The following is a 56869-nucleotide window of genomic DNA, read 5'->3' as shown; positions in this document are numbered from 1 at the left end:
ACTTTTTAGAGGGTTACGAGTAGTTTATGGAACGGCAAATGAAAATCGCAATCAAAAACAGTAGGGATGTCGTTTTGGCTAAAAGAGATTGATTAAAAAACGAACCCGCCTTGAGTCGAAGCGGGGGAGGAGAATGATCTGGGGATCATTAAAAAACTTATTTATTGTCGTTATTTATATAAACTTTTTATGCTTGAATCTTTGGATTTAAAACTATGCGGCAACAGAAATACGTGCTGCAATAAGTGATAGCTCTTCATTGATAATGCTTTTTGCTTCAGGAGCACAGCGACCACAGCACGTGCCTAAGTCTAATAATTCACGTACTTCACGGTAGCTCTCTGCACCATTTGCCATTGCATCTTTGATATCTTGATCTGTAATACCACGACATAAACAAACGTACATGAAACTCAACCCTAAGGTTAAATGCGATATCTAATATTATTGATAATTGTTATCATTTGTCAATGGAATTAATTTGAAATATCATTAATCTTTATTGGCTTTTTGAATAAAAAAATACTACCTGATCGGTAGTATTTAGTTTTATTTTTTAAATTATTTAAAATCAAATGTTTAATATTTGACTGCTATTATTGAGGAATAATGACAATCCCATCCATTTCAACCAACGCATTTTTAGGTAATGATGCAACACCTAATGCTGCACGAGCAGGATAAGGCTGAGCAAAATATTCGCCCATGATTTGGTTAACCAATTGAAAGTTTGATAAATCAGTCAGAAAAATATTGAGCTTTGCAATATCTGCTAAAGAACCACCTGCGGCTTCACACACTGCTTTTAAATTATCAAAAACACGTCGAATTTGCGCTTCAATGCCTTCAACCAACTCCATGCTATACGGATCTAAGCCAATTTGCCCTGATAGATATAATGTATTGTCTACTAAAATAGCTTGTGAATAAGTACCAATTGCAGCAGGGGCATTTTCAGTATGGATCACTTGGCGGGACATTGATTTCTCCTTGATTTCAAATCATTTCATCATAAAGGATGAATAGCATGCAAAGTGCATCGAAGACTCTCGATAAACATTACAGATCTTAATTTAGCACGCTTTTGCTTTTAGCGCCTCGTTAATTGAAACGGGCATGGACATCCGACTAATTCGAGGAAAACCAAATTGCATACGTAATTCACGAATGATTTGCGCAATTTGTTTACGATTATTGACCACGATATTCACATAAGTTTTATCTTCATGAGAACGGACTGATTCAACCCCAGTTTTTGCTTTACGACATAAGTAAATCAATTCTGAAATTTGTTCATCAGTTAAAACAAGGTCAATACTCAAATAAGCATTGAAGTTAACATCGTCTTCTTCTTCCGACGTCCAGTGCAAAGACATGATGTTTTCTGGGTGTAAATGTTGCTCATGCAATAAATTATGGCAACGTGCACGATGTACAATTAAACCACGACGAGATAAATGTCCTTGAATTGGATCTCCCAATACAGGGTTACAACAGTGTGCATACTTAACATCGACACCATCGGTACCTTGAATCAAGCGCTTAGAAGCGTGTTCCTCAGTGGCTTTGGATTGAGCAAATAAATGATTGGCGACCAGTTGCGGTAGCAGGTCACCGACTGCAATTTGTTCAAATAAGGTGTCTTTATTAGTTACGTGGCGCCACTCTAATAAATCCTTCCAATCAGCTTCAGACAAGTCTTTAGTTGAGCGACTAAATAATTTTAAAGCACGGTTAAGCGCTTGTTGCCCCACTAAACGTTGTTCATCGGGATCTTGGTCACGCAAGATGTTCTGAATCGCACGACGTGCTTTTTGGGTATTAATAAAACTTAACCAGTCTGGATTTGGTGTTGCCAATACATCGGTAATAATTTCAACCACCTGACCACTGACTAAAGGTGTTGAAAGGGGTTTAATTTCACCATTAATTTTAGCACCAACAGCATGGTTACCTAAAAACAGACTTGCTGAATATGCAAAATCAACTGCTGTAGCACCTTGAGGCAATTCATGTAGCTGTCCGTGTGGTGTATAGACCCAGATTTTTTCTTGATGTAGATAATCAAGGAGGTCACTAAATGTAGTCTTTGCACACTCTCCCCCAACAAGAATATCTAAATTCTTCATCGACGCTTGAATCGCTGAACGACATGCCTGTGGAGCGTTTTCACCAAGAACCACCCCAAAGCGCGCTGCTTTGCGCATCAGCTCGGTTTGAATGGTTAAAGACAGTGTTGTGCGCTCACCTTTGAGTTTGATCATCAAAGATTGGTTTCCGCCTGGTAATGGCCGACGGATATGATCTTCATAATCGATGACTTGGAAATTTTCTCGTAAGGCATCAACCAATCGGTCACAATCGGCAATGCTTTGTAAAATAATTTCGAAAGCGTGGCTGTGGGTGAGTTCCTGTAAGTCAATTTCGTTTTTTACAAAGTGGCGTAATAGTTCGATATTGTTATTTTTCTTTTTGATGCGCCCTTGAATATTATAATTATTGAGCAGTTCAGCTAAGTTTTGTTCCCAAACCGATTGATATTTACAGCGCTCTGGTTTGGTTTTGAGTAAATTTTCTTGTACATCATTGTACATATCGAGATCGAGATTTTGATAACACAAATGTTCTAAGTTATCCGCCATCTCATTCATACCGACAAGGCGTGCCATGGGAACAAAAATATCAAAGGTTTCTTGCGCAATTCGTGCTCGTTTATCTGGGCGTAAAGCACCCAGTGTTGTCATATTATGATAACGATCAGCGAGTTTGATAATAATGACACGTGGGTCTTGTAAGGTGGCTTGTAGAATCTTACGAAAAGATGCTGCTTTATTATATTCTTTATCACTGGAATGGCTGAGTTTGGTAACACCATCGACCAATTCGGCCACGGTTTTACCAAATTTTTCAGAGATATCTTCTTTGGTGAAATCAGTATCTTCAATCACATCGTGTAATAGTGCTGCCATGAGTGTTTCAGCATCCATACGCATATGTGCCAAAATACAACTCACCGCAATCGGATGTAAAATATAGGGTTCACCACTTTTACGTGTAATACCATCATGCGCAATATCAGCATAATCACAAGCCACAAGTACTCGCTCGACATCGCTTGGTTTTAAGTAAGCGTCGATAATTACATTCAGCTGTTGCTTGGATTGGCTGACCTGTTGGCCTGGCATAGAACACCTATCTTAAATTACAAATTTGAAATATTTTTCCTAATGCTTTAATGAAAAGCATATTGAGCCGCTTGTCAATTTCTAGACATCAAATATATCTATTTTTTTTAACAAATAATTTGAATTTTGTCGATTGATTGGCAAAACTTTTTGCAAAATAACTGAAATAAAAAAGCCTAGTTGAAAAACTAGGCTTTTTATAAAGGCTTAGCTTATTGGAAAGAAAAACCTTCAAGATTAAGATTGTTTGCTGATAAAGCAAGGTCAAGACTAGACGTTTGGTAATCTTGATCACGTTGCTTCAAGATATCTTTAGTCACATGACCAATCGCAATTTCACGTAATGCAACAACAGTCGGCTTGTCATTGTCCCACTCAACAGTCGGTTCAATGCCTTGACGTGCCAATTGACGCGCGCGTTTGCTTGCCACTAGTACAAGCTCAAAGCGGTTGTCCACATGGTCTAAACAATCTTCAACGGTTACGCGTGCCATAAGAGTTCTCGTTTGAATACAAATTTTTTAAATAGACTGTGCAGTATAAAATGCTTTCACTATAGACTCAAGTTTTAATCGAAGCTTATTTAGAAAGCATTGAAATACGATTAAGACTGGGGTGTAATCAGTTTGGTAATTAAAGCTTGATGACGATTTGCCTGTTGATCTATTTTTAAGCGGTTGGCATTGATCACAGATTCCAAATCATGTAACGCTTTATTGAAATCATCATTGATAATGATGTACTCAAAATTGACATATTGTTGCATGTCTTCCACCGCGCAACTTAAACGATGCTCAATGACTTCAACCGAGTCTGTACCACGATTTGAAAGACGCTGACGTAAATCAAATTGAGTAGGAGGGAGGATGAAAATTTGTTTAGATTCAGGAAAAAGTTTACGAACCTGTTCTGCACCTTGCCAATCGATCTCAAGTAGCACATCATGGCCTTTCGCCAATTGGTCTCTTACCGTTGTTTGCGCAGTACCATAATAATTACCAAAAACTTCTGCATATTCAATAAAACCACCTTGATTCACTTGATCAAGAAAGTTTTCTTTAGAGGTAAAGTGATAATGAACACCGTCGAGTTCGCCAGGTCGCTGACCACGAGTCGTATGTGAAACAGAAACGTGTAAATTGCTCACACGCTCAAGCAGCGCTTTAACGAGAGATGTTTTGCCTGTTCCTGATGCCGCAGAAACGACAAACAATAGACCCGACATGATATTTTTCCTGATATGATAAAATATCTTCTCTATTTTAGAGTAGAGCGAACACAAACAAAACTGTTTTTACACATTGTTTGTGTTTAATCGATAAAATATATCCAACCATTGAAGTGAGCATTGAGGGTTTTATGGAAATTGTATTGGCTAATCCGCGTGGATTTTGTGCAGGTGTAGATCGTGCAATTGCCATCGTCAATCGTGCGCTTGAATGTTTTAATCCACCTATTTATGTACGTCATGAAGTGGTTCATAACAAATTTGTGGTTGACGATCTACGTCAGCGTGGTGCAATTTTTGTGGATGAGTTGGATGAAGTGCCTGACGATAATATTGTTATTTTTAGTGCACATGGCGTATCTAAGGCTGTTCAACAAGAAGCAGAGCGCCGTGGATTAAAAGTCTTTGATGCAACCTGTCCATTGGTCACCAAAGTACATATTGAAGTCACGAAATATGCCCGTGAAGGAACTGAAGCGATTTTAATTGGTCATGAAGGTCACCCTGAGGTTGAAGGTACCATGGGTCAATATGACAAAAAAAATGGTGGTGAAATTTACTTGGTTGAAGATGAAGATGATGTTGCTTCATTAACAGTGCATCATCCTGAAAAAATAGCCTTTGTGACCCAAACAACCTTATCTATAGATGATACGGCCAAAGTGATTGATGCTTTACGCAATAAATTCCCTCAAATTCAAGGGCCTCGTAAAGATGATATTTGCTATGCCACACAAAATCGCCAAGATGCTGTGCGAGATTTAGCCACACAATGTGATGTGGTGTTGGTTGTTGGCTCTCCAAACTCATCAAATTCGAATCGTTTACGTGAGTTGGCTGAACGTATGGGCAAGCATGCTTATCTTATTGATAATGCAGATGAGTTACAGCAAGAATGGTTTAACTCAAATCATAAGGTTGGTGTGACAGCAGGAGCATCTGCACCTGAGATTTTAATTAAGCAAGTAATTCAACGTTTACAGGACTGGGGTGCGACCGCGCCACAAGAATTAAATGGTCGTGAGGAAAACATCACATTTAGTTTGCCAAAAGAGCTACGGATTCATGTAACTCAAGCTTAAATTTAAACTTTATTTTTTAAGCAGATAGCTGAGATTTCAGTTATCTGCTTTTTTATGCCTTTCGTCCAACTTGTATTGGTTTTGTAAGTATTTAAGCTATGATTTTTAATAGGGTAAAGTTTTGTTGCAATGGGGAGTAGCAATGCAAAATAATCGGGGATTCACCTTAATTGAGTTAATGGTGACGATTGCTGTTCTGGCAATTGTTGCATCGATTGCAGCGCCCTCTTTTTCAAAGCTCTTAGCAACCTATCAGGCAAATAAAAGCAATGAAGAGTTAATGAAAGCACTAAAAGAAGCGAAGAGCCGTGCATCATCAATGAAAATGTCTGTGATCGTTTGTCCAAATAAAGATGGCTCAAATCAGGAAATAACAAAGACACTTTGTTTAACCAAAGCAGGTGTTAGTAGCGCCAATGCTTCAAATTTCATTGATGCAAAACGTGTCATTTTAGCCAATATTGATAAGGCTGTTAGTGTTGGTGGTGACTTAAATGTTGTTTTTAGTGCTATTGGGTCATCACTTGATAATGTGCCGAGTACCAACTTAAAGGCAAGGAAAATAACAATATGTGGTAATAAGGAAATTACCGAAATAACAGTATCAGTTATTGGAATTGTATCCTCTGAAAAGAATGGAGCATGCTCATGAAGAATAAGAAGAATCAATTGGGTGTGGGATTGGTTGAAGTTTTAGTTGCTCTGGTTTTACTTGCGATCGGGGTTTTGGGATTTACTGCTTTACAGTTAAGGGCGGTGGACGCGACTGGTGAAGCGCTTACAAGATCTCAAGCAACCCTAATTTTGAGAGGTTTAACAGAAAGTATTCGAGCTAATCCTAATGGTCAATCTAGTTATCCTGCTGCAGTAAAAAACTATATTGGAGTGGGAGAAAAGTCTCCGAAAAAAAAATGTTTTAATGCCACATGTACGCCAGCAGAAATGGCGGATTATGATTCATATTTGGCTGCTGATGCAGCATCAAGAATCGGTATTAGTATTACAATGACGGATTGTCCAGGGGTAGGCAGTACAATTAAAAGGCAATGCTTATTCGCTGCTTGGGATGAAACTGCATCGAAATTAAAAGCAAGTGATTATAGTGCTTGTATGAGTAGCACAGGAACGTATGTGTTTACTGCAAAATGCCTAATGATGGAGGCATATTAAATGAGATTCATGACGAAGCAAGAAATAATGGGACCTCAGAAGGGTTTCACACTAATTGAGTTGATCGTTGCTCTTGCCATTGGTCTTATTATTAGCGCTGCAGCTTTGCAATTATTCACAGGTGGTCTAATTACGGCAAAAATGCAAGAAGCAAGTGCAGAGTTACAAGATAGTGGTGTGTTCGGTGTTGATTATATTGCTAGAGATATTCGTCTAGCGAATTTTGGAAATGTAAATAATCCAGTGTTAGATACAACAACACCCAATGGCGGAATTATTTTTACCAGTGCTGATCCAGCTTTAGGCAAGGCAAATCTCCAGTTAAAAGATGTAAGTGCGGGATTGTTAACAAAATCAGGAGGTTCTACTGGGACGAGTTCGAGTAGTGATCAACTAACAATTATGTTTCAAGCACCCAATAAAATGATGAATTGTGAAGGTAGAGAAGTACAGGCTAGTGAGTATGTTATTCAACGTTATTTTTTAAGGACAGATAATGGTAACTTGGCATTGGCTTGTGATGCAAACACTCCAGGAAGTAGTGTCCCTTCTATTGCTGGATTAAATGATTCAAACAATGGTGAAGTGATTATGCCGAGAGTGGATCTTGTTAGATTTTACATCGGAGCAAAAGCTGGAAACAATTTTAGCTATTACACAATTGAGCAATTTAAGACTGCAGTAAAAGGGGCGTCCTCTCCCAATATACCTAGAGTTGTCTCGATTAGAATGATGGTTTTGGTTCGCTCTAAAGATCCAATAACAAATAAAAATATAGACCCCTCTAAAGAAAGCTTTAATTTCCCTGATGGTGAAGTGACTTTAACGGATAAAAGCACCAAATATTTACGACGTTTATATACAACAAATATTGCTTTAAGAAATGGCTTAGGAGAGAAGATTTATGAAACATCGAACTAACCTAAGCAAGCAGAAAGGGTCAACGATTATCGTTGTTATGATGATGTTGTTATTTTTAACAATAGTTGGAGTAATGGCGATTCGGACCTCTATGACGACATTGAATATTGCGACAAATGCGCAAATTAGTCAGCTTTCAAGTCAAACGGCTGATACACCAATTAACCAAGTTTTTTTAGAGGATTTAAATAAGCAAGTGAATCTTTCAAGTGTTATAGGTAAGGCTTTGAAAGATGCAGATACAGAACCTGGTAAAGAATATGTATTTTGCTATAAACCTAGAGTGAGTACTCGTTTTGGTTCAGTTACATCTATGGCTGTACTTAGAAATGTGAGTTCTGATGTGGAGTTGGTTGAGGGAAGTACAGATAATTTTTGTAATTTAACCACTGACTTTGGTAGTGCAAGACGAGGTGTAGTGACTCAGGTTTCTATTAAAATTCCAACAGATACATCCGATTTGCCGCCTTTGGCATTACTTGCAAGAAATATTAATGTAAGTGGTGGACAAACAATTCCACAAGGGGTAACTGAGCAAAAACGTATTCGGATGACGACAGTAGCAGTAATGCCCATTTATGCTAAAAACTTGTCCGCTGCTCAAGCATGTTTAAAAGAAAATGTGAATGATAATTCAGATGCGGAAACTAGTGCTCTGCAAACAACAGCACAATGTCTCGTAAATCTTGGTATTCCAGTTAACAGTCAAGTCCAAGAGTTTAATTTACAAACATTTATAAAAATGGTTAAGGCGCCAGTATAAATTTAGGGGAATGTAAAATGATATCTAAAAAGCTTACGGCCTCATTGAATTATGTAGCCAAGCAAAAAAAATTAAATTTAGGCATGGTTGGATTTACAACATTTGTCGGTACATTTCTGATTGTATCTTCTGTCACTCAAGCAAATGATTTACAGATTTATGCTGCACCTACAGCAGGGAAAAAGACGCTGGTGATGATGTTGGATACATCGGGTAGTATGGGACCTGCGAATGGCAGTGGATTCAGTTATAGAGATGATTATGGTTTAAACTGTGGAATAAGTTATACACAAACGGCTTTAGCAACCTTAACCACAAGTTTATCGAATCTTACTAATAATAAAGCATATCGAATTAATTCAGGAACCACTCCTAGTTATGAGCGTAACTTTTGTTATGTCTCTCCTTCTGCTGCAACAGCCGCCGTTAAAAATGAAGTCACTGGGTGTGAGCAAATTAAAAACTCAAGTGGAACAATAACTGGGTATCAATGCTTAGACCGTTTGACTCGTTTAAAAGATGGAATGTTTACTTTCTTAAATAGTGAAGATGCTTCATTAAGACAAGTTCGTGTTGGTTTAGGGAATTATTCTACGAATGGGGATGGTCGTAGTGGTCAAATCTTAGTTCCAGCAAAAGAGCTAGGAGCGGTGAGTTCTACGCAAAGAATAGCATTAAAAAATGCACTTAAAGATTTAACAGCTTACAATGGTACACCTACAGCACATGGATATGCAGAAGCAGCAGCATATTTAATGGGTACTAAAACATTACAATCAGTAACTTTAAATAATGCCCCGATGTTTTTTTCATATTCAACTGGCGGTTGGTGGCCAACAACTTATAATTATCAGTGTAATCAGTGGAATGCTTCAGGAACAAATTGCACCTCTTGGAGTACAGTGAATTCTATCAATACAAGTGGTTTAACAGCTCAATCATGTACTATAAACGGTAATAGTGGTACATGCTATAATAAAACAGGAACTGTTTTATTCTCCAATAGCGATAGTGGATTTACAAAATCTGCTGATGATACAAAAGTCGCTGATAATACAACCTATGACTCTCCACTTCCTGCTGTTGCTGATCGCCAAAGCTGTGATGGGCAAGGGGTGTATATTCTTTCCGATGGCGCTGCTAATACAACAGATGACACTAGATCAAGTAACTTAATGTCTTCTGCCCTAGATACATTAGGTAGTGATTTTAGTTGTGCTGGGGGGCTTTCAGATAACTCTGATGGTGGTTGGCGTTGTATGGGAGAATTTGCCAAAAAACTATTTGATAAAACCAAAAATCCAACAGGTGTCTCTATCCAAACTGCATTTGTGGGGTTTGGTAGCACTATGGATAACTTAAACAATCAATATGTAGAAAATGCTTGCAGACTCAGTTCCCGAACACAGGATGATCGTACTTCAGATGACCAGTGTTCTCCTACAGCACCAAGTTATAAAACAAATAAACCAGGGTATGGTAACGGTGGATTTTTTATTGCAAAAGAATCTGATGAAATTACCAATAGCGTTATTCAATTTATTGATAATTTAGGAAAAAATCCAATAAGCCCATTATCAACCGGGGCGATTTCTGTTCCTGTAGATGCTTTAAGTCCACAATCCTTCCAACCTTATGGATATTTGAGAGCCTTGGAGCCAAAACCAGGGACTCAGAATATCACTTGGACGGGGAACTTGAAAAAATACAGTATTCAAGGTGGCGCTTTAAAATCAGGAAGCAACTTTGTTTTCCAAACCAATGGATTACTCAATCCAAGTTCTCAAGATATTTGGAACAGTAGCTCTTTAACTGATGGTGATGGTGTTACTGCGGGTGGCGTCTATTCAAAAATTAAATTACCGACAGTAGTAAGTCCTAATGGCTATAGACCACTTTTTTCAGATATTAAAAGTGTTGCATCAGGGGGAGTAATTACTTCCACAGATAAAAATTCAGATTTATTTTTAGTCACTCAATCCGCCACCACTGCAACAAATTTACTGGACAAGTTTAAGACAGACAGCAGGTTAAAAAATTTAGCATTAGATATTCAATTAAAGTTATTAAATTACTTAGGTTATAACTTAAGTCTAAGCTCTACGCAGCTTCCAAATAGCCTAGATACACCTAAAGATGCTTTCACATCTATGGGGGCAAGTATTCATTCTTTTCCAGTACAAATGACTTATAAGGGAACATTAGATGCAGATGGCAATTTAAAGTCTACCCGTGATCAGTCAGTGCTTTATGGCAGTATGGAAGGTGCTTTGCGTATCGTCAATTCATTGACTGGTGAAGAGCAGATGGTATTTGTTCCTACTGAAATTTTGCAGGACAGTACTTTATCAAAAGCGCTAAGGAAAGGTGAGTCAGATGTTAATGGAGTTACACAAGGGATCAATGGCGCTTGGGTTGCAGATTCAGATTATAAGGTGACTGGCGGAAATGATACAGAAACCTCAGTCGTTGCAAATAAAATGAATGTATATGGTGGTATGCGTATGGGGGGGAAAAGCTATTATGGCTTAGATGTCCTTAATCCAAGCGCACCTAAATTACTTTTCCGTATTCTTGGTGGGACAGGCGACTACACTCGTATGGGGCAAACTTGGTCTAAACCTGTACTAGCCAATATTCGATATAACAACCAAATTACTCGAGTGATGATTGTGGGTGGTGGCTATGATATGTGCTATGAGAATCCAAGATTTAAACTGAATTCATCAAATTCCAATACAGATTATCCATCTACCTCATGCAACAATAAAGCACAGGCAGATGGTAATGCTGTTTATATCATCAATGCTAAAACGGGTGAGAGAATTTGGTGGGCGAGTAATACTAATGCGAATATCAACAATGCAAATATGACCCATAGTGTGGTGAGTAGAATCAGTACTCTGGATCGTGATGGAGATGGCTTAGTTGATAACCTCTATTTCGGTGATTTAGGCGGGCAAGTATTTCGTGTTGATTTAAATAATGCCAAAAATACTCCAGTAGCATCCTTTGGGAAAAGAGTTGTTCGTTTAGGAAATCTTGCAACAAAAGCGGATGGAACAAGTATTACAAATGGAGATCAACCTCGTTTCTATCAACCACCAACGTTAACTGTACATGATGAAGCGGCCTCAACTTTTGTTATGGTTGGTATTGCATCTGGTGATCGTAGTACCCCCTTGGATGTTTCACCGAATAAAGGTCGTGAACTCATGTTACCTCTGAATGAGTTAACTGGACGTCCATCAAATAAAGTTTATGGACTCATTGATCGCGATATTGCTGATAGTGGGTTGATTACAGGTATCAAAGATCCTCAGACAGGTGTTTATAAAGACATTGATCTAAAATCTATTGATATTACTTTAAAATATTTAAAAGAAAATCCACAAAACATAACAGGTATCATTTCTTCGACTTTTTTCCCATACGCTAAAACAGGGATGCAAGGATGGTATCGTTCACTCTCTAGTGATCAGAATGGAAATCCGGTATCTGGTCGAACAGCTGGTGGGGTAAAAGCATTTGAAGAAGAACCTGTTGCAATGACAGGTAGGCTTATTGTTCCAGTTTATGACCCAGAGGGGACAGGTATTGTTGATAAACAAAACCCTTGTCAGCCTCGAATTATTGGTGAAAGTAATACTCAGCAGTTCTGTTTGCCGTATGGGGCTTGTTTAGATTCAAAAGGAGTCGTCGATTGGAACCTTGAAAAAAGTACTGGTTTTCAAATTGTAGATGGCAAGAACCAAAACATCTTAGGGCCTGGTATTCAAGGCATTACTTTTGGTCCAGATGATACTGGTGGTGGAAATAATACTGGTAATAATTGTGGTGCCTTAACTTTGCTGGGTTTACAACAAGGAAAAGGAAGATGGGAGTGTAATAAGATTTTAAACCCAATCCGATGGTATGAAAAATATGTTGAAGCTAAGAAGAATTAATCGATATGGAACTGTGACAAGCCAAGCTTGTCACAGGAATACTTATGGTTTTACATTAATAGAACTAATGGTTGTCATTGTTATCATTACAATTTTAGCAGCTATTATTTATCCAAACTATCAAGATCATGTTCGGCGGGCGGCAGCGGCGCAAGCTCAACAGGAAATGCAGAAAATTGCAAATCAGTTAGAGATATTTAAATCTAAGAATCTCACTTATCAAAATTTTGATTTAAAAAATTTATATAGTTCAAACTCGTCCGAAGTGATTTCAGTTCCTGTTGGATCAACTGGAGATAATATTAAATACAAAATTACACTTAACGATTTATCTAGTCAGAACTTATCGCTGATGAATTCAAGTGTATCTGGATTTGGTTGGGCAATAAAAGCAGAAAGTACAGACGTTAAAAACTATAATTTACTTATGACGAGTGAAGGGCTTCGTTGTAAAACCAAAGATAGTGTCACTTTTATAGCGTGTACAGGTAGTGATGTTACATCATGGTGAAAATTATGAAATCAAAAGGTTTTACATTAGTTGAGCTATTAATTGTTGTTGCAATTATAGGAATTTTAGCTGCAATCGCTTATCCGTCATATCAAGAATATATTGTTCGAACAAATCGAGTTGATGCACAAAGTGAAATGCTTCAGATTGCTCGAAATTTATCCAATTATAAAATGGCGAAAGGCACATATAAAGATGCGAAATTGGAAAACGGAGCATTTGAAGAAGATTATCCGAGTACAGGAGCGACAAAATACAAAGTTAAGTTAGAAATTCCTACAGATAATTTAACATGGTCTTTAACGGCTACCCCAATTTCTGGTTCACAACAAGATGGGAATGGGGATATCGGATTAAATAGCCAAGGGCAGAAATGTTGGACCAAAGGCTCAACCTGCACCCCATCAGCAACTACAAATTGGGATGGCAGATAAAAATCAAATTCAAAATTGTGGATAAATAAAATTTGATCTTTCTTTCAAGCCAAAGATAACGTAAAATATCGCCCTCTATGAAAGGGGTTTGAAATGTGTCGATGGTCGGTACAAGGATAATCCGTAAAAACTATAAGGTTCTATCATGGTTGTAATTCGTCTAGCACGCGGTGGTGCTAAAAAACGTCCGTTCTATCAAGTAATCGTAACTGATAGCCGCAATGCGCGTGACGGTCGTTTCATCGAACGTATTGGTTTCTTTAACCCTACAGCTCAAGGTAAAGCAGAAAAACTTCGTTTAGATGCTGATCGTTTTGCTCATTGGGTTGCTCAAGGCGCTCAACCGTCTGAACGTGTTGCTTCTTTAGCTGCTCAAGCTAAGAAAGCTGCAGCTACTGCATAATTAAACCTTTAATTAGGCAGTAAGCCCATGACACCAGCACAGAATGTGCCCGAAGATCGTATTCAGATTGGACAGCTACGTTCAGCATATGGATTAAATGGGTGGCTCTGGGTCTATTCCAATACAGAACCTATGAGCAACATATTTGACTACCTCCCTTGGTACATTGAGACCAAAGAAGGTTGGCAAATTGTAGACGTAAAACGTTGGAAACCACATGGCAAAGGCTTGGTTGTTTCGTTGAAAAGTGTGAGTGATCGCACTGCAGCAGATAACTTAGTTGGTGCTAATGTTTGGATTTCAAAATCGCAACTGCCTCAAGCAGGCGTGGACGAGTATTACTGGTCTGATTTAAAGGGTCTAATTGTATTAGGTCTGAATGATGAAGAGCAGGAAGTAAATCTTGGTCAAATCCATGAATTGTTTGAAACAGGCGCCAATGATGTCATGGTTGTTCGTGCAACAGCAGATAGCATCGATGGCGAAGAGCGAATGATTCCATGGCATAAAGATGTGGTACAACGCGTTGATCTCGAAGCTGGTCGTATCTATGTCAATTGGGGCGTAGATTTCTAATCCGATAAGGATTGGCGCAGCAGGAAAATAGAGGAGTCTGCGATGTTTTTTGCAGTCATTACGCTTTTTCCTGAAATGTTTGAAGCGATTACAGCGTACGGAATTAGCGGGCGAGCAGCAAAGCGTGACATTGTACAAGTTCATTGTATCAATCCGCGAGAATTTGCTGAAGGTAACTACAAACGAGTGGATGAACGTCCATTTGGTGGTGGTCCTGGTATGGTGATGATGGCTGAGCCATTGGCAAAAGCCATCCACCATGCGAAAGAACTTGCAAAGCAAGCAGGTGCAGTTCAGGTTCCTGTGGTGTATATGTCACCGCAAGGACAGACCTTAAATGAACCAGCAGTACAGCAATTTGTTGAATATGATGGATTAATTGTACTGTGTGGACGTTATGAGGGTGTTGATGAGCGTTTGATCCAAAAATATGTTGATCAGGAATGGTCAATAGGTGATTACGTATTATCAGGTGGCGAACTCCCTGCGATGGTTTTATTAGACAGTATTATTCGACGTTTGCCGAATACCATGTCAGATGAACAATCTGCAGTGCAGGACTCTTTTGTGGATGGTCTTTTAGATTGCCCACAATATACCAAGCCAGATCATTTTGAAGGTTTGGATGTTCCTGAAGTACTTAAGTCAGGGCACCATGCCAATATTGAAAAATGGCGGTTTTTGCAACGCTATCAACGCACTTTAGAACGCCGACCTGAGTTGGTGGAACAAGTTGAGTTGACCAAGCAGCAAAAAAAATGGCTAAAAGATGAGCGATGGTAGGCAAGCATTGATTATGTTTGTTTGAACGCGAGTCAGAAGCTGTACTTCTAAGTCAGGAAATAGCAATAATTCATGATTATTGCCCTGAGGAATTTAAGTTCCATAAGAAGTCGGCTTCGAGAAAATACTTATTTTTAAGTACTTATATTAGGCTCTTTATTGATCTGAGTAACATCAGAAGTAAAGGGAAAGATAAACGGGTTGATACGCGATTTAGCCTCTATCCCCAGCGGTTGTGCAGACCTCTTCTGTCCCGCAAAACGGAGATTCCCACATGAGTGGTAAACATCCTTTAGTTCAAGCAATTGAAAACCAACAGTTAAAAACTGATATCCCAGCTTTTGCTCCTGGTGACACAGTTATCGTTCAAGTAAAAGTAAAAGAAGGTGAGCGTGAGCGTCTTCAGGCTTTTGAAGGCGTAGTAATTGCGAAGAAAAACCGTGGCTTGAACTCTGCGTTCACTGTACGTAAAATTTCTAGCGGTGTTGGTGTTGAGCGTGTATTCCAAACTCACTCTCCAATTGTTGCTAAAATCGAAGTGAAACGTCGTGGTGACGTTCGTCGTGCTAAGCTTTATTACCTACGTGAATTGTCTGGTAAAGCTGCTCGTATTCGTGAAAAATTACCAGCACGTAAACAAGGTTAATTTTAACTTTGCTTTACAGCTAAAAAATGCGCCAAATGGCGCATTTTTTTATTTCTTGCTTCTGTTAAAGCCCTTGTAATTTTAGACGATTGGTATGTTCACGGTAGACCTGTACTGGGTCCGGTGAAAAAATTGCACGCAATCCTAAAACTTGATTGACCTCATCTAAGTGGTTCCAGCGGTAATCATCCCGAATAGTTTTACCAAATTTAGCACTACATCGTGAGACTAAACCATCATTATCACGACCAGCGTTAATCAAGAGACTTGTACCAAGTAGAGCAGAATCCAAGTCTAGAAGATTTGTAACAGCCGTATTGCCGGTAAATGAGTAAAATTGAATTCCTTTTTCTTGATACGCCCCTTCACCACAAGTTGTGTTACCGACACCCATGGGAAATTTACTGTTAAAGAGTGCAGAACCTTCAATAGTTAAGCTTTTCCCACCCGCCAAGGCATCATGAGGGAGTTCATTGGGATTAAGACCTTGTGCCCAGACAATTGCTTTTGAAAATAAGTTTACGATACTTACCAATGGGCCCTGGATCGGTGTGCCTTCTACGCTTAAGACTAGGTTTGCAACAGGACTGCCTTTCTGTGGAGAGCCAACAGCTGTGACAGAAGCAATTTGATTAGGCATAATACCTGCGACATAGCGGCTGGTTGGACCGCCATGAGAATGTCCGATCAGATTGACTTTTTGACTGCCAGTAATTGCTAGAATCTCTTCCACTTGTTGTGCCAATTGCTCACCGCGCACTTCGGTAGAATTAAAAGGAGATACTCGTGTGGCCCACGTATTGGCGCCGTTACGAGCCAAATCTGGTAAAATTTGATACCAGTAGTCTAATCCTAAAACATCGCCAACACGAATAAACCCAGCCATACCATGCACAAATACCACAGGATATTTGGTTTTTGCATACTCAGAATTTACTTTGCTAACAGTCACTTGTTGCGCATTAGATGCATGTGCAGTTGTTAATGTACTCGTCAGAAGTAGACTGGCGATAATACGTCCATATTTCATTTTAAAGCTCCATCTATTTTATTATTTGGGGGTTTTAATACCTCAATCTTAAATTTATTGAGTGTAATATATTAATTTTGATCATGTTTTTTGGGATTGTAACTTTGGTTTCTTCGGTTTTTAAATCTAAGTTCAAATCAGATTCTGGAATTCGAAATTCAATACGATGTTGAGTATCAAAAATGGTTCCAGAATCATTAACTATTCAACTATAAAATAGACTGAATGAACAGTACATTTTATCGCCTCTCATCGGCAATATTTACAAGCCTTGTAATTTCAGACGATTGGCATGTTGACGGTATTGATCAAGCGGGTTTGGCGCAAAAAATAGGCCATGTAGTCCTAAAATTTGATTGACTTCATCCAAGTGAGTTTGTCGGTAATTGTCTCGGATTACTTGCCCATAATGGCTATTACAACGACTAACTAAACCATCATTATCTAAATTTTTATAAGACAACGGTGCCAGCGTAGAGATTACACCATCAACAACATCCAAAATGTTGGTGAATTGAGCCGTACCCGTCCAAGAATAATGATAAATACCATTGGCTGTCACTTTTTGACCATCGCCACAGTCTTTTGGAATTGCAGCACTTGGATATTTTGCATTGAACTCAGCAGAGCCTTTCTCACTGATACTTTGTAAAGAGTTATTAAGGCTTATAGAAAGGGAAGGATTACCTTCAAGCAGTGTAATCACAGGTGCTAAGATATATTGACCGAGAATTGTGAGAAGCGCATTTACACCTCGATTATTTACAATATCGTCAGCGACCTTAGAGCCTTTAATTGTTCCAGCAACAGCAGTTAAAGAGGCGACTTTTGTTGGTGCAACGATTTCTATATAGCGAATTGTTGGTCCACCATGACTATGCCCAATAAGATTGACCTTGGGCGAGCCAGTCAGTGCGATCACTTCATCCACTTGCTGTAAGAGCTGTTCACCCCGAACTTGTGTCGATTCCAATGGGGAAACTTGAGTCGCATAAACTTTTGCGCCATTACGGGCTAAATCAGGGAGGATCTGATAGAAATAATCTAAGCCAAAGGATGAGGTTCCTAGACGGGTAAAACCGAACATTCCATGATTAAAGACAATGGGGTATTTAGTTTTTGCATAGTCTGAACTAACATAACGTGGGTTTACCGTTTGTAATCCAGACGCAGATGCAGTCATCGAACTGAGTCCAATGATTAAACTTAGGGCGAGAATATTGATGTTAAATTTCATTTTAAAATACTCTTTTTGTTTTAAGTGAATTATTGATCAACAAGTAGTCTATGTTGCAAGCTAAAATTTGCTTACAACCCTTATGATTTCAAGCGATGGGTATGTCATCATTTTCATTATTACCCGAAACCAAAAGTGCGAATTGCATTAAAGCTTTGTTAATCCCTAACAAATTTCTAGTCTTTGTTAACCCTCCTATGAGATTGTCATAAATATTATTTTCAAATTTAACAGCATCTTTGATATGTGAAATTCCATAAAATTCTTACGCTTAGATTTAAAATCAAAGACGTAGAATGTGGCATAAACTCAGAATTAAATATTTTTTGTTTCTGCCTTTTTATCATTTTATGGCTGCTTTAAATATTTATAGACTAATTCGCAAAAGGTAGTTTGCCTCCTTGATCATGCACTGTTTCGAAAGTTTGTAATCTGAGTTGTTCTTGCTGATTTGCAAATTGTTGTGCTTTTAATTGTTCTACAGCACGCTGTTTGGCTGAGTCACTCAGATTACTTTTGAGGATGTTGTCACGCTCAGCAAGGTATTGATTGACTTTGCCTTTCCAATCACTTCTTTGTACATCAAGTGTTTCTAAGCGTTGTGTCGCTTCTGGTCCCACTAGATTGGTGCGCATTTGACGAAGCTCTTCCGCAGAACCACCACGTGCCTTAATCTCCGCTGTCAATTTTCTTAAGTCTTCAAGTTGATTTAGTTGTTTTAAGTTTTCTTTCCAGTCTTCTGGAAGTTGCTCGAAAAGTTCTTTGAGTTTTTGCGCTTTTTCAGCCGTAGATAATTTTTGATTATCCATAATTTCTAGACGGTCTACGGTATATTGGTCATAGGTGTCCTGTGTACCGAATAAGCCTTGAATTTCATAATTTGAGAAGAATTTTTTTCTTAAGTTTTGAGTGTTGACCAAGATCTGCTGATAGTACTTTGCACTTTCTTTATCTGCAGTGGGTGCTGGTAAATCGCCTAATTTACTTCTGTAATCGATATAACGTGTCCATAGATTATTTAATTGCGATAACACAGGCTCTTTATAGCTGATTTTGGTATAACTGAGAAAATCTGCTTTGATTTGCTCAATGGTTTTTTCACCATATTGTGTAATGAAATATTCAAAACAATCTTTGGTCTGCTCATTAACAATTAAACGATTGGAAGCATCAGCGCGGATTTGACAATTGATTTGCGTATCTTGTTGGCTTTTACTGGCAAAGTTCTGTGCTTCAGATGCAGCGAGCTGAGTTGAAGTCAATGGTCCAGTCTGCTGCTGAAGTGCTTTTTCAGATGTTGATGTTGTTTCAGTAGACTCTGTATTTGGTTTTAGCCAAAAAATCACGGCTAAAAGAATGATCAAGAGACTACCAATGATTATCCCAATCATTTTTTTAGATAGATCCATCTAATATTCCTACAATTTTTAGTCTTTTTATTGAAAATAAAATTTGCCATAGAATTCTAAATTTCAAACAGAAAATTTGTAAAAATAGACGAATGGTTTTTGCTAAAATAGCGCATTATTCTCCGTATTCAGACCAATATGTCTTCAAAAGCTCAGAAAATACCGCGTCGCCATATCAGTGGTGTTTTTTTATTGAATAAGCCTTTGGGCATTAGTTCAAATGCCGCGTTACAAAAAGTACGTTGGTTATATCGAGCTCAAAAGGCAGGGCATACAGGAGCGCTTGATCCTTTGGCATCAGGACTGTTACCAATCTGCTTAGGTGAAGCGACTAAATTTTCACATTATTTGTTAGATTCTACCAAGCGCTACCAAACAACCATTCAGTTAGGCCATAGCACGACAACTGGTGATGTAGAAGGCGAAGTTTTACTTGAAAAAGATGTCCCTGAATTAAGCCAAGAAAGTATTCAACAGGTTCTGGCTCAATTTACTGGGGATATTCAACAAGTTCCTCCGATGTATTCAGCCTTAAAAAAACAGGGTCGTCCTTTATATGAGTTGGCTCGTCAGGGAATTGAAATTGAACGTGATGCACGGCCGATTCATATTTTTGCCATTGAGTTGCTTGAGTTTACCCCACACAGCCTGACCCTGGATATTACCTGTTCTAAAGGAACTTATATTCGTGTTTTGGGCGAAGACATTGCCAAAGCACTGGGGACATTTGGTCATTTAACATATTTAAATCGAACTCAAACTGGTCATTTTGATTTGATTCCGGAATATACCATTGAATATCTGGAAAGCCTGACTGAACAAGCGCGTGAAGCTTTGTTGCTACCTGTATATGCACCAATCGATCATTTCCCTAAAGTTCAAGTACCTGAAGGACGTGCGGAATATTTTTGCCGCGGTATGGAAAGCAATATTGAACATGTTGCCTCAACCGAAGTCTTGGTTTTTGATGCTGATAAATGTTTAGGATTGGCAGAAATTACAGATACAAAACGTTTAGTGCCTAAACGTGTTTTAAATCTTTAATTCCGTTTCATCGTTAGAAAATTACTCAGTTTAAATTTAAGCCTGATTAAGCCAAAGTACGGTTAAGTCTCCCAGCGTTAATAGACGCCTTTAAAAGATAAGTGAATGTTATGGAATTTGATATCATCCTCAGTTTGGTGTTCTTTGCCTTTTGTGCAGGGGCAATTGATGCTGCCGTTGGAGGTGGAGGGCTGATTCAAATTCCTGCATTAATGGGGGCTTTACCGCATTATCCTACTGCTACAGTTTTTGGAACCAATAAACTGGCTTCGATTTGTGGAACAGTATCGGCTGCTTTTTCATATTTAAAACAAGTCAAAATTCAGTGGAAACTGTTGGCGGTGATTGGAATCACGGCATTTATTAGCTCATTTGCTGGCGCTGCTTGTGTCTCACTTATCCCCCAAGAAATTTTGCGACCATTTGTATTGTTTATGCTGATTGTGATCGCAATCTATACATTTTTTAAAAAGCAATTTGGACAAGTCCATTTTCAACAAGAAATCACCCATAAAATGTTATTAATCGCGGGTGTGGGTGGCTTATTAATTGGCTTTTATGATGGGATATTTGGACCGGGCACAGGTAGTTTTTTCATCTTCTATTTTATTCGTTATCTGAAAGTTGACTTTTTACATGCGTCGGCGCTTTCAAAAATTGGTAATTTCATGACTAACTTTGCCGCACTGAGTTTCTTTATTCCCACTGGACATGTGTTATTTCAATTGGGTCTACTGATGGCTGTTGCCAATGTATGTGGTTCATTGGTTGGTGTGAAAATGGCGCTGAAATATGGCAGTGGTTTTATTCGAATTTTATTTTTGATTTTGGTCAGCATTTTGATTTGTCGCTTGGCCTATCAAATGTTTATTGCGTAATTTCGCAGATGCTCTCGTTAATTTTTTTGATACAAAAAAGCTTAAATTTTGTCAGGATTTTTTTTGATTAGTCTTCTAATATTGTTGGTTTCTTGATCGAAAATTACAAACCGAAGCAATGGAAGGCAAATATCATAAAAAGAGGGATTTAGATGAATATATTTGAGGCTTTGAGAGAAAGCCATATCATTCAGAAGGATTTGTCAGAACAGTTAGCGCATACCTCAGGCGATAGCCCTGAACGAAGGAAAATTTTTAATTTATTAAAAAATGAACTATTTGCCCATGCGGTTGCGAAAGATCGCTATTTTTATATGCCGTTAATGATGACGGATTCAGGTTTAAATATTACCCGTTTGGCACTTGCTGAACATCATGAGATGGATGAAATATTACAGTCGCTAGAACAAACTGATTTTAGCCACTCACGTTGGTTGGTTTTAGCGAAACGATTATCTGAAATCATCGCGCATCATATTCAACAAGAAGAACATTCTTTTTTTCAAAAAGCCGTAAAAATTTTAGATGAAAATCAAAAATTAATCTTAGCGAAGAAGTATTTATCCGAATATAAAAAGTATAAAGCAAAAGACCTTATCCGCTTGGTGGGCTAAACCTGTTGGTTATCAATTCATTTTTGTACGTTTAAATCATAGATGATTATCCTACCGTGGAGCGACATGGATGTTGCCGTGGGACGGGGATACAGGATGTATCTCTCGCCCAACATGAGCAAAAACAAAGCAGGGCTTTGTTTGCAGCGCAAGATTTGGTATCCCCTACGAAAAGTGTGGCATTCCAAATTTTTATAATTAAATAATTTATTTCTACATATCATTGATTTAATTTGGAATATTAAGTAATAAGAATTATGCTCTTGTGTCTGAGTTTATTGACAGGTTGGCTATATCATTTATTTACGCTGATCTTCTTTTCTTCCTAAAAACCGCGTAAATATGGTTGGGATTATGTATTACTGGCAGTGTGTTAGCATTGATAATGTTTTAATGAGCATTTGAGCTTTTCGCCGCTCTAAATGTTACTCCTACCGATGCAATCATAATGCAGACTAAAGCAACGGTTTGCCAAGCAGTAATATGTTCATTCAGTAATACCATACCTGAAATTGCGGCAAGAGCTGGAGATAGACTCGATAAAGTACCATAGCTCATTTTGCTTAATTGTTTTAAAGCAAGCAGATCTAAGGCATAAGGAATGGCGGTTGCTAAAAGTGCAATCAGCAAGGCTTTGCCCCAGTACTGTGTTTGTAGTAAGGCATCTGGGTTGTGAACGGCACTGATTGGCAGCATAACCAAGGCAGACAAGACGATTGCAATACTAAGCGCATGCATACCAATATTTTGTCTTACAACTTTTTGCCCGAAATAGATATAACTCGCCCAGCATATGCCCGCACCCAAAGCAAAAGCAGCACCAAGATAGGAAAAATTATGTTGTGTCGCATCTTGCCAAGGCACCATCAGTGTAATACCGATGATGGCAAGAAACACCCAAATATAGTCACCTTTTCGCTTAATCGAAAGTAGTGCCAAAGTTAATGGACCTAAAAACTCTAAACCAACTGCAATGCCTTGAGGTAATTTCCCTAAAGAGGCATAGAACAGCACATTCATCAAACAGACTGAACCACTATAGTAGAGCAGTTCATTCCATCTGAGATAAGGTAAACGTTTTATAATTTTCCAAGAACGGAACATTAAAATAATTAAAATAGAAGCAAAACATAATCTTAAGGTAACCACAGTAATCGGATCTAAAACCTCAAATAACTGTTTTGCAAATGAGGCACTGATCTGATAAGCCACCATAGATAAGACCATGAAAAGCACAGCAGTGAGTTGAGAGTTTGGCATATCTAAGGTGAAGAAAAATATTGCGCAGATTTTAACACTTTCTAGGTTTTATTTAAGTATTTCGAGAATAGATGAATGTTGATTCAACATTTCCCTTTGAGATTCAGCTAACTCATCTGTAAGATGGGGATGATTATACTTGCAATGGCACATGTGTTAGGAATAAAAGATGTCAGGAAATACGAATAAAACTGAAAATTTAGACTTAAATGGAACAGAACATTCACAAGCAGAAGCTTGGTATATCGACGTACTTAAACTAGAACAACAAGGGGTTGCTCAAAATGAGCAAGATGCCCAAGCACGTGTTGATTTGTTGGTCAATGCATCCAATCAGAATTTTGCACCTGCAAGTACCTTGTTAGGGCAGTGGCATGTTTTAGGCCGTTATCTGAATCAAAGTGTTCAGTCTGCCATTCTTTTTTTTCAACATGCAGCAAAGCTTAATCATGCACTTGCCCATTTAGAACTTGCTTATCTAGGGTTGAATAATGCCACCGATCATCTGACAAAAGCACAAGCATTAATTCATTTACAACGGGCGGTTCAACTGAATCACCCAGAAGCGATTTTTGTTTATGCCCAACAGCAATTGTCACAAGATTTACAGTTAGCTTATCAACTACTTTTAGATAATTATTTAAAAAATCAGCATCAAAATAGTTTGAAGTTTTTGGTCGAATTTTCAGGCTTTGATCCAATCAAAGTTCAAAATGAATTATTGAAAATTGCAGAAAAAGATTATTTTGCCTGTGCTTTATTGGCATTTAGTTATTTAAAACAAAACAACCCTGATGTCGCTTTTAAATATGCCAATTTCGCACAAGAAAACAATGATCCATTTGGTTGCTATGTTTGTGCACTTATCGAACAGCAAAGTGCTAAAGTGGATGCCACAGTTGTACAAGAACATTTACTTAAAGCGGCAAAAAATGGACATATTGAATCCGCCTATTTAGCCGCCGTGACGCTGTTAAAAAACTCGGAAAATGCCAAAACTGAGCAAAAGCAAAAAGAATATGCAACGCTGGCTTTTGATTTATTATTACATGCTGCGGTTTCAGGCAATGTTCCAGCTCAATACTCTTTAGCGCAGTGTTTACGTTATGGGATGGGAACTGAGAAAAATCTTGATCAAGGTATTTCTTGGTTAGAACGTGCTGCAATGCAAAACCATCCAGACGCACAGTTTGAATTGTCGATGTTATTACCGTTAGAACATGAACATCATCTCCCATTATTAAATTCAGCTGCAGAGAAAGGGCATGTGCAGGCTATGCTGTGTATGGCGATTTTTGAACAACGTCAAAACAATGCGGATGGTGCACTACTTTGGTTAAATAAAGCCAAAGAACTAAAAGTTCCACGTGCATTCTTTCTGCTGGCGCAAATGTATCAGGAAGGCAAGTGTGTCGAGGTGGATCTAAGCCAAAGTGCAGATTTGTTTAAACAAGCGGCTGATCATGGCGATATCGACTCTTATTTTGAATTATTTAAAATTTATAAAGATGGGATCGGGGTGCGTAAAGATAAAAAAACTGCCAGCAAATATTTGGATTTAGCCAAAAAAAACCAGCATATTGAAGCAGCTTCAATTGAGTTTTAATCAAAGATCAATCTATGTCTGAGTTATCGCAACACAACCTATCTCATGTTGAAACCTATACCCATCACACAGGGCGCTTGTTTGTGGTGGGAGACCTACATGGTTGTTATGATATGTTGATGCAACAGCTTGAACGAATTCAATTTGATTTTCAAAAAGATCTATTGATTGCTGTGGGGGATCTTGTTGATCGAGGTCCTGACAGTTTGCAATGTCTGCAACTGATTACTGAGCCTTGGTTTAAAGCCATTTTAGGTAATCATGAAGAAATGTGCTTACTGTCGCAGATCGATCCAATGATGAAAGATATGCATACGCATCATGGTGGAAAATGGTTTTATGCATTAAGTTCAGAACAGCAACAACAAGTCATAGATCAATTAAACACTTTACCCATACTGTTAGAAGTCATTTATCAAAATAAGAAATATGGTTTTGTGCATGCGGATATTGATGTAAATGATTGGGATGCATTTAAAGTTGCAACACGGTCTAAAAGTAGAGAGTTGGCTTTATGGGGCAGAGGGCGAATTAAAAATAAACGCTTTATGCGTTATTCAACTGTTGTTGGTGTGGAACAGGTTTTTCTAGGGCATACAGTAGTTGATTTTGTCACCAAGAAGCATAATTGCTATTTTTTAGATACAGGTGCTTGTTTTGGAAGTGAATTAACGCTTGTTGAAATAGATCAAAATGTGCCAATAGAAAACCAAGTCTTTGTGCTCAAATCATGAGTTAACACTCATCCATCATTTATTTCAATTTTCGGCATGGTTTATTCTATATCCCGTGCTTTTTGTGCGGTTACGGTGCAACCAATCGATGCACTAATGATAGTGGCTAAGGCTAACCATTGTGTCCATAATAATTGTTCATTTAAGAAAATAAATCCTGAAAATGCTGCAATTGCAGGTTCTAGGCTCATTAACGTGCCAAAGCTTAAAGCAGATAAATTTCTTAATGCAATCATTTCCAATGAAAACGGCAATGCACTTGCTAAGATCGCCAACGCAATAAAATAAATTAAATTTGAAGGTTCAAAAACTTTTAAAGGCATCCCTGAAAATAAGGCAATTGGCATTAAACACAACATACCTACAAACATCCCCAAGCATACGGTATGGTTTCCAGAAACTCCTGAAGGTCGTTGACCTGCAATAATATACAGCGCCCAGCAAGCGCCAGCAGCTAAGGCAAAGGCAATGCCAATAGGATCGAGAGTTTGCTTTGCCTGATCAAATGGAAACAGTAAAACTAGTCCAAGTATCGCAAGTCCGACCCAAATAAAATCGAATTTTTGCCGTGCATGAAATAGAGCCACACTGAGCGGGCCAATAAATTCAAACGCTACGGCGATTCCGAGCGGAATACGATGAATCGATAAGTAAAATAAAGCATTCATTCCTGCAAGGGCAATACCATAACTGATGATGGATGACCATTTCACCTGTTTAAAATTGACCTGCCAAATTTTAAAAATCACGGCTAAAATCAATGAGCCGAGTAATAAACGCATAGCGGAAATGGTTATTACTGGAAATTGATCAAATAATGTTTTTGCTAATGCACCACTACTTTGCATACTGATCATGGCAATGAACAATAAAACTATAGCTTGAAGGTGTGGTGCATTTTTAAAATTTGGCATTCTTTCTAGAATTTAGACTCAGGACTTGGCGGAAAATATCTGCAATAGACTTCTTATTTAAAACAATTTATATGAAAAAGTAATGTAATTTGAAAGCCTATTGAGTTCTAGATAGTACACTGTCTTTGTAGAGTAGAGGGAGAGAAGATGCTAAATAGTTTATTGATCAAATCATTTAACTAACGAAAGAAGTCATTTGAAAGAGAACGACCTCAACCAGATTTATAAGCCCAATAAAAAAACCACAGGCAAATACCTGTGGTTTTCTAGCTTTCGTCGTCTTAGAACAATACGCGAACGCGGATTGTGCCTTCAACTTCCTGAAGTGTATCAAGCGCTTCTTGAGATGCAGTTGCGTCTACATCCATCACCAAGTAACCCACATCACCTTTAGTCATTAATGACTGACCAGAAATGTTGATGCCGTGTTCAGCAAACAGGTTGTTAATTTTAGATAACACGCCTGGCACGTTTTTATGAATGTGCAGTAAACGGTGTTTACCTTCAGTTAATGGAAGTGCGATTTCAGGGAAGTTTACTGCAGATAAAGTCATACCTTTATCTGAATAAGCAACAAATTTTTCAGCAACTTCTAGACCGATGTTAGCTTGCGCTTCCATGGTTGAACCACCAACGTGAGGTGTTAAAATCACATTGTCTAGACCACGAAGTGGAGAAACAAACTCTTCACCATTGGCTTTAGGCTCTTTCGGGAACACATCAACAGCCGCACCAGCAATATGGCCAGATTTAATTGCATCTGCTAAATCTTCAATAACTACACATGTACCACGTGCAGCATTGATGAAGATTGAACCTTCTTTCATTTTCGCAAATTGAGCTTTTGCAAAGAAGTTACGTGTTGAAGGAACATCGGGTACATGCAGTGTAACAACATCTGCATTTGCAAGGAGTTCATCTAAAGAACCGACTTGACGTGCATTACCCATAGGAAGCTTAGTCACTGCATCATAATAAATGACGTGCATACCCATGCTTTCAGCTAAAACTGAAAGTTGAGAGCCAATAGAGCCATAACCCACGATACCTAAAGTTTTACCACGCGTTTCAAATGAACCTACAGCAGACTTGTTCCAACCACCACGGTGAGTTGAAGCAGATTTAGCAGGCACACCACGAAGTAAAAGAATAGATTCTGCAAGAACCAATTCAGCAACTGAACGAGTGTTTGAGTATGGTGCGTTAAATACAGGAATACCACGAATCATGGCTGCATTTAAATTCACTTGGTTTGTTCCAATACAGAAACAACCCACTGCGATCAATTTATTCGCAGCTGCAAAGACTTCTTCAGTTAATTGTGTACGGGAACGAATACCAATGAAGTGTGCATCTTTAACCGCTTCTTGCAACGCTTCACCCTCAAGCGCAGTTTTACGGGAATCGATATTGGTATATCCGGCAGCATTTAACGTGTCGATTGCGTTTTGATGAACGCCTTCTAACAACAAGAAACGAATTTTATCTTTAGGTAGTGAAAGATGTTGGCTCATTACGGCTCCGCTACAAAGGCCAAATTTAGTCGCAATATGATACCATAGACCTTGTTCTATAGATATTTTGATTGTGACAGGACAGTGGATATTTTATCTACGATTTCTGATAAGCATTATTCAAAAATTAAATGAAATGCTAATGCATTGATTTTTATAGTGCTTGCAGCCACTTTATACACAAAGTGTGGATAATGTGAATCAAATCTGTGCTTTATCCTCAGCAGTCATCTAGGTAAAATACTGCTAAAATCAGTAAAATTGACGATTTCAGCTGTAAAAAAATGCTGAAAAATTTTCACAGACTGATTTAAAATCTCGAATGTTATAGTACGACAACCACTTATTTACTTCTTGCTAGGTCCGCAAAACGATGAATGCTCCAGTAACGATAGCACCTGAATTATTGACCCAATTGACGCAAATCGTCGGTGAAAACCGGATTAAAACCGATGCTGACAGCTTAGAAAATTGGGGCAAAGACCATACTAAGCATTTTGATCCTCAGCCATCGGTCATCGTTTTTCCATCGAGCACAGAACAAGTGCAAGCTATTGTTCAATTGGCTAATCAATTTAATGTTGCGATTACTCCATCGGGTGGACGTACAGGTTTATCGGCAGGTGCTGTTGCTGCCAATGGTGAAATTGTCGTGAGTTTCGACAAAATGAACCAAATTTTAGAATTTTATCCAGCTGATCGTATGGTGCGTATTCAGGCGGGTGTGGTGACGGAACAGTTGCAGAACTATGCAGAAGAACAAGGGATGTATTATCCCGTTGATTTCGCTTCTGCGGGCTCATCACAATTGGGTGGTAACATTGGAACCAATGCCGGCGGGATTAAAGTCATCAAATATGGCATGACTCGTAATTGGATACTTGGTCTGACTGTGGTGACGGGTAAAGGTGATGTATTGCGTTTAAACAAAGGCATGATTAAAAATGCTACAGGTTATGCAATGCAACATTTATTTATTGGTAGTGAAGGGACTTTAGGTTTAGTGACCGAAGCTGAAATTAAACTTGAACGTCAACCACATGATCTACAAGTGATGGTATTGGGAGTTCCTGATTTTGATGCAATCATGCCAGTATTGCACGCATTCCAAAGCAAAATTGATTTAACTGCTTTTGAGTTCTTTGGTGAACTTGCGATGAAAAAAGTTTTGGATCGTGGTCATGTGCAACGTCCATTTGAAACAGAATGTCCATTCTACGTTTTACTTGAATTCGAAGCACCATATGAGCCGATTATGGATGCTGCGATGGAAATTTTCGAGCATTGTATGGAACAAGGTTGGGTGCTTGATGGGGTGATGAGCCAAAATCTTGAACAAGTTCAAAGCTTATGGCGTTTACGTGAAGATATTTCTGAAACGATTGCACCATTTACCCCATATAAAAATGATATTTCAGTATTGATTACACATGTTCCTGCTTTTATTAAGGAAATTGATACGATTGTCGCTGAAAATTATCCTGATTTCGAAATCTGCTGGTTCGGCCATATTGGGGATGGAAATCTGCACTTAAATATTCTAAAACCTGTGAATTTATCTAAAGATGAATTCTTTGCCAAATGTCAGGTAGTAAATAAGTATGTATTTGAAACTGTGAAGAAATATGACGGTTCAATTTCTGCAGAGCATGGCGTAGGCATGACCAAAAAGCCTTATCTGGATTACACGCGGACTGCTGAAGAAATTGAATATATGAAAGCCTTGAAGAAAGTGTTTGATCCAAATGGCATCATGAACCCAGGTAAGTTATTTGATCTGTAATGATTTAAATAGCTCGCTTGTACAAGCGCTTCGAGAGAAGCGCTTTTTTATTGCCAAACAAAAGATAAAATAAAGTTACATGCTTGTTGCCATTTGTTGCCGAAAATTTGTTATGTTGATTGCGCTTAAATATTGATAAGAAACTGAAAACTATGCTCATTGATAAGATTTTAATTTCTAAACAAAGTTTAGATAGTGATGATCACTATGATGTGATTATGTCCAATATTGATACCTTAAATGGCTTATTTGAACATTATGTTGAATATGATGAAGTATCCGCAGAGGCTTTATATAGTTATTTTGTCGATTACTATCTTGCTCAAGTGAATAATGGCGGTTTTTCACAATTTGTTTATAACACAGGTTGGGATGCGTTCATGGTGAAACATGTTCGTGAAGGATTAAAAGCCATGAATGCGACTGGGCATTCGGCTCTCTTTGAGCAAAGTGCGGATTTAATTGATCAGTTTACGGATGAGCAATTAGAACAGTTCTTAGAGGGTGAATACTTTGGAGAAAATGAGCAGCGAGATATTCTCAATGCTTTTGATGACCAATTTTATGCATTGAACGATAGTGAAGATTTGATTGAAATCAATAGTCGATGGTTAAAACAGCATCCAAAGCTACAGGTTGTCGATGAAGATCAAATCTTGGCGATTATCGAGCAAGTTACAGCCAAAATTCTAAATTTAGAACAACGTAAACAGCAGGCAGCTGAAAACAGCCCCCGTTATTTTAAAATTATTCAAGCCTTATGCCAGCAAGCAGGTCAGGAACTAGATCGTATTACCATTGGTGATCCATCACATGAGTATAATGGGCAAGAGATTGTTGCTTGGCATTTTCTAACCAATGTAGGGCATTTTTATATGCTGGATCTAGGTAATCAAGCCTTGATGTTTGATGAAAATGATCAACAAATCATAGTGCTCGATGTTAGCCATATTGCAGCTGAGTCATAAAGACACAGTTTTTAAATAGTGTACGTTTAAAAAGCATAGCATCATTAGGCTATGCTTTTAGTTTTAGGGTGATCAGAATGAATCGTTTGAGTTTAATTTCAGTATTTTGTTTAGTGACTTTATCTGGCTGTGCAACAACACAAAATTTAATGAATAAAGTGGGTGGTTCAGAGACCCCATTAAGTCAGGTTTTAAATGAACGTCCTGATTTACGTAAGGATCTCGCGACTGTTGAGTTGCGCCAATATTTTAATAGTGTGGAATCACCTACTGTTGCAGAAGTGAAGTTGACTGAAACGGGTTTGATGGATGATTCAGTACGTTCTATTCGTAGCGTATATAGCTTTAAAAATATTGATGGTCAGTGGAAACGTATAGATATGCAGAAGGAATATCAGTGTTATCGTGGTAAGAACACTAAGACCTTCCAGAAGGCAAAATGTCCTTGATCAATTATTTATCGGGATTTAAAGATTTGGAAGATTAAAATCAGGGTACAAACAAAAATGGCAAAAACTAGAGTTGGAATAATTTTTGGTGGAAAATCATCAGAACATCGTGTGTCACTACAATCAGCACAAAATATCGTGGATGCAATAGATCTGCAAAAGTTTGATCTTAGTTTGATTGGAATAGACCAAGATGGTGCTTGGCGTATTTTGGATGTTACTCATTATTTAGAATATGGCCACGATCCTAAATTAATTTCTCTCGCCCCTCGTGAACATGAAGATTATTTGCAGTCAAAACAATCTCAAATCTTTGAAATTGAAAATGCGCAAGGATTACCACCCATAGATGTTATTTTTCCTATCATTCATGGGACTTTAGGCGAGGATGGTGCATTACAAGGCATGCTTAAAATTTTAGATCTACCTTTTGTTGGTTCAGATGTTTTAAGTTCTGCAATTTGTATGGATAAAGATGTCACCAAGCGTTTGTTACAAGGATCTGGGATTGCGGTTGCACCATTTTTAACTGTTCATGCTTACCAGCTAGACGCAGTGAGTTTCCATGAGGTTCAAAATACTTTAGGACTTCCAGTCTTTGTGAAACCTGCGAATCAAGGTTCTTCAGTGGGTGTCAGTAAAGTTGAAAACGAACAAGAGTTTATTGTTGCTTTAGAAAACGCATTTCAATATGACAGCAAAGTATTGATTGAAAAGTTTATTAAAGGTCGTGAAATTGAATGCGGTGTTTTGGGTAATTACAATCCAAAAGCCAGTGTTTGTGGTGAAGTGGTTGTAAAGTCTAGCTTTTATTCTTATGAAGCAAAATATATAGATAATCAATCTTCTGAAGTGGTGATTCCTGCTTCAATTTCAGAAGAGGAAAGTAATAAGATTCGTGAGATTTCGATTAAAGCTTTTAAAGTTTTAGGTTGTTTGGGACTTGCACGTGTCGATTTTTTCTTGACTGAGCATGGCGATGTTTTACTAAATGAAGTAAATACTTTACCTGGCTTTACTAATAACAGTATGTATCCAAAGCTTTGGGAGGTAAGTGGAATCACTTATTCTGAATTAATTACTCAACTCATAGAATTAGCATTAGAGCGTCATGAAAATGTATTAAGAAATTCAAAATTTGTAGCTAAAGGATAATTATCTTTGGCTATTTTATATTTCTTATTGAAAATAGATAGAAATGCTGGATAAAAACGTATCAGATTTGGTACGTTTTTTATTTGGCAAATCACAATAAATGAATATTTTAATTGTAGGTAATGGTTTTGATCCTTCGCATTTTTGACTGATACAAGAAGTTGAATGATAGTCAATCTGTCAAAAAACTCATACACAAGAATATAACTTCTCTTGATTGATATTTTTAATTAAATCAATCACATGTAAAAATCAATTGTTTGATTATAAAAAAGCTTGCAATGCCATACCCTATATTCAAAGTTTAAATACCATTGCATAGGCGATGCCTCACTTTTCGTAGGTGATACCAAACCTTGCGCTGCAAACAAAGCCCTGCTTTGTTTTTGCTCATGTTGGGCGAGGGGTACGTCCAGTTACCCCCGCCCAACGGCGACATCCATGTCGCCCCACGGTAGGACAATCATCTAGGGTTTAAAAGTACAAAAAATGAATTGATAACCAACAGTTTCTAAAAGTTCATACAAAAAATAAGCTTTATTTATGATCAATGGCTTGATGTAAATCACTTGTATGAATAATTAGGAGGCTTGGCTATATATCCAACATAAAGCAAATTATGCTGGTAAGTATCATGATGAATTAAAGCGATTATTGATAAAACTTTTAAATTAAAAATAAAGGGGAGTCGATCTTGAATTCAAAGAAAATTTAAAAAGCACTGAAATTGATGTTATAAAACCTATAGATTTACCCAAAATGTGAACACAATGAACATCCAACAAGAAATTCAAAACTTATTCCAAAACCGAGATGAACATCCACTGTTTTATATCGAAAGCGGTAGTCGTTTATGGGGCATGGCAAGTCCAGACAGTGATTACGATGTGCGTGGTTTTCATCTACCCTCCAAGGCACAATATTACGATTATCGCCAACACCGTGATTTAATCGAGATCATGGATGGCGACTTTGATTTCGTTTCATTCGACTTAAATAAAATGTTTGGACTTTTGGCAAAAAGTAATCCGACTGTTTTAGAGTGGGTACGTGCACATATTGTCTATTTCAATCAATTTCCTGAATGGGAAATTTTTAGAGATGGCTTACTTGAACGAATAGACTATAAAGCTCTGTATTATCATTACTTGTCGCTGGCTAAAGGTGGTATGCATGTCATGCAAACTGCAGATAACTTTACCTATAAAAAAGTGTTTTATTCTATTCGTGGTCTGATGTCAGCAGAGTTGGCAACACAGCAAATTATGCCTGAACTCCAGATTACGCAATTGTTTGATCAAATCGACTCCCATGATCCATTACGTCATTGGGCAGAAGATTATTTAGAAATCAAAAAACAGCAAAAAGAAAAAGCACAATTACCTGTCGCTGAACAAGCACAGATCTTAAAACTGTTAGAAGATAAAATTGAAGTCCTTAATCTAAGAACGATTGAACCTACTAATGATATTGAAAAATTAAAGCAATATCTCACCGAATATAGCTTTAATTTAAAACAACATTTTTATGGCTAATGCTTTTACTCAATCAGAGAATAGTGACACTATGAAAACCCTTGCCTTTATTCATCGTAATGACACCCGATTTGCGATAGGAGATTTTTATCCTGTACTTTCTGTATTTTCGCACTATGAATTAGGCAATACGGTTTCTCCCTTTCTGTTACTGGATCATTTAGGACCTGGTGTTTTAAAACCGACCAATTTACGCAAAGGGGTGAGTGAGCATCCTCATCGTGGTTTTGAAACGGTTACCCTGATTTTTGCTGGTGAATTAGAACACCGTGATTCATCGGGTGGTGGTGGTATTGTTTCAACGGGTGATGTGCAATGGATGACCGCAGCTTCCGGTGTAGAACACAAAGAGGTCTTTAGTGAGGTATTTTCAAAAACGGGTGGCTATTTTGAAATGGTGCAACTGTGGGTGAATTTACCAGCTAAAGATAAAATGAACCCACCACGTTATCAGAGTTTACGAAAAGCAAATATTCCAGTGATTGAACTTCCGAATAGCGCTGGAACGGTACGGGTGATTGCTGGGCATTATCAAGGACAACAAGGGCCAGCAAAAACGCATTCGCCACTTCATGTTTTAGATATTGAAATCCAAGCAGGGCATAAGGTGAGATTGCCCGCTGGCGCAGGGGAAACCACACTGGTTTATTTACGAACCGGCAAGGCATTGTTTCAAGCTGAAGATGAGATATTTGAAGAGCAAGGGCTTGCCGTCATGTCGAGCTTAGAACAAGACTTAGAAATTACGGCATTGCAACAGTGTAAATTGCTGCTGCTGACAGGCAAACCGCTTCAAGAACCCATCAACGGTCATGGCCCTTTTGTGATGAATAGCTACGCTGAAATTCTTGAAGCATATGATGATATTAAACGTGGCACATTTATCAAATCAAAAGTGCTACATGATGAATAAAGCAAACTATGTGAATTATAATTTGCTTTTATAGCTAATTTATCGATTGTTGTTTGTTTTTGAGTGCAATCAAGCCTTTGATTAGCATCGCAATTCCGACACCTACGCATAACCCCATCAAGAACTTGCCAAATATACCAAAACCCAATTCTTTATGGTTGGCTGAACTAATTGCCTTTGCCGTATCTTCAGCCGACCCAGTACCATTGGCCTGAACATCCATCAAGGCCACAAAGCCTGTATCTGTTTTACAGCTTTCAATCACTGAGCTCGAATCTTCCGCATATTTCTTTTGAACCAATTGTTCACATCGAGCCTGATCTTCAGCGCTAATATTTGGTGCAGAACTTATAAAATAAAGTCCTCCACTAATCAACAATAAAATCAGACCAATAATGATCAGTGATACAGGATTTTTATTTTTCATTTAAATTATTTATATCAGCTTAACCAGTATTTAGAGTAGCTGAAGAATAATAAATGTTCAACTTCCCCTGAAAATTTGTCTGTGTTAGACTACCCAAACTTTACCCTGTGTGTACTTCTATGAGCTTTCTTATAGATCGGGTCAAGTTAAAAAATCTCACAAATATAGTTTCAGCAATTACTTTACCTATTGAATTAGACACCTTGTGAATACGGTGTTGAACTGCCTTTATTCAACGTAAATTCCACAATTTAATATTTATATTTCAGTGCTTGTCATTGGGCGTACACTTATCTTTAAAAAAAGTAGTGTGAGCGATGCAAGCCGATAATGATATGTAGAAAACAATGCAAAATTTAGTGCAAAAACAACAAACTGCAAGTTTGAGTCGCGCTACGCTTATGTTTCCATTGGCGTTGGTGTTATTTGAATTTTCAGTTTATATCGGTAATGATTTGGTCCAACCTGCGATGCTCGCAATTACCAAGGAATTTGGTGTGAGTAGTGCATGGGCACCATCATCTATGTCATTTTATCTCCTCGGCGGGGCATGCGTCGCAGGGATACTCGGACCTTTGTCTGACCGTTTAGGACGTAAGAAAGTTTTATTGTCAGGTGTTGCATTTTTTGTTATCACCTGTTTATTAATTCTGTTTACCCACAATATTGAAAGTTTTCTTGTTTTAAGATTCTTGCAAGGTTTTGGTTTATCTGTGATCGCAGCGGTAGGTTATGCTGCGATTCAAGAAACTTTTGAAGAGCGTGATGCCATTAAAGTCATGGCACTGATGGCAAATATTTCTTTGCTTGCCCCTTTGATTGGCCCAGTCATTGGTGCTTTCCTGATTGATCATGTGTCATGGCATTGGGGATTTATTGCGATTGCTTTTTTAGCTTTTCTCAGTTGGTTTGGTCTAAAAGCCAAAATGCCATCACCTACTACCAGTATTCCCAAAAAGCCTTTGAGTTATATTTGGGATGATTATATGCAAGTCCTAAAAAACAAGACTTTCATGGGCCTGACCCTCGGTTTGCCGATGGTGGCGATGCCTTTAATGCTATGGATTGCGTTATCTCCTGTGATGTTGGTTGAAGAACTGGGACTCAGTAGTATGCAATATGGACTGGCACAATTTCCTGTATTGGGTGGATTGATTCTTGGCAATATTGCACTGATTAAAGTGATTGATCGTTTGCCGCTAGGTAAAACAGTTTTGATTGGCTTACCTTTGATGCTGTTAGGTACCTTAATTGTTGTGGCAGGAATAATTTGGCGCGAATATTTTCTTTATTGCGTTATTTTAGGGATGACCTTAGTCAGTTTTGGTGAAGGAATTAGTTTTTCAGTGCTTTATCGTTTTGCGTTAATGTCATCCGAAGTTTCTAAAGGGACTGTCGCTGCTGCTGTTTCAGTGTTGATGATGTTCACTTTCTTTTTTGTAATTGAACTGATTCGAATTTTGTATGAACAGTTCCATCTCTGGGCTTATGCGTTGTCATGCTTTGCTTTAATTACTTTGTGGTTCACTATTCCACGTAGAATAGTGAAAAAAATTATGCTGCAACGTAAAGCAAATGGTGAATTTTAAGCTCACTTGAGTTTCCCTCTCCTATAAAAGGAGAGGGAGCTTTGCTTCATAAATAAAACAGGTTAAGGCTGTTGTAATGCTTTTAATTTATGATCAAAAACAAAAGGTCCAAAAGGTAAAATTGAAGCAATCAAACCTAAAATAAATATCTTAATAGACCACTTCTGTTTTCCACAGACCATCAATAAAACTGCCAAAAAAGCAAGAAATAGCACACCATGCCCCATGCCAATATATTTTACATAGATTGGTGTATCCCAAATATATTTTAAAGGCATAGCAATAAAGAGAAGAAGGAGAAAGGAGATGCCTTCGAGAAAACCAACAATACGTAAAGATTTGATATTCATGGTCACTTAATCAAATGAGAATGAAGCTTGAGTCTAACCGAATTATCTAAACTATTTTAAAAAATGAGTAAATAAAATTGATTCATTTAAATGAATTGATGATCATTCTGGAGAATAATATTTTAGCCTCCCGACCCAAAAGTTTGCTCCGATATTCAGGATAAATTATTGTAATGCTTTGATTGCTGCATCCTGCTGTTGCTGTTCAAATTCAGTGATATAAACACAACCGATATAGGTCTTATGTTCACCTTCATCTACAACTGGATTAGATTCAGCTAAAGTCAGTTTACGCAAAGATTTTTCCATTTCTTTGGTCTCAAGATCTGTTTTTACAATTTTCTCTCCTGAGAAATAAGGCATATCTTTAAAGAAAGGGTTTTGAGAAATTTGAAACTTTTTCGCGAGAACTTGGGTGTTCGCATTTTTTAAAACAGCCAGCATCCCACCAGAAACTAAGCTAATTTGATCTGTAGATTGACCGAATACCGTAATGGGGACTTTACTGACATAGCTATATTCTTCACCTTGTTTGATCCAGCCATTCTTTTTCAAATCATCCTCAAAGTCAAAACCTAAGTCATAATAATTTTTCAGTGTCTTTTTACACTCTAAAAATTGCTGTAAGTCTTGATTAAATTGAGAATCTGCAAAAGCATTGGGCATAGCACCGATAGCCAATCCAGAAAATAAAAACGTTAGGAAAATTTTAAATTTCATGTGATGTCTCAAAATATTTTGTGATTCTTGCTATTTAATTTCTAATCGAAGTAAAGTTGTTTTTAGTTTTAACAACTCAGGTAAGGTTTCCAATAATAAACTGATTTGTTTAAGCACCAAAAGTAAATTATCTGATAAATTTTCTTGATCATTGATGTTCTGAATCTCAGTGAGCTTTGTTTCAATTAATGCTTCATTTACAGCGGATTGGTTAAGCAAAACATCATTTAACGTGTCTTTACACCACAACATCAAATCTAAAATCTGCTGATCATGCACATGTTCACGATGACTGCCTAAAGCAGAAACATAACTGAGCTGGCTATGGCTATAGACCAAATATCTAAATGCATTGTGAATTAAATCCTGATTTGGATTGGGTTCAGCACTTAAACTGGAAATCATCGTGGATAATTCAATCTGTGCATTATGTGCAGCTCGGCGTGCTTTACGATAATCAATACTATTGGTTCGGCCTTGTTGATATTGCTCAACAACCGCATCGAAATAGTCTAATGTTGCTTTGCTGCTTTTACGAATATTGTTGGAAATATCACGGAAGTTCCAGTCTGGCCAAATAAAACTGACCGCAAACCATGCGATTACACATCCCAAAATAGTATCGATAATACGTGGTAAAATAATGGTATAGCCTGCACCTTTTAAATTAAAGATCAACAAAACCATTAGGGTTGCCATTAAAGTCGCCATGGCATATTTTTTTGAACGTAAGTAGAAAAAGGATACCCCAAAAATAATAGTGAGAAGTAACTGTCCTTCTATACTAGGTATAAAATATAAAATGGGAATACCTAAAAGTACGCCTAATACAGTTCCTAAAGTGCGCAGTTTTAAACGACTTTTGGTGGCAAAATAACTGATCTGGCAGACAAATAAACTCGTGAGTAGAATCCAATAGCCATTTTTTGCGAAGGGTAGTAAGGAAATTGTGTACCCGACAGCAAACACAAATGAGATTCGCACCGCATGGCGAAACAATGCAGAATTTGGGGTTAAATGTTGTTTAATCTTGAGCCAAAGGTCTGGTAGATCATGGATATCATCATCCAATAAATTTAGATTATCTCGATGGTGGCTATAACTTTGCTGATAATTACTTTGTTCAATACTCAGATTAATAAATTGATCTTGCACATTTTTGAGATTTTTTAACACCAACAGTAAGTTTTTTACTTCTAAATTATGTGGATTTTGTTGAATCCATTCCAGCATTGAGTTTTCTAAATGTGCTAAAGCAATACTATTGTCAGGATGCGTTTGAAAGATTTGACGCTTTAAAATTGCCTCAGCAAGTTGTTGGCAATTGCGCGCTTGTAAGCGGACATTTTTTTGAATGCGATAAATTAAATCTGTGCGGCTAAAGTTCTGTTGGATCTTTTCATAGTGCAAATAATTGGAAGTAACTTGCTCATGAATATCTTGGGCCAAAAAATATAAGTTGAGCCAGTAGATGGTGTTTTTATTTGCACGAGAGGCTTTTAATCGGGTGAGTAATGAGGCTTTGGTTAAATTTAAGTTTTGCACCAACTGGCTGTTTTGCAAAGATAGGTCAAATAAAAGCTGTTCAATATTGTCGACATTATCAGGATCAAATAGTTTTGCTTTTGATGTCAAAAGCTCGGAAAGAAGATTGAAACTATTAGAGAGGTTGTCTTGTACAGCCTGTGTCGGTTTTAGCAAGTAGAAAATAATAGAGGTCAAGCCATACCATAATGTACCCATGACAAAATAACTGGGTTGTTGATACCACTCAGAATATTCACCTAAGCCAAACATGGTATAAATTGACAAGAGCACAGTACCAAATGAAATGGTGGCATAGCGTTGCCCTAAGGCACCCATTAAGATAAAAGCCCCACTGGAAAGCGACAAGTAAATTAAAAATAAAAGCTTATAGGAATGTAAAAAATCTAAAATACTGCTGACAGTAAAAAACAGCACACAGACCAAGCCTAGATTTCTTAACCGAATACTGAGTCGGTCATCAAAATCAGTGAGTGCTGTTGCAATTGCGCCAAGTGTAATCGGTACAATAAGTTGATCATAACCTAGAAAATACAGGCCAAGCGTTGTTCCAGTTAAAACAATCAAAATCTGTATGCAATAAATCAAAGTCGAATTTGATTTTATATTTTGAAAGATTTGCTGATAGCTATTCACAGTGTCTATTCAGTGGCTTGGACGTTTCAATATTTTACTCGTTTCTGATAAGGCGATATGATTTATTGCATGTAGAAATGTAAAAAAGAAACGGTAATATTCAACATTTTATATACAGTTGAGCCCTTACTTAAACGCTTAAAAAAACTCAGAATAAGTGATCAAGTACTTAAAATAGTAAAAATGCCAAGAAAGCAAAACACTGAAATAAAACAACCGCGTTACCGCAATGCTGAATTAACAGAACGTCGTAATTTAAAAATGGCAGGTTCCATCCATGCCTATGTACGAGGCAATACTGCCAAATATTATGATTGGTTAAAGCAAGCGGAAATAAGTTCGATACCACAAGGACCAGCGATTTGGATTTGTGGGGACTGCCATACCGGTAATTTGGGTCCTGTAGCCAATGCAGAGGGTAAAATTGATATTGAGATTCGTGATTTAGATCAAACCGTGATTGGTAATCCAGCCAATGATGTTATCCGCTTAGGACTATCCTTAGCGACGGCTGTACGTAGCTCTGATTTACCTGGGGTCGTTACCGCACAGATGATTGAAGCGCTTTACGCGGGTTATGTTTATGCCTTAGCACACAATGGTCAGGGGATTGGTAAATTACAGCGACCTGTCCTTGTGCATAGTGCAATGCAGAAAGCACTGAAGCGAACCTGGAAAAATTTAGCAAGAGAGCGTTTAGAAGCTTTAAAGCCAGAAATCATCTTGGGGAAACGATTTTGGCCCCTATTGAAAAAAGAACATCTCGAAATCCACAGTGTTTTTAATCAGCCTGATATTCAGGACTTGGTCACAATGATTGGCCAGCGTGATCAATCCGCTCAATTGAAAGTCATCGATTCAGCATATTGGGTTAAAGGGTGCAGTTCTTTAGGCCTATTGCGCTATATCGTACTGATGGATTCATCCAATCATATTGTCAGAGATGGGAAAGGCCTATGTTTAATGGATCTGAAAGAAGCCACAACAGCACTTGCACCACGTTATTCAAATACACCGATGCCAAAAGACAATGCAGCAAGAATTGTTGAAGGTGCAAGACACTTATCACCATTTTTAGGGGAGCGGATGCGAGCAAGTAAGTTTTTAGATACTTCGATTTTTATTCGAGAGTTATTGCCACAAGATTTAAAACTCGAAATAGAAGGGGTCAATGAAGTTGAAGCCAAAGACTTGGCTTTCTATTTGGCTTTTGTGGTTGGTCGTGCACATGCTCGACAGATGGATGATCCAGTACGCAATGCTTGGATAAAAGAGTTAAAACGCAATCAATCAAAAACCATCGAGGCACCATTTTGGCTATGGCGGAGTATTGTTGAATTGATGAGTGTACATGAGGCTGGTTATTTGGAACATTGCCGTCGTTATGCGCTTTCACATCTGAAATAAAAAAGATGTGGATAAGAGCAGACTTATCCACAATTTATGATTAAATTATTGAATCACACCACATGCTATACGATCTCCACCACCACCAAGGGGTTTTGGATGATCTGAATAGTTATCCCCGCCTGCATGAATCATGATGGCTAAGCCCTGAATATCTGCCAATTTTAAACGTGGCGCAATTAAGGTTGTTTTTGCATTTCCATTGGAATCTACATTCAGTACAGGTAAATCCCCCATATGTCCATCATTCGGGGTGCCATGACCAGTTTTTTGAGGATTGAAATGCCCACCCGCAGCTAAAGCAGCGCCCATTTTTCCATCCTTTTCAGCAGGTGCACATGAACCTTTTTCATGAATATGAAAACCATGATAACCCGAAGGTAAGTGGCTAAGTTGAGTGTTGATTGTTAAACCATTTGGAGAGTCTTGCAAGCTCACTGTACCAATTTTTGAACCAATGCCTTGTGCAGATACAGCATGAATATCTACTGTTTGTAATGGTGTTTTAAGCTTAGGGTTAACCGTTGTTGTACTACATGCTGCTGTAAATAGGGTGATACATGTACAAAGTATAGAAGTTTTAAAAAAAGTAGATGTCATTGAACGCATCCAAAGTATTTGATTATGATTAGTAACTATTCAAGCAAAGCCCAACAGGATAAACAATGTGAATTAAATGTCTGATTGTATGAATTTATTTAACAGAGAGTTTGATTGGTATTGATTATGTTGATTAAAATAAATGAAGAAAATCATTATGTAGTATATCTGCGATATTAAAGATAGCTATACAAGATATATTCGCCAACTCATGCTTATTGGCGAATATAGTGGTTATAACTATTGCATTTTAACGTTTACTTGCTGGCATTCAGCTTAGGATTTGGTGGGTTTATCCTCATCAATGTCATAAGCCATTGTTGCATCAGGCATGAGGCTCTCTGATTCAGTAGTTTCATGTAACCACTCACGCCAAATTGCCAAGAGAATTGCAAGAATGACAGGGCCAATAAACAGTCCAACCAGTCCAAAACTTGCTAATCCACCAAGTACACCAAACATGATCAACAAGAACGGAATCTTGGTTGCACCTGAAATAACCAAAGGTCGAATCACATTATCAGCAGTACTGACAATACAAACACCCCAAGCCATTACACCAATTGCTTCCATGGTTTGACCTTGTGAGAAAAGCCATAATGAAACTGCACCATAAGCAACAGGAGGGCCGAATGGAATCAGTGCCATCAAGAACGTCACAATGGTAAGGACCATTGGATTGGGTACACCTGCAACAAAATAACTCACACCAGCAAGAAATGCTTGAGCAACGGCAGTTAAACCAACACCATAAACCACAGCCCGAGTCGTCTCAGAAATGGTATCAAGATAATGGTGAATACGTGGACCAATTAACATTTGTAAGGCTTTACTGACTTGCTCCAAAATGGTTTGACCATCTCGGTAGAAGAAGAATAAAGACATGATTGCAAAACCTAGCTTAACCAGATTTTTGGTAATTTCGTTCAAGACGAATTTACCATAGTTCATATGGCCTTGAATCCAAAGACCAATGGTTTGTGAAAGGCTGGTAGGATCAGCATTAATTTCACGTACAGTACGGCTAACTTCTTTGCCGATGATGGGGAGTTCACGGATAAAGTCTGGAACAGTCAAATGACCTGAAGATAATTGGCGTTGGAGGTCGAAATAAAGATTTCGTCCTTCATGTTGTAAAATAAAAATGGCAAAAGTCAGTGGAATTCCAACCACCAAAACCACCAGCGTAATCATGAGTGATGCACTGAGGGTAGGTCGATTCGAACCAAACATTCTTAAGATGCGTTTGTACATTGGCCAAGTCATATAGGCAATAATACAGGCCCATAACACAGGTACAATGAAGTATTTGAGAATATCGTAACCTAGAAAAATAAGGATAAACAATAATCCAAACAATAAGATACGTTGTAAGTTCGAAGTGAAATCTTGCACGAATTACTCTAAAAATTGTGAGTGATTGACTCAATATTAACTGAAAAATAAAGTGTGGCAAATTTTAACCCTACTTTATCTGATCTTTATTGAATTGGTTTTAGAACCAATCGCTTGGATCGTCTATTAAAGCATCAAGTAAGGGTTGCCATTGTTCTTGAATGGTTAAAAAGTTCTTTTGGGTTTTATCAAAAACGTTTAAACCTTGCATCGCCAATTGGCTATAGGCAGTACGTTCGGATATCCATGCAACAGGTTTTTGTTCGATTTTATCAAAGAATTGCTGAATATCTTTCGAGCTAGAGCTGTTGGCTTTCATTCGGTTGGCAACCAGATATACAGAAACTTTGCCTTTACGAATTTTTTTAATGTCTTGGATGTGTTTAAGGAAACGTCGAGTACTGTCGATATCAAAAAAAGAAGGTTGTAGCGGAGTGACTACAGCATGGCACTCACTAATCAGTTGTTCTGCATGTTCACCAGTTAAGGCACCTGGTGCATCAATCACTAAATAATCTAGGTTTTTAGGTGCATCACCAATTGATTTTTCATGACGCCAATCCAGACTTTGAATTGTTGCTGCAGTGTTAGGGCGTTGCTTTAACCATTGCAGTGCAGATTTTTGTCCATCTGCATCAGCCAAGGCCACTTTATAGCCTTTTTGTGCAAGCGCTGTCGCTAATGTTATTGCTGTAATTGTTTTCCCACAACCGCCTTTTAAATTTGCAACAAGTATTGTTTTCATGATTGATCAATTAAGTCTGTAAGCTAACCTTCACCTTACTTTAGCATTAATTTTTAGCATATAGGTTATACATGACAAAACTTTAGTAGTTGTTTACATTGTGCAAGATATCGAGTTAAAGGAAAAAGCATGTCCATCTGGATGGCGATGTTAATTGGTGCGTGTATTGGCATCGTTTTAACCACAATCGTGTTATCAAGTACGCGTAATGGCAAAATAAAAGCAGAGTACGAACAGTATATTGCTGAGTTGGAGTTAGAGCATCAGCAGGCTTTAGCAAGCGCGCAAAAGCGTAGTGTAAATACCAGTCGTGCTGTGCTGAAAGGCAAAATGGCGGAACAACTTGCACCAATCATGCCTGAGTTTCGTTATTTACCCAGTGATGCCAAGTTCTTAGGTGATCCTATTGATTATGTCGTGTTTGATGGTTATACCGATTTTCGAGATGGTGAAGGTTTGGCAGAGGATATTGAAGTGGTGTTGATTGATATTAAGAGTGGTGGGGCACGTTTGACTAAAGGACAGCAAGCGATTGCTCAAGCAATTCATGATGGGCGAGTACGCTTTGAAACGATTCGGATTGATTTTCAAGATTAGAGGATAAAAGTGTAATTGAGTGTGCAGCTTTTGGATTAAAGCAATTGTATGGAAAAAATAAATTATTTGATTATAAAAAGGCTTGCAATGCCATACTTTACAATCAAAGTTAAAGTATCTTGGCGTAGGTGATGCCTCACTTTTCGTAAGGGATACCAAACCTTGCGCTAAAAAACCGTGCTTTGTTTTTGTTCAATGGGCGAGGTGTATGTCCTGTAACCCCGCTCAACGGTGACATCTCTGTCGTCCCAGTAGGGGAGGTAGGATAACTATCTAGGATTCAAAAATACAAAAACTTATTCATTGCTAAAAACCTTTAAAAGTTCATACAAAAACATAAGCTTCATTGATGATCAATAACTTGATGAAAATCACTTATCTGAATAATGAGGTGGTTTGACTATCTCAAATTTTCTATTAAATTTATCTATTCTATTAAACCACGAAAGCTTAGAGCTTGTGTGCTCTGGCCATAAACATACGCCGTCCAATTTTTGGCAGATCTTCAGCATCAAAATAATATTTTTCAGAAAACTTAAAATTGGCATTTAAAAGTTCAAGTTCAATATTACGGTTTAAGTGGCAACCATCGGCAATAATCTTTTGTATAGGGGTTAAAATATCTTGCAATTTTTTTAGGGTGCTATTGTCATGATATTGAACATGTTCAATTAGATGTAGTGTACCTTGAGGTTTTAAAACCCGATGAATTTCTTGAATGGCTTTATCTAAATTGGCAATACTGCACATAGTCCATGTACTGACGATATTCTCGACTGAATTATCTGCAAAAGGTAACTTTTCGGCACTGGCTTGAATATGTTGTACATGAAAGGGTGCATCAAATACCCGTTTCTGAGCAAGTTGGTATACATCGCGGTTTGGTTCAAGTGCATAAACTTGATCAACCTCTTGGTAAAATGGCAGGTTTAAACCTGTGCCAAAACCGATTTCTAAGACTTCACCTCGAACTTTTCCAAGTAATTCTGCACGTCCATCCATCATGCTGGGTGTTTGCATCACTTGATTGAGTAAATGCGGGAAGATACGTTGTTGGTAAAATCTATAAATCATAATTTTATGCAATTAGATGGGGATAAGCTAAATTCTAACCAAAGCATACTTTGAATATAAGACAAAAATAGGACGAAATCTCTGTATTTTGTTACCGAAACTCGATTTTTATTTTAAGTTTTTATATTAATACTAGGATTATAGATTTTGTACAATTTTAACTGTGGTTTGAGGAGCATATTATGAGTAAAAAGTTAATCTGTGCAGCGTTGATGGCACTGAGTACTTTTCAGGTATATGCTTTTCAATCTACTGATTCCTCTAAAGTTTCAACAAGTAACCCAGCATTTAATATTGCCAATGGTTTGGCGCCAATAGATCAACATCAGAAAATTTCTGTTTTAGAACCCTTTCATGGGGAGTTTCGGATTCTCGGTTCAAAAGAATATAAAGATGATGAGCAAGCAAAATTTTCTCCAATTGATTATGCGGTAACTCGTGGTTTATTTACTGAACCTGAAATTGCCCGCCAGATTTCAATCAATCAATATGACCGTTTCTTAAATTGGAAAATGGCTCGACCACCCATTCCAGCTCAATTAGCAACTCAATTGGTCAGTAACATGCATATTATCCCGGCTAATCCTAAAATTGCTCAGCAAATCAAACAGGTAAAGCGCGGGGATCTCGTTCGCTTAACAGGCGATTTGGTCCAAGTGAATGATAAAGATTTGGTGTGGAAATCTGCTTTAGATTGGAATGGTGTGGGGGATGGGGCGTGTAAACTGATTCGTGTAAATTCTATTCAGTGGTTGGAAAAGCAAAATATCTAAATTCAAATTGAGCCACATCAGAGAAGATGATAAGGTTTGCTATAATTTTAGCCAATTTGATCATAAAGAGTGTGATAAATGAAAGGTTTAGTGGGTTTTACTTTGTTGTTTTGCAGTTTGGGCTTAGTCGCTTGTCAAAGTTCAAGTCCTACAGTGGAAGGTAAAACACATGAGTATACATTGAAACAAAAGTGCCCAACTTTGATGGATATGAAAGTAGGTGAGGTACTTGTTTTCAATGCACCTGAAAATCCTAGCACAGGTTATCAATGGCAGTTATTACAACCACTTAAAATTTTTAAAACAGAAGAAACCTATTTGCAAAATGACAGTGAAGAGGGGGCAGTGGGTGTAGGTGGAACAAAAACTTTCCGGTTTAAAGCTGAAAAACCAGGACAAGACTATATTGAATTGGTGCATATTCGTTCATGGGAGTCTTCAAAACAACCTGATCAACAATGGCGTTGTCGCATTCGAGTTTCTTAGCATTGAGTTTTAATCTTGATCAGCGTTTCTGCTTTTGTGCGATCTGTTAGCGCACAAGAGCAGATTAAAGCATTTGTTTTTTTATCTTTTATCGGTCAATTGTTTCCAATGATCAAGTTGCTCATCAGCACTTAACATTTCTCCCATACCTTTGACTGCATCACTTGGATTTTTCAGCTCCCCATCTGCAGATTGCTTTTTCTCATCATAGACTTTGGCTTGATTTTCCCAATATTGATAGCGTAACCCTTGAATATAGCGTCCTTGTTCGGTTTTTAGATCCAGCTCTTTGAGCATATTCAGTGCAGATTCAATACCATCACGTTTAAGCTGACGATCTATTTCTTCAGTAAGGCTTCCATCAGAAGCACGTTTTTTAAGATCAGCTTCTAAAGCATTATTATTTTCAGTAAATTTTTGATCATATTCTTCAAGCAATGCAATATCGTGAGCATCGTCTGGTGTACTTGGAAAGGTTTTAATCGGTTTGGTTTTCAATTGATCCATGATCTCTTGAGAGGCATCTTTGGGTTCAGATGAATTATTCTGCTGTGGGCTATCTTTAGGAGAACATGCTGCCATGAAAACGACTGATGTGAGTAAACCTGAAAGGAGTAAAGGGCGAAGTATTAAATTCATGATAAACATTCCTCATTAAAGCGTTTCGATTAGCGCAGTTTCCTAAAGTTATAAACATAGGTAACGTAAGGGAAGTCTATTTCATCTTGCGCATGTTTACCCGTATATTCCAAGACAATATGTTCGAATTTGTGTTTTAGCTTGAGTTGTTCTTGTTTAGACATCGCAGCAATAAAACTGGTGGATAATAATCGCTTGCTCACTACATTTTCTACGGTTCCAGTTTGTACTTGTGAAAAGACTTTGGCTGTTTCAAGTTGGAATAAAAATTGATTTTCAAACACCAATTTCCACTGGCCACTATGGTAACGTGGCGTGTCATCTTCGATTGTTGCGAGCAAATCTGCCAATGCTTTAACCCAGTCTATCGTCTCATCACGCTGGTTCCAGACCAAACCAAGATGACCATTCTGTTTTAAAATATGGTGAATTTCATTCAAAGTTTCAATATTGGCAAACCAGTGAAATGACTGCGCGCACAAAACAGCATCAATACTTTCAGATTTTAACGGAATTTGATCACTCTTTGCTTGAAGCGTTTGCACATCAGGATGTACTATTTTCAATTGTTCCAACATTTCTGTGACGGGCTCGACAGCAATAATATTGGTCGTTGCTTGTTTGAGGTAAGGGAGAAATTTTCCAGTACCTGCGCCTAAGTCAACAACACTTGAATCTGAGCCAAGGGCTAAATCTTCTTTTAACCATTTGACCACATCTTGTGGGTAATTGGGTCTGACTTGTTGATAAAGTTCTGCAGCAGTACTGAAGCCTTTTTGAGCAGCAGGATGTAAGGAATGTGTCATATTTTGCGCTTTTTTATCTGACTAGACTCTATAAAATATGACACTTGATGCAATCAATAGGCAAGTGCCTATTTATTTAATTTCAGCCAATGATAGAGCTAATGCTCGGTGTGCGAATGGATAAGCAAATAATTTTTGAAGATGATCATATTAGAGCAATCTATTTACAAGGCGATTCTGACACTTTAGTTCTGTCATTTGGTGACTTGATTTCTAGAGCCAAAGGACTTTCCATCAATGCTGAAAAGTCTTTGATGAAATATAACTATGCTGTGGTCGGGATTATGCCAAAACAGAAGTCTTGGTTTCCTGCTTCAAGCATGGTGGCATTGTTAGAGCACCTAGATCCCATTTTAAAACAATTTAAAAATATCGTGGGTTATGGCGGTTCGATGGGTGGCTATGCGGCAATCAAATATGCCAAAGCTTTAAAAATGAATCGTGTTGTTGCCATGGTTCCGCAATATTCTATCGACCCTTTAGAGGTTGAGGACAAGCGTTATACAGATTTCTATGATGCTGAATTAAATGCGGATATGCGTATTCAGGCACAAGATATCGTTGCCGACTGTGAATACATCATTGTTTATGACCCTTATTTTGAAAATGATAAAGAACATTATTTAAAAATTAAGCCATTGATCCCTCAATTGCATACGTTACATTTACCGTATACTGGTCATGATGCGATTGCAGTTTTAGCCAACTCTGCGTTACTGCATGATTTTATTGAACGTGAATACGATCAAACTTATTTTTATAAGCAGATTCGTGAAGTAAAGAAAAACAGCAAATTTTATTATCGAAGTGTGATTGCTCACTTATTGGGGACACATAACGAAGCTTTGGGTAAAATTCTAAAAGGTACAGATATTCAACTGGATAGTACTTTCTTTGATGCCAGTTTAAAGCAGACCATTACGCGTATTTTATTGACCAATAAGCGAGTGGATGAGCAAGATTTGCAGAAACTGGGTATTCAAGTCAATTTTGCTTTTGAAGATAAAACTCAGCTACAAGACAGTTTTGGCAATATTTTAGTATTTAACGTGATCACACAAAAGCTAGAAAGCTATGATCAACAAGTAATTGATGTGAATGGGAAATATATCATTCCATTACATGTTGAAAACAATGGTTTGGCACAGGTAGAAATCAAAAAGCAGACCTATTTGATTTGTATGAATGATCGCCGTGTGACCAAATTATTTAAGCAAGATGAAGCTTTGTCTTTGGATATGAATCCCATTGTGATTAAAAAAACCACTGACTTTTATGTGTTGACCTATAAAAACTTTTATATGAGTTGCGATATTCAAGGTTTGGTGAGTTTTGATGATGAAAGCTTAAATGAGTTTTGCCACTTTAAGGTTGCTTAAAGTCAGCGGTTGAGATGGAACACCATTTGGTGTCTAACGATTTCACATTTGAGCCAATTAAATAGACAGATACAGCTTTAGTTACATTGCCTTAAATAGGTGGTTGGAAATAACGCACTATATTTTTTAAATTCATTTTGAACCTCTAAGTCACTGACTTTATAGACTTCGCTGGAATGTTGATAAATATCAGTCACTGCTGCCAGAGAACCTTCTTCACCGTTTTTATAGTGATAACGGAAGGTTTTTTGCGTGGCATGGAGCAGTTTTTGCTTCATGGATGGTTGATGAAGGAAGGTATAATTAAACACACGATTTTCCATTTCCAAATAATATCGAGCTTGAATACGACAACCCCGATTTAATTTAATCAGTTTAAATTCATTTCCCTCAGAACTTCTAAACCCAGCTTCGTCCACATTATTCATCGACTGTAAAACATATGCTTTTGCATAGACTGGTGAATATAAGCCAAAACAAAGCAGAGCGAGCATAAGTGACAGATAAGCTGTCCAATTCATTGTAAGATCTTTTTTTTGATTGTTTAATTCACTATAAGGCGTAATCAGGTGTTTTAAAATATAAAAGATCCATGCCAAAGGTTTTTATCAACGAATAAGACGAAGATATCAGTTATCAAGTTTAGAACCTACGATTCGCTCGTTTAAACGTCCCAAAGTCATTAAAACGGACCCCATTTGCTTGCATCACTGGATAGCAGTCTTGGGCAATGGCTTGACGAATATAAAATGGATCACGTACAACAAAATGGTGAATCGCATGTGTACCAGCAAAGTTAAAACAAAAGGCCTGTAAAGGTTTCATCCGCCAATCTGTCCAGACCTGACACTGCTGAACGATATTGCCATCTTCAACATCGCCATAATAATGCATATTGGAACTGGTAAAATGCAGACTTAAGGTGCGTAAGAAATTTGGTGCTGCAATGCTAACGGCATAAAACTTTGTGGTTTTGTCTGCAAGTCTCCATACGCTATTTTTAGGTTGCGCTATGCCCGCGGCTTTCATTGCCAATTTGGCAGCATTGATCAATAAGAAACCATGCCATAAGGCATAATGAATATGTCCAAAGGGTGCATAACTCGCAGAAAGTTTTGCTTTTAATTTGAGTTTAGCGGCTTGGGATAAATGCTTTTGCGCATGAATAAAACGCTTGGTGGTTTTCATCATGGTGATGGGGCGTAAATAGATCGCCAACATATTGTCACCAGTCATCAGCAAACGTTTTAAGCCCCATTGATCACCATTGTTAATACCGCGTTCTTCTAAATCTGTTTTAGTACCCGATGATTTGTGGTGATGTAAATGTACCTCGCGACGTATCCACGGGTTCACGGTACTAGGGCGAAAGGCGTAAACGGCTGCCAACATGGCATCATTGATTTTTTTGTTTTTACGGTAATACATTTGGTGAATAAGATCATGCTCTAGTTCATGTAAGAGCGACATCCAAAATGCAGAAAGCGGAATTGCCACGTACCAAGGCATTTTCCCACGAGTGTATTGTGTTATATTGAAAATAATCCCTGTTACAGCTGTTGCAAGGATGGCTAGGCCAATTTGGTCTTGGTGCTGAACCAGCCAAGGATGACGTTCGCGTAATTGATTTCCAGCTTCCAAAATTGCTTTGCGAATTCGGTGGCTACGTTGTTCATCTTCTGGATCAGCAAAAAGTTTAGTTTTGCTTTGTATGGACATTTGTACATCGGAAAGGGGTAAATTCATCTCCGGTTTCCTCTATATTTTTGTAGTACTACAAGGAAGTTTTTAAAACCAACATTTGTTGGTTTTTATGAGAGATTATCTGATGATTAAAATAACGTCAACGTCAGTTTTAAAAAAAATGACGAAAAAGGTGAGTCAACCAAAACAAGAACGTTCCCAAAAAAGAATGGATAAGATGCTGGCAACCACGCAAGAGTTACTGTTATCCATTGGAATTGAAAAGATTTCGATTCCCGAGATTGCCAATGCATCTGGCGTTCCACGGACCAGTATTTATCAATTCTTTCCGACGAAATACGATATTTTTCGTCACATTGCACTGACGCATTTAAACGATTTAGTTAAACAACTCGGACAGGCGGCTGTTCGAGTGTTGACGGAAAATCCAAATGCTCCGATAGAAGTATACGGGCAGTTACTCTCAGAAAGTATGATTCGTACCACAGCCAAATATTTTAATGAATCTGAAACAGCAAGCTTGTTGATTTTAAGTGGACCTTTTACCCGGCAAGCTTATCTGGAATACCAAATAGAATTAAAAAAGGTCAGTCATGGTGTCCGAAAAGCATTGGAAATGATTAAAGTGGATGAATATGTACCACAGGAGCCTGATACATTGACGATTTTGATGGAATTGGTTTTTACTTGTATGAAGCATGGTTATTACAACGAAAGCTATATTTCTGAAGCCATCATTCAAGAGGCGTACCGTATGACCAATGCATACTTATTGGCTTTAAAGAATAATTCTTTTGGTTTTCCAGAAGCATCTGCTTCATAAGCGTAAAACTGGCTCTCTATCATTAAGGAAAAGCAATGAAAGCTGTATTTTTAGATTATGAATCTTTAGATAAACAGGATTTGGATTTTAGTCAGCTAAAAGCAGCTTTTGATGACTTAATACTTTATCCATCGACCACAGCAGAGCAAGTTCTAGCACGCATTCAACATGTAGACGTGGTGATCAGCAACAAAGTGATTGTGAATGCTGAGGCGATGGAGCAATGTAAAAATTTAAAATTAATTTTGATTTCGGCCACGGGGACCAACAATATTGATTTAGATTTTGCACGATCAAAAGGTATTGTCGTGTGTAATTGTCAGGGCTATGGCACATCTGCAGTTGCACAGCATACACTGACGTTAATGTTGGCATTAGCGACATCTTTACTCAAATATGAGCATGCAGTTAAACAAGGCGAATGGAACAAATCGCCAATTTTCTGCTTACTGGATTTTCCAATTGTTGAATTATCTGGGAAAACTCTTGGCATCATTGGTTATGGTGAGCTGGGTCAAGCGGTTGCCAAGTTGGCAGAAGCTTTTGGGATGAAAATTTTGGTCGCATCATTACCCAATCGACCAACGCATAAGGATCGAATACCTTTTGCCGAATTGCTTGCGCAAGTCGATTTTCTTTCTCTGCATTGTCCTCTAACAGATGAAACACGTGATTTAATTGATAGCCAAGCATTTGATAAAATGAAAAAATCTGCATTTTTAATCAATTGTGCCCGCGGTGGTATCGTTAATGAACAGGCTTTGGCCGATGCATTAAGACAAGGCAAAATTGCAGGTGCGGCAACTGATGTACTTTCTGTCGAACCGCCGACACACGGAAATGTATTACTAGCAGAAGATATTCCAAACCTGATTATCACACCGCATAGTGCGTGGGGCAGTGTAGATGCACGTCAACGTATTGTGAATCAAATGCTTGAAAATGTTGAAGCATTTAAGCAGGGTAAAGTGATTCGTCAAGTGAATGAATAAAGGCCCTAATTTAAAAGCACAATTAAAAAAAGGTGCGATTAAAAGGTAGAGTTAAAAACATTATTAAATAGCGATATTCGTTTTACTGCTATCACCTTGAGCATAGGTAGCGCAAGGTGTGGCGTGCTAAGAATTAAGTGTGTTTAACTGATTATCTTGGTACACCAACCTCATCATCTGTTGAACTTTGCGTATTGGTTGATTTGGCATCTTTTAAACCTGTGGTATTGGTGTTGACATCACGCTTTTGCTTCTCGATTGGTAATGACTGTTTTTTAATTTCAGGTTCTTCTTGCCCATTGTTGGGTAATTGATTTTGAACTGCGGGTTGAACAGGTTGTGTGGTGATCGGCGTATTTTGAACGTTTGCTGTAGTTGCAGCAGTTACAGTATTCGTCGTATTGGGTGTGGTCGAAGACTGACTTAAACTGCCATGTTCAATCGGTACATTTAAACTGGTTTTACCCATTACTCGATCTTTGGTTTGCTCAACCTTTTTTACCGCAGTATCGATGCCTTGGCGGGTACTATCACGAGCCTCGGTGGCTTTTTCAGTGGTATATTTTTTGGTATTTTCAATGGTTTCATCCAAAGACGGTTTAATTTTTTGAATTCCTTTTTCGGTCGCATCACCTACTTTTTCAGCGGTATTCTGTACAGCTTCACCGGTCTTATGTGCCAATACTTTAAAAATATTTGGATTATCACCATATGGCTGGGTTTGATTTTGAGTATTGGTTTGCGCATAGAGTGATGGTGTTGCAAGTATTGCAGTGATCACACATAGACTTTTGATCATCTTCATGATGTTTTGATCCCTTTATGATGATTGTAGCGATTCGCTCAGTGTAGATTGGGGTTATCATACTGTTTTATTTAGATAAAAAGTAAAATTGAAAGAAGAATCCTACAGCAAGAAAACATATGTATACATTGCATAGCATATTACTGGCTGATGTATAAGAAAAGCTCACCTGAGTGAGCTTTTCTAAATGGGCATTAAGTTTAAATTATTTTGTAGCAACCTTAGCGTCTGTAGATACGGCGACTTTAGCGCTACCTACTGGTGTTTTTACATGGGTTTGTGAATTTACTTTTGCACCTGTATTTGCTGGTTTAGGTTTAACTAGATCTTTGGTTTTCTGCCAAGTTTTACTTGTTGCTGATTTGGTTTTGTCTTTTACTTTAACCGCTGCTTCTTTGGTGTTATGCCCAGCTTCAGAACTTAGTTTTTTGGTATTCTCCCACGCACCTTTCGTTGCAACTTTACCTTTGTCTATGCCTGTTTCCACACCCGTTCCAACTTTATCAGCAGCATGTTTAGTGCCGTCCCATGCATCTTTAGAAACATCACGGGTCTTATCGACACCTTTTTCTACACCTGTCCCGACTTTATCAGCAACATTTTTAGTGCCATCCCATGCCTCTTTAGAAACATCACGGGTCTTATCGACACCTTTTTCAATTCCTGTACCTACTTTAGCAGCAGTATTCTTAGTGCCATCCCAAGCGTCTTTAGACACATCACGGGTTTTATCAACACCTTTTTCAATTCCATTACCAACTTTATCTGCAGTGTTATGGATACCTTGACCAATGTTGCTTAGAATGCCTCCATTGGTTCCGACTTCAGCAGAAGCATTTGCACTTACATCTGTATTGGCAAAAAGAGGAGAGCTGGCAAGAAGTGCTGTGGCGATCACTGTTGTTTTAAGCATTTTCATAATTAGTTTTATCCTGTACCTGAATGAGTTCAAGTTTGAGTGTTGCCTATAATAATGTGAAATATGTATAAAAATAGTCTTTGAGATAAAACAGCAACAGCTTATCTACAGAGTTTTAACAATAGTGTAAGAATTGTGAATGAATGTTACGACTAAACGTGTTTGGGAGTCTTTGCAATTTTTATTTTTTAAATTCTGATGCTTATAAGAATGTGAGAATGATGATAAAAGAATTTTCTGTAATAATTTCCAGCTTGTTATTAAAACAAAAACGACATAAGCTTTGGGTTAAATTGTTGATTTAATCATCATAATGAAAAATATAATAATCCTGATATTTCTCACCTTTATATTGAGTTTAAAACCGAGTTTTGCCTGTGGTTGTGGCGATGAACTGTCTTCCAGCCATCAAATAATGGGTTGGGGCATTATGGGCGCGGTATTTTTAATTTACTTGATTCCAAGCTTTTATTTTGCAAAATATTTTAAGAAATATCAGCTATTTATTGGGCATTTGATTTTGCCCCATGTGCTAATAATTGCAATGCTATACACAATGATGAATTCGTTTAAATTGGGATTAAATCCAATTTATTATTGGTTTGCTAATTACCTTCCAAATAGTTTCATTTTTGCTGTGATTGGATTGATTGGCGTTCTCATTTGGATATATCCTGTGAATTATGTGGCTAAAAGAGCGAAATAACTTTGTATTTAGCCCTTTTAGCTTCAACGAAGTATTAAAGCGAAGTACTGAGATTAATTACATTTTTCAAGATTTGATATTTTAAAGTTATTTTTAAGTGAGTTGAAGTTTTTTTGCTTTTCAGCATCTTTTGGGTCAAAAACAGTTTGTTTATTTTCGACTTCAGCATCTACATTTGAAAATGCAGAGATGAGCTGATCACCTTTAAAAATCCAATGTTCTGTGGCTTTACCCGTTTCAAAGTTGCCAGTAAATTCGATGACACAGTTGTCTGTTTGTTTGATGAGTTTGGCAAGGTTATGTTTTGTGCTTGGTTCAGCAGAGATATTTTTATGTTGTTCTAAAACAGTTGGAGCGTTTGGATTGGTGGGTGTGGTTGAGCAGGCGGTGAGAGTGATCACTATTAAAGGTATAGATAATAATATTTTAGAATTCATATGCTTTTGATCTTAAACTTAACTTGATCAATTGAGTCTATACAATGTATTGGGAATATTTAGTTTTAGATTGTTAATTTTTATTGTTATGTTTTCATTTATTTATGCGTTTTGGAAAGCGAAAACTAAAAATAAACCCGCTCGGAAGCGGGTTATAATTTATATTTCTACTTAGTGCTGTAACACCGAAATATCTGCAACGCTTGTAAACAAGTCACGTAACTGTGCAAGTAAACGTAAACGGTTTGCTTTGAGTTCTGCATCATCTGCCATCACCATCACATTCTCAAAGAATGCATCAATCGGTGCACGAAGCGCAGCCAACTTAGAAAGCGCAGTGGTGTAGTCTTTCGCGTCCAAAAGTGGTTGAACTGCAGGTTTGATATTTTGAATCTCGGTATAAAGCGCCTTTTCAGCATCTTCAACTAATTTAGCTTCAACAATCTCACCTGTAGGTGCAGCTTCTTTTGCCAAGATATTGGCAACACGCTTATTGGCAGCAGCCAAAGCAGCAGCTTCTGGCAAGTCACGGAAATGATTTACCGCCGTCACACGTTTATCAAAATCAAGTGGAGATTTTGGCGAGAGTGCTTGAACAGCCTGAATCACATCAACAGCAACAC

59 protein-coding genes (1 of these 59 running past the window's edge) are annotated in these 56869 nt (G+C 37.8%); 32 read left to right on the top strand and 27 right to left on the bottom strand.

Annotation, left to right across the window (positions count from 1 at the left end; translation table 11 throughout):
• Nucleotides 1–213: 213 nt before the first annotated feature.
• The 5 genes from WFN33_RS07225 to gmk all read right to left on the bottom strand — a co-directional run bounded on the left by WFN33_RS07225 (nt 214) and on the right by gmk (nt 4410).
• Entirely contained in the window at nt 214–408 is a 195-nt protein-coding gene (locus WFN33_RS07225; RefSeq protein ID WP_004718308.1) for a bacterioferritin-associated ferredoxin, read from the bottom strand.
• A 188-nt stretch (nt 409–596) separates the two neighbouring features.
• A complete protein-coding gene (locus tag WFN33_RS07220) occupies nt 597–980 on the bottom strand; it encodes a RidA family protein (RefSeq protein ID WP_004718306.1) in 384 nt (127 codons plus the stop codon).
• Between the two features lie 93 nt (nt 981–1073).
• Nucleotides 1074–3185 carry a RelA/SpoT family protein gene (locus WFN33_RS07215; protein ID WP_336952291.1) on the bottom strand — a complete coding sequence of 704 codons (2112 nt, stop codon included), beginning with the start codon at nt 3183–3185 and terminating at the stop codon, nt 1074–1076.
• 212 nt (nt 3186–3397) lie between these two features.
• On the bottom strand, nt 3398–3679 hold the full coding sequence (gene rpoZ / locus WFN33_RS07210) for a DNA-directed RNA polymerase subunit omega (RefSeq protein ID WP_004718302.1): 282 nt from the start codon (nt 3677–3679) through the stop codon (nt 3398–3400).
• A gap of 110 nt (nt 3680–3789) precedes the next feature.
• Nucleotides 3790–4410: a guanylate kinase gene (gene gmk, locus WFN33_RS07205; RefSeq protein WP_336952290.1), complete on the bottom strand. Its 621-nt coding sequence runs from the start codon at nt 4408–4410 to the stop codon at nt 3790–3792.
• Nucleotides 4411–4544: 134 nt separating this feature from the next.
• Between gmk and ispH the strand changes: the two genes are divergently transcribed.
• From ispH to rplS, 12 genes are all read left to right on the top strand, one after another.
• Nucleotides 4545–5495, top strand: a complete 951-nt coding sequence (gene ispH, locus WFN33_RS07200; protein WP_336952289.1) for a 4-hydroxy-3-methylbut-2-enyl diphosphate reductase — start codon at nt 4545–4547, stop codon at nt 5493–5495.
• Between the two features lie 142 nt (nt 5496–5637).
• Nucleotides 5638–6147, top strand: a complete 510-nt coding sequence (locus WFN33_RS07195) for a pilus assembly FimT family protein (RefSeq protein WP_336952288.1) — start codon at nt 5638–5640, stop codon at nt 6145–6147.
• Nucleotides 6144–6665 carry a type IV pilus modification protein PilV gene (pilV, locus tag WFN33_RS07190; RefSeq protein WP_336952287.1) on the top strand — a complete coding sequence of 174 codons (522 nt, stop codon included), beginning with the start codon at nt 6144–6146 and terminating at the stop codon, nt 6663–6665. The genes WFN33_RS07195 and pilV overlap by 4 nt, the downstream gene beginning before the upstream one ends.
• A 9-nt stretch (nt 6666–6674) precedes the next feature.
• Complete coding sequence (locus tag WFN33_RS07185) at nt 6675–7586, top strand: PilW family protein (RefSeq protein WP_336952286.1); 912 nt, start codon at nt 6675–6677, stop codon at nt 7584–7586.
• Nucleotides 7570–8349, top strand: a complete 780-nt coding sequence (locus tag WFN33_RS07180) for a pilus assembly PilX family protein (RefSeq protein WP_336952285.1) — start codon at nt 7570–7572, stop codon at nt 8347–8349. The genes WFN33_RS07185 and WFN33_RS07180 overlap by 17 nt, the downstream gene beginning before the upstream one ends.
• Before the next feature lie 83 nt (nt 8350–8432).
• Nucleotides 8433–12296 carry a pilus assembly protein PilY gene (locus WFN33_RS07175; protein WP_442892781.1) on the top strand — a complete coding sequence of 1288 codons (3864 nt, stop codon included), beginning with the start codon at nt 8433–8435 and terminating at the stop codon, nt 12294–12296.
• Entirely contained in the window at nt 12274–12807 is a 534-nt protein-coding gene (locus WFN33_RS07170) for a type IV pilin protein (protein ID WP_336952283.1), read from the top strand. The genes WFN33_RS07175 and WFN33_RS07170 overlap by 23 nt, the downstream gene beginning before the upstream one ends.
• A 2-nt stretch (nt 12808–12809) precedes the next feature.
• Nucleotides 12810–13241, top strand: coding sequence for a type IV pilin protein (locus WFN33_RS07165; protein WP_419359059.1), 432 nt, complete (start codon nt 12810–12812; stop codon nt 13239–13241).
• 145 nt (nt 13242–13386) lie between these two features.
• On the top strand, nt 13387–13644 hold the full coding sequence (gene rpsP, locus WFN33_RS07160) for a 30S ribosomal protein S16 (protein WP_004718284.1): 258 nt from the start codon (nt 13387–13389) through the stop codon (nt 13642–13644).
• A gap of 27 nt (nt 13645–13671) precedes the next feature.
• Entirely contained in the window at nt 13672–14220 is a 549-nt protein-coding gene (gene rimM / locus WFN33_RS07155; RefSeq protein WP_336952281.1) for a ribosome maturation factor RimM, read from the top strand.
• A gap of 42 nt (nt 14221–14262) precedes the next feature.
• Nucleotides 14263–15003, top strand: a complete 741-nt coding sequence (trmD, locus tag WFN33_RS07150) for a tRNA (guanosine(37)-N1)-methyltransferase TrmD (protein ID WP_336952280.1) — start codon at nt 14263–14265, stop codon at nt 15001–15003.
• Between the two features lie 274 nt (nt 15004–15277).
• Nucleotides 15278–15649, top strand: coding sequence for a 50S ribosomal protein L19 (rplS, locus tag WFN33_RS07145; RefSeq protein ID WP_234623337.1), 372 nt, complete (start codon nt 15278–15280; stop codon nt 15647–15649).
• A 64-nt stretch (nt 15650–15713) separates the two neighbouring features.
• Here the strand turns inward: rplS and WFN33_RS07140 are convergent, their stop codons facing one another.
• From WFN33_RS07140 to WFN33_RS07130, 3 genes are all read right to left on the bottom strand, one after another.
• A complete protein-coding gene (locus tag WFN33_RS07140) occupies nt 15714–16679 on the bottom strand; it encodes a lipase family alpha/beta hydrolase (protein WP_336952279.1) in 966 nt (321 codons plus the stop codon).
• A gap of 262 nt (nt 16680–16941) precedes the next feature.
• Nucleotides 16942–17916, bottom strand: coding sequence for an esterase/lipase family protein (locus WFN33_RS07135; RefSeq protein ID WP_336952278.1), 975 nt, complete (start codon nt 17914–17916; stop codon nt 16942–16944).
• A gap of 374 nt (nt 17917–18290) precedes the next feature.
• On the bottom strand, nt 18291–19325 hold the full coding sequence (locus tag WFN33_RS07130; protein ID WP_336952277.1) for a lipase secretion chaperone: 1035 nt from the start codon (nt 19323–19325) through the stop codon (nt 18291–18293).
• Nucleotides 19326–19463: 138 nt separating this feature from the next.
• Here WFN33_RS07130 and truB point away from each other — a divergent pair, with 138 nt between their 5' ends.
• The 3 genes from truB to WFN33_RS07115 all read left to right on the top strand — a co-directional run bounded on the left by truB (nt 19464) and on the right by WFN33_RS07115 (nt 21861).
• The gene (gene truB / locus WFN33_RS07125) at nt 19464–20369 is read left to right on the top strand and encodes a tRNA pseudouridine(55) synthase TruB (protein ID WP_336952276.1); all 906 of its coding nucleotides are present in this window, start codon (nt 19464–19466) and stop codon (nt 20367–20369) included.
• Nucleotides 20370–20479: 110 nt separating this feature from the next.
• A complete protein-coding gene (locus WFN33_RS07120; RefSeq protein ID WP_336952274.1) occupies nt 20480–21247 on the top strand; it encodes a sulfite exporter TauE/SafE family protein in 768 nt (255 codons plus the stop codon).
• Between the two features lie 152 nt (nt 21248–21399).
• The gene (locus WFN33_RS07115; protein WP_336952273.1) at nt 21400–21861 is read left to right on the top strand and encodes a hemerythrin domain-containing protein; all 462 of its coding nucleotides are present in this window, start codon (nt 21400–21402) and stop codon (nt 21859–21861) included.
• Nucleotides 21862–22251: 390 nt separating this feature from the next.
• Here the strand turns inward: WFN33_RS07115 and WFN33_RS07110 are convergent, their stop codons facing one another.
• Nucleotides 22252–23121 carry an EamA family transporter gene (locus WFN33_RS07110; RefSeq protein WP_336952271.1) on the bottom strand — a complete coding sequence of 290 codons (870 nt, stop codon included), beginning with the start codon at nt 23119–23121 and terminating at the stop codon, nt 22252–22254.
• A gap of 169 nt (nt 23122–23290) precedes the next feature.
• On the opposite strand from WFN33_RS07110, the gene WFN33_RS07105 reads away from it, so the two are divergent.
• On the top strand, nt 23291–24727 hold the full coding sequence (locus tag WFN33_RS07105) for a tetratricopeptide repeat protein (RefSeq protein WP_336952270.1): 1437 nt from the start codon (nt 23291–23293) through the stop codon (nt 24725–24727).
• 14 nt (nt 24728–24741) lie between these two features.
• Nucleotides 24742–25461 (top strand): metallophosphoesterase, encoded by a 720-nt coding sequence (locus WFN33_RS07100; protein ID WP_336952269.1) that lies wholly within the window; start codon nt 24742–24744, stop codon nt 25459–25461.
• 41 nt (nt 25462–25502) lie between these two features.
• Here WFN33_RS07100 and WFN33_RS07095 read toward each other — a convergent pair whose 3' ends face one another.
• Nucleotides 25503–26375 (bottom strand): EamA family transporter, encoded by an 873-nt coding sequence (locus WFN33_RS07095; protein ID WP_336952268.1) that lies wholly within the window; start codon nt 26373–26375, stop codon nt 25503–25505.
• 281 nt (nt 26376–26656) lie between these two features.
• Nucleotides 26657–27889, bottom strand: a complete 1233-nt coding sequence (serA, locus tag WFN33_RS07090; RefSeq protein ID WP_336952267.1) for a phosphoglycerate dehydrogenase — start codon at nt 27887–27889, stop codon at nt 26657–26659.
• A gap of 373 nt (nt 27890–28262) precedes the next feature.
• On the opposite strand from serA, the gene WFN33_RS07085 reads away from it, so the two are divergent.
• From WFN33_RS07085 to WFN33_RS07060, 6 genes are all read left to right on the top strand, one after another.
• A complete protein-coding gene (locus WFN33_RS07085; protein ID WP_336952266.1) occupies nt 28263–29672 on the top strand; it encodes an FAD-binding oxidoreductase in 1410 nt (469 codons plus the stop codon).
• Nucleotides 29673–29824: 152 nt separating this feature from the next.
• Nucleotides 29825–30640: a DMP19 family protein gene (locus tag WFN33_RS07080; RefSeq protein ID WP_336952265.1), complete on the top strand. Its 816-nt coding sequence runs from the start codon at nt 29825–29827 to the stop codon at nt 30638–30640.
• 77 nt (nt 30641–30717) lie between these two features.
• On the top strand, nt 30718–31089 hold the full coding sequence (locus tag WFN33_RS07075; RefSeq protein WP_004818679.1) for a hypothetical protein: 372 nt from the start codon (nt 30718–30720) through the stop codon (nt 31087–31089).
• A 57-nt stretch (nt 31090–31146) separates the two neighbouring features.
• Nucleotides 31147–32244, top strand: a complete 1098-nt coding sequence (ddlA, locus tag WFN33_RS07070; protein ID WP_336952264.1) for a D-alanine--D-alanine ligase — start codon at nt 31147–31149, stop codon at nt 32242–32244.
• A 770-nt stretch (nt 32245–33014) separates the two neighbouring features.
• The gene (locus WFN33_RS07065; protein ID WP_336952263.1) at nt 33015–33779 is read left to right on the top strand and encodes a nucleotidyltransferase domain-containing protein; all 765 of its coding nucleotides are present in this window, start codon (nt 33015–33017) and stop codon (nt 33777–33779) included.
• A 31-nt stretch (nt 33780–33810) separates the two neighbouring features.
• On the top strand, nt 33811–34692 hold the full coding sequence (locus tag WFN33_RS07060; RefSeq protein ID WP_336952584.1) for a pirin family protein: 882 nt from the start codon (nt 33811–33813) through the stop codon (nt 34690–34692).
• A 34-nt stretch (nt 34693–34726) separates the two neighbouring features.
• Here the strand turns inward: WFN33_RS07060 and WFN33_RS07055 are convergent, their stop codons facing one another.
• Complete coding sequence (locus WFN33_RS07055) at nt 34727–35119, bottom strand: hypothetical protein (RefSeq protein ID WP_336952262.1); 393 nt, start codon at nt 35117–35119, stop codon at nt 34727–34729.
• 347 nt (nt 35120–35466) lie between these two features.
• Between WFN33_RS07055 and craA the strand changes: the two genes are divergently transcribed.
• Nucleotides 35467–36708 carry a chloramphenicol efflux MFS transporter CraA gene (craA, locus tag WFN33_RS07050; protein WP_336952261.1) on the top strand — a complete coding sequence of 414 codons (1242 nt, stop codon included), beginning with the start codon at nt 35467–35469 and terminating at the stop codon, nt 36706–36708.
• Nucleotides 36709–36770: 62 nt separating this feature from the next.
• Here craA and WFN33_RS07045 read toward each other — a convergent pair whose 3' ends face one another.
• From WFN33_RS07045 to yccS, 3 genes are all read right to left on the bottom strand, one after another.
• Nucleotides 36771–37058, bottom strand: coding sequence for a DUF3817 domain-containing protein (locus WFN33_RS07045; protein ID WP_336952259.1), 288 nt, complete (start codon nt 37056–37058; stop codon nt 36771–36773).
• A 165-nt stretch (nt 37059–37223) separates the two neighbouring features.
• Nucleotides 37224–37778, bottom strand: a complete 555-nt coding sequence (locus WFN33_RS07040) for a hypothetical protein (RefSeq protein WP_336952258.1) — start codon at nt 37776–37778, stop codon at nt 37224–37226.
• Between the two features lie 30 nt (nt 37779–37808).
• Complete coding sequence (yccS, locus tag WFN33_RS07035; protein WP_336952257.1) at nt 37809–39959, bottom strand: YccS family putative transporter; 2151 nt, start codon at nt 39957–39959, stop codon at nt 37809–37811.
• A gap of 183 nt (nt 39960–40142) precedes the next feature.
• On the opposite strand from yccS, the gene WFN33_RS07030 reads away from it, so the two are divergent.
• On the top strand, nt 40143–41366 hold the full coding sequence (locus WFN33_RS07030) for a DUF2252 family protein (RefSeq protein ID WP_336952256.1): 1224 nt from the start codon (nt 40143–40145) through the stop codon (nt 41364–41366).
• Between the two features lie 45 nt (nt 41367–41411).
• Here the strand turns inward: WFN33_RS07030 and sodC are convergent, their stop codons facing one another.
• From sodC to WFN33_RS07015, 3 genes are all read right to left on the bottom strand, one after another.
• Complete coding sequence (gene sodC / locus WFN33_RS07025; protein WP_336952255.1) at nt 41412–41966, bottom strand: superoxide dismutase [Cu-Zn] SodC; 555 nt, start codon at nt 41964–41966, stop codon at nt 41412–41414.
• A gap of 276 nt (nt 41967–42242) precedes the next feature.
• Nucleotides 42243–43361 (bottom strand): AI-2E family transporter, encoded by a 1119-nt coding sequence (locus WFN33_RS07020; RefSeq protein WP_336952254.1) that lies wholly within the window; start codon nt 43359–43361, stop codon nt 42243–42245.
• A 100-nt stretch (nt 43362–43461) separates the two neighbouring features.
• Complete coding sequence (locus WFN33_RS07015) at nt 43462–44106, bottom strand: ParA family protein (protein WP_336952253.1); 645 nt, start codon at nt 44104–44106, stop codon at nt 43462–43464.
• Nucleotides 44107–44235: 129 nt separating this feature from the next.
• Between WFN33_RS07015 and WFN33_RS07010 the strand changes: the two genes are divergently transcribed.
• Entirely contained in the window at nt 44236–44703 is a 468-nt protein-coding gene (locus tag WFN33_RS07010) for a Holliday junction resolvase-like protein (protein ID WP_336952252.1), read from the top strand.
• A 450-nt stretch (nt 44704–45153) separates the two neighbouring features.
• On the opposite strand, the gene WFN33_RS07005 is transcribed toward WFN33_RS07010, so the two are convergent.
• Nucleotides 45154–45777 carry a class I SAM-dependent methyltransferase gene (locus WFN33_RS07005; RefSeq protein ID WP_336952251.1) on the bottom strand — a complete coding sequence of 208 codons (624 nt, stop codon included), beginning with the start codon at nt 45775–45777 and terminating at the stop codon, nt 45154–45156.
• Nucleotides 45778–45959: 182 nt separating this feature from the next.
• Between WFN33_RS07005 and WFN33_RS07000 the strand changes: the two genes are divergently transcribed.
• Nucleotides 45960–46550, top strand: coding sequence for a hypothetical protein (locus WFN33_RS07000; protein ID WP_336952250.1), 591 nt, complete (start codon nt 45960–45962; stop codon nt 46548–46550).
• Nucleotides 46551–46628: 78 nt separating this feature from the next.
• Nucleotides 46629–47036 carry a protease inhibitor I42 family protein gene (locus WFN33_RS06995; protein WP_336952249.1) on the top strand — a complete coding sequence of 136 codons (408 nt, stop codon included), beginning with the start codon at nt 46629–46631 and terminating at the stop codon, nt 47034–47036.
• Between the two features lie 81 nt (nt 47037–47117).
• Here WFN33_RS06995 and WFN33_RS06990 read toward each other — a convergent pair whose 3' ends face one another.
• Together WFN33_RS06990 and WFN33_RS06985 are read right to left on the bottom strand one after the other, a co-directional pair.
• Nucleotides 47118–47675 carry a hypothetical protein gene (locus WFN33_RS06990; RefSeq protein ID WP_336952248.1) on the bottom strand — a complete coding sequence of 186 codons (558 nt, stop codon included), beginning with the start codon at nt 47673–47675 and terminating at the stop codon, nt 47118–47120.
• 29 nt (nt 47676–47704) lie between these two features.
• Nucleotides 47705–48481 carry a class I SAM-dependent methyltransferase gene (locus tag WFN33_RS06985; RefSeq protein WP_336952246.1) on the bottom strand — a complete coding sequence of 259 codons (777 nt, stop codon included), beginning with the start codon at nt 48479–48481 and terminating at the stop codon, nt 47705–47707.
• A gap of 89 nt (nt 48482–48570) precedes the next feature.
• On the opposite strand from WFN33_RS06985, the gene WFN33_RS06980 reads away from it, so the two are divergent.
• Nucleotides 48571–49860 (top strand): hypothetical protein, encoded by a 1290-nt coding sequence (locus WFN33_RS06980; protein WP_336952245.1) that lies wholly within the window; start codon nt 48571–48573, stop codon nt 49858–49860.
• 77 nt (nt 49861–49937) lie between these two features.
• On the opposite strand, the gene WFN33_RS06975 is transcribed toward WFN33_RS06980, so the two are convergent.
• Together WFN33_RS06975 and WFN33_RS06970 are read right to left on the bottom strand one after the other, a co-directional pair.
• Nucleotides 49938–50381, bottom strand: a complete 444-nt coding sequence (locus WFN33_RS06975; RefSeq protein ID WP_336952243.1) for a hypothetical protein — start codon at nt 50379–50381, stop codon at nt 49938–49940.
• Between the two features lie 121 nt (nt 50382–50502).
• Nucleotides 50503–51606, bottom strand: a complete 1104-nt coding sequence (locus WFN33_RS06970) for a fatty acid desaturase (protein WP_336952242.1) — start codon at nt 51604–51606, stop codon at nt 50503–50505.
• Between the two features lie 82 nt (nt 51607–51688).
• Between WFN33_RS06970 and WFN33_RS06965 the strand changes: the two genes are divergently transcribed.
• Together WFN33_RS06965 and WFN33_RS06960 are read left to right on the top strand one after the other, a co-directional pair.
• Nucleotides 51689–52387 (top strand): TetR/AcrR family transcriptional regulator, encoded by a 699-nt coding sequence (locus WFN33_RS06965; protein ID WP_056516975.1) that lies wholly within the window; start codon nt 51689–51691, stop codon nt 52385–52387.
• 35 nt (nt 52388–52422) lie between these two features.
• Nucleotides 52423–53379, top strand: a complete 957-nt coding sequence (locus WFN33_RS06960) for a 2-hydroxyacid dehydrogenase (RefSeq protein WP_336952241.1) — start codon at nt 52423–52425, stop codon at nt 53377–53379.
• Nucleotides 53380–53530: 151 nt separating this feature from the next.
• Here the strand turns inward: WFN33_RS06960 and WFN33_RS06955 are convergent, their stop codons facing one another.
• Both WFN33_RS06955 and WFN33_RS06950 read right to left on the bottom strand, forming a co-directional pair.
• On the bottom strand, nt 53531–54184 hold the full coding sequence (locus WFN33_RS06955; protein ID WP_336952240.1) for a hypothetical protein: 654 nt from the start codon (nt 54182–54184) through the stop codon (nt 53531–53533).
• A gap of 205 nt (nt 54185–54389) precedes the next feature.
• Nucleotides 54390–55103, bottom strand: a complete 714-nt coding sequence (locus tag WFN33_RS06950; RefSeq protein ID WP_336952239.1) for a hypothetical protein — start codon at nt 55101–55103, stop codon at nt 54390–54392.
• Nucleotides 55104–55416: 313 nt separating this feature from the next.
• Here WFN33_RS06950 and WFN33_RS06945 point away from each other — a divergent pair, with 313 nt between their 5' ends.
• Nucleotides 55417–55809 carry a hypothetical protein gene (locus WFN33_RS06945; RefSeq protein WP_336952238.1) on the top strand — a complete coding sequence of 131 codons (393 nt, stop codon included), beginning with the start codon at nt 55417–55419 and terminating at the stop codon, nt 55807–55809.
• Nucleotides 55810–55862: 53 nt separating this feature from the next.
• Here the strand turns inward: WFN33_RS06945 and WFN33_RS06940 are convergent, their stop codons facing one another.
• Together WFN33_RS06940 and glyS are read right to left on the bottom strand one after the other, a co-directional pair.
• Nucleotides 55863–56246 (bottom strand): hypothetical protein, encoded by a 384-nt coding sequence (locus WFN33_RS06940; protein WP_336952237.1) that lies wholly within the window; start codon nt 56244–56246, stop codon nt 55863–55865.
• Between the two features lie 171 nt (nt 56247–56417).
• Nucleotides 56418–56869: the 3' portion of a glycine--tRNA ligase subunit beta gene (glyS, locus tag WFN33_RS06935; RefSeq protein WP_336952236.1), read on the bottom strand. The gene runs 1618 nt beyond the window's last position; 452 of the gene's 2070 nt are visible here — the last part of the coding sequence; its start codon lies beyond the right edge, outside the window — the gene reads right to left on this strand; its stop codon occupies nt 56418–56420.

This window comes from Acinetobacter sp. AS167, assembly GCF_037152175.1.
Taxonomy (GTDB): domain Bacteria; phylum Pseudomonadota; class Gammaproteobacteria; order Pseudomonadales; family Moraxellaceae; genus Acinetobacter.
Note: the sequence above shows the minus strand (reverse complement) of the source record. Positions and strands in the feature narration are given on the sequence as shown.

Excerpts from the sequence above, each read along its gene's own strand:
- WFN33_RS07120 (WP_336952274.1), top strand. The coding sequence starts at position 20,480 with ATGGAATTTGATATCATCCTCAGTTTGGTGTTCTTTGCCTTTTGTGCA.
- WFN33_RS06980 (WP_336952245.1), top strand. The coding sequence starts at position 48,571 with ATGATAGAGCTAATGCTCGGTGTGCGAATGGATAAGCAAATAATTTTT.
- WFN33_RS06975 (WP_336952243.1), bottom strand. The coding sequence starts at position 50,381 with ATGAATTGGACAGCTTATCTGTCACTTATGCTCGCTCTGCTTTGTTTT.
- WFN33_RS07175 (WP_442892781.1), top strand. The coding sequence starts at position 8,433 with ATGGTTGGATTTACAACATTTGTCGGTACATTTCTGATTGTATCTTCT.
- WFN33_RS07225 (WP_004718308.1), bottom strand. The coding sequence starts at position 408 with ATGTACGTTTGTTTATGTCGTGGTATTACAGATCAAGATATCAAAGAT.
- rpsP (WP_004718284.1), top strand. The coding sequence starts at position 13,387 with ATGGTTGTAATTCGTCTAGCACGCGGTGGTGCTAAAAAACGTCCGTTC.
- WFN33_RS07010 (WP_336952252.1), top strand. The coding sequence starts at position 44,236 with ATGTCCATCTGGATGGCGATGTTAATTGGTGCGTGTATTGGCATCGTT.
- ddlA (WP_336952264.1), top strand. The coding sequence starts at position 31,147 with ATGGCAAAAACTAGAGTTGGAATAATTTTTGGTGGAAAATCATCAGAA.
- WFN33_RS07015 (WP_336952253.1), bottom strand. The coding sequence starts at position 44,106 with ATGAAAACAATACTTGTTGCAAATTTAAAAGGCGGTTGTGGGAAAACA.
- WFN33_RS07215 (WP_336952291.1), bottom strand. The coding sequence starts at position 3,185 with ATGCCAGGCCAACAGGTCAGCCAATCCAAGCAACAGCTGAATGTAATT.
- WFN33_RS06950 (WP_336952239.1), bottom strand. The coding sequence starts at position 55,103 with ATGAAAATGCTTAAAACAACAGTGATCGCCACAGCACTTCTTGCCAGC.
- WFN33_RS06995 (WP_336952249.1), top strand. The coding sequence starts at position 46,629 with ATGAAAGGTTTAGTGGGTTTTACTTTGTTGTTTTGCAGTTTGGGCTTA.
- truB (WP_336952276.1), top strand. The coding sequence starts at position 19,464 with ATGTCTTCAAAAGCTCAGAAAATACCGCGTCGCCATATCAGTGGTGTT.
- WFN33_RS07000 (WP_336952250.1), top strand. The coding sequence starts at position 45,960 with ATGAGTAAAAAGTTAATCTGTGCAGCGTTGATGGCACTGAGTACTTTT.
- WFN33_RS06970 (WP_336952242.1), bottom strand. The coding sequence starts at position 51,606 with ATGAATTTACCCCTTTCCGATGTACAAATGTCCATACAAAGCAAAACT.
- WFN33_RS07170 (WP_336952283.1), top strand. The coding sequence starts at position 12,274 with ATGTTGAAGCTAAGAAGAATTAATCGATATGGAACTGTGACAAGCCAA.
- WFN33_RS07040 (WP_336952258.1), bottom strand. The coding sequence starts at position 37,778 with ATGAAATTTAAAATTTTCCTAACGTTTTTATTTTCTGGATTGGCTATC.
- gmk (WP_336952290.1), bottom strand. The coding sequence starts at position 4,410 with ATGTCGGGTCTATTGTTTGTCGTTTCTGCGGCATCAGGAACAGGCAAA.
- ispH (WP_336952289.1), top strand. The coding sequence starts at position 4,545 with ATGGAAATTGTATTGGCTAATCCGCGTGGATTTTGTGCAGGTGTAGAT.
- WFN33_RS07100 (WP_336952269.1), top strand. The coding sequence starts at position 24,742 with ATGTCTGAGTTATCGCAACACAACCTATCTCATGTTGAAACCTATACC.
- rplS (WP_234623337.1), top strand. The coding sequence starts at position 15,278 with ATGAGTGGTAAACATCCTTTAGTTCAAGCAATTGAAAACCAACAGTTA.
- WFN33_RS07185 (WP_336952286.1), top strand. The coding sequence starts at position 6,675 with ATGACGAAGCAAGAAATAATGGGACCTCAGAAGGGTTTCACACTAATT.
- rimM (WP_336952281.1), top strand. The coding sequence starts at position 13,672 with ATGACACCAGCACAGAATGTGCCCGAAGATCGTATTCAGATTGGACAG.
- WFN33_RS07045 (WP_336952259.1), bottom strand. The coding sequence starts at position 37,058 with ATGAATATCAAATCTTTACGTATTGTTGGTTTTCTCGAAGGCATCTCC.
- WFN33_RS07065 (WP_336952263.1), top strand. The coding sequence starts at position 33,015 with ATGAACATCCAACAAGAAATTCAAAACTTATTCCAAAACCGAGATGAA.
- WFN33_RS06940 (WP_336952237.1), bottom strand. The coding sequence starts at position 56,246 with ATGAATTCTAAAATATTATTATCTATACCTTTAATAGTGATCACTCTC.
- rpoZ (WP_004718302.1), bottom strand. The coding sequence starts at position 3,679 with ATGGCACGCGTAACCGTTGAAGATTGTTTAGACCATGTGGACAACCGC.
- WFN33_RS07105 (WP_336952270.1), top strand. The coding sequence starts at position 23,291 with ATGTCAGGAAATACGAATAAAACTGAAAATTTAGACTTAAATGGAACA.
- WFN33_RS06985 (WP_336952246.1), bottom strand. The coding sequence starts at position 48,481 with ATGACACATTCCTTACATCCTGCTGCTCAAAAAGGCTTCAGTACTGCT.
- WFN33_RS07135 (WP_336952278.1), bottom strand. The coding sequence starts at position 17,916 with ATGAAATTTAACATCAATATTCTCGCCCTAAGTTTAATCATTGGACTC.
- WFN33_RS07095 (WP_336952268.1), bottom strand. The coding sequence starts at position 26,375 with ATGCCAAATTTTAAAAATGCACCACACCTTCAAGCTATAGTTTTATTG.
- WFN33_RS06990 (WP_336952248.1), bottom strand. The coding sequence starts at position 47,675 with ATGAATTTAATACTTCGCCCTTTACTCCTTTCAGGTTTACTCACATCA.
- serA (WP_336952267.1), bottom strand. The coding sequence starts at position 27,889 with ATGAGCCAACATCTTTCACTACCTAAAGATAAAATTCGTTTCTTGTTG.
- WFN33_RS06945 (WP_336952238.1), top strand. The coding sequence starts at position 55,417 with ATGAAAAATATAATAATCCTGATATTTCTCACCTTTATATTGAGTTTA.
- WFN33_RS07180 (WP_336952285.1), top strand. The coding sequence starts at position 7,570 with ATGAAACATCGAACTAACCTAAGCAAGCAGAAAGGGTCAACGATTATC.
- WFN33_RS07110 (WP_336952271.1), bottom strand. The coding sequence starts at position 23,121 with ATGCCAAACTCTCAACTCACTGCTGTGCTTTTCATGGTCTTATCTATG.
- WFN33_RS07130 (WP_336952277.1), bottom strand. The coding sequence starts at position 19,325 with ATGGATCTATCTAAAAAAATGATTGGGATAATCATTGGTAGTCTCTTG.
- WFN33_RS07085 (WP_336952266.1), top strand. The coding sequence starts at position 28,263 with ATGAATGCTCCAGTAACGATAGCACCTGAATTATTGACCCAATTGACG.
- WFN33_RS07115 (WP_336952273.1), top strand. The coding sequence starts at position 21,400 with ATGAATATATTTGAGGCTTTGAGAGAAAGCCATATCATTCAGAAGGAT.
- WFN33_RS07195 (WP_336952288.1), top strand. The coding sequence starts at position 5,638 with ATGCAAAATAATCGGGGATTCACCTTAATTGAGTTAATGGTGACGATT.
- WFN33_RS07060 (WP_336952584.1), top strand. The coding sequence starts at position 33,811 with ATGAAAACCCTTGCCTTTATTCATCGTAATGACACCCGATTTGCGATA.
- WFN33_RS07005 (WP_336952251.1), bottom strand. The coding sequence starts at position 45,777 with ATGATTTATAGATTTTACCAACAACGTATCTTCCCGCATTTACTCAAT.
- WFN33_RS06960 (WP_336952241.1), top strand. The coding sequence starts at position 52,423 with ATGAAAGCTGTATTTTTAGATTATGAATCTTTAGATAAACAGGATTTG.
- WFN33_RS07220 (WP_004718306.1), bottom strand. The coding sequence starts at position 980 with ATGTCCCGCCAAGTGATCCATACTGAAAATGCCCCTGCTGCAATTGGT.
- WFN33_RS06965 (WP_056516975.1), top strand. The coding sequence starts at position 51,689 with ATGATTAAAATAACGTCAACGTCAGTTTTAAAAAAAATGACGAAAAAG.
- WFN33_RS07055 (WP_336952262.1), bottom strand. The coding sequence starts at position 35,119 with ATGAAAAATAAAAATCCTGTATCACTGATCATTATTGGTCTGATTTTA.
- craA (WP_336952261.1), top strand. The coding sequence starts at position 35,467 with ATGCAAAATTTAGTGCAAAAACAACAAACTGCAAGTTTGAGTCGCGCT.
- WFN33_RS06955 (WP_336952240.1), bottom strand. The coding sequence starts at position 54,184 with ATGAAGATGATCAAAAGTCTATGTGTGATCACTGCAATACTTGCAACA.
- WFN33_RS07030 (WP_336952256.1), top strand. The coding sequence starts at position 40,143 with ATGCCAAGAAAGCAAAACACTGAAATAAAACAACCGCGTTACCGCAAT.
- WFN33_RS07075 (WP_004818679.1), top strand. The coding sequence starts at position 30,718 with ATGAATCGTTTGAGTTTAATTTCAGTATTTTGTTTAGTGACTTTATCT.
- WFN33_RS07080 (WP_336952265.1), top strand. The coding sequence starts at position 29,825 with ATGCTCATTGATAAGATTTTAATTTCTAAACAAAGTTTAGATAGTGAT.
- sodC (WP_336952255.1), bottom strand. The coding sequence starts at position 41,966 with ATGACATCTACTTTTTTTAAAACTTCTATACTTTGTACATGTATCACC.
- pilV (WP_336952287.1), top strand. The coding sequence starts at position 6,144 with ATGAAGAATAAGAAGAATCAATTGGGTGTGGGATTGGTTGAAGTTTTA.
- WFN33_RS07140 (WP_336952279.1), bottom strand. The coding sequence starts at position 16,679 with ATGAAATATGGACGTATTATCGCCAGTCTACTTCTGACGAGTACATTA.
- trmD (WP_336952280.1), top strand. The coding sequence starts at position 14,263 with ATGTTTTTTGCAGTCATTACGCTTTTTCCTGAAATGTTTGAAGCGATT.